The sequence below is a fragment of the Bradyrhizobium sp. WSM4873 genome (genome assembly GCF_055811355.1).
In genome coordinates this window covers 224,277-280,294 of the sequence record NZ_JBVVPS010000004.1, presented here as the reverse complement: position 1 = coordinate 280,294, position 56,018 = coordinate 224,277, and the positions used below count along the sequence as shown (strand labels likewise).

The following is a 56,018-nucleotide window of genomic DNA, read 5'->3' as shown; positions in this document are numbered from 1 at the left end:
GTCTGCACCATCACCACGACCGTGATGACAAAGGCGAGCGGCACGAGGCGGACCCATTGCTCCGGTGCAAGCTCGGGGAAGGTCGGCCGCGGCAGCGTCCCCGGCACGGCGCCTACGACATTGACGCCCTTGCTCTCGAGGCCGAGCACGATCGTGGCCAGGGTCGCGGCGACGAGCCCGATCAGCGCGCCCGGAATTTTTGCGCTGATCTTCTCGGCCAGGAAGACCACGGCCAGCACACCGAAGCCGATGCACAGCGTGAAGGGATTGGTGCGGCCGAGCTCGCTTGCGAGCACGCCGATGCGATCGAGCGTCGGCCCGTTCGGCGAGTCCAGACCCAGCACGCCCGGCAATTGCGAGACGATGATGTGGACGGAGATGCCGGCGAGGAAGCCGACCATGACGGGCACGGACAAGAGATTGGCGATGCCGCCGAGGCGGAAGGCGCCGCCGGCCAGCATCATCGCACCGACCATCAGCGCCAGCGCGATCGCGAGGCCCTGATACTCAGGCGAGCCGGCGGCGGCCAGCGCCGCCAGTCCGCCGGCGAAAATCGGCGTGATCGTGGAATCGGCGCCGCAGGACAGGAAGCGGTTGCCGCCGAGCATGGCAAAGCCGAGCGAGCCCGCCATGAAGGCGAAGAAGCCGATCTGCGGCGCGAAGCCGCCGAGCCGTGCCGTGGCCATCTGCTCGGGAATCGCGATCGCGGCCAGCGTCAGCCCAGCCATCAAATCGCCCGGCAGCGAATAGGACGCGAGTGAGCGAAACAGCGGCCAAGCTGGCTTGGCGTGAGCGTCGTGCGGCATCGATGTGGAGTCCCCGGAAAGCCTGGCGTCAGTCGGTTAGACTACAGCATTTCCGTATCGGGAAGCAGCAGACGCAGTTTATCTCCATCCGTCGTCATTGCGAGCGCAGCGAAGCAATCCGGCATCCCCTCCGCGGGAAAGACTCTGGATTGCTTCGCTGCGCCCGCAATGACGGAGGACAGATTTGTCCTCCGTACTGCGAGAGGTCGTCTCAGTAACGGCCGCGGTCGTTGTGATAGTCGCCGCCGCGGCCGCCGCCCATACCCATGCCGATTCCGACACCTATTCCGATGCCTTGCATGATGGCGCCGGGCGGCGGGCCGCGATCCGGCGGCGGCGCGCGCTCGTAGATCACCTCATCAGGCGGCGGCCGGCGTTGCCTGGGGGGCGTGTCGACGACCTTGCGCTTCGGCGGCGTGTCGTCGACGCGCTTCTTGATCACGGGAGCGACCGCCGGGTTGATCGGCGTTGCCGGTGTCGAGGGCGTCGAGCACGGGCAGGTCGGGGCCATTGCGACGGCGACCGGGGCAGGAGCGGCCGCGACCACAGCAGGCAAGACGTAGTTGCGGTTCTGTACGCGGAGCAACAGCCTGCGTGCGGTCGCGGCCAGATCGCTGTTGTCCCAGTTGGCCAGATAAGCCTCGAACGAGGCGCGGGTGTTGATCGCGGTGGCGCGCTCCCACGCCAGCATCTGGCGCCGGCGCTCCACAATCGTGCGCAGCCGCGGCGTACGGGTGTCCTGAGCATACAACTCGATATAGGCCTGATAAGCCGGCACGGTGTCGTCGGTGATCACCATCTCATAGGCGACCATGGCCGGCTTGCCCTGCAAGTCCTTGCGCCAGTCCTCGAGGCTGCGCGTGCCGCTCGCAAGTGCCATGGAGGATGCGCCAGGAAGCGCAGCCTGACTGCCGCTGCTGTCGCCGCCGAAGAACTTGAAGTCGGTCGTCAGCGACGAGCTTTCCCAGGGGATCTGGCGTCCGTCGGTCGATTGCGCCACGGCGACGCGAATGCGCTTGAACACTTCTTCGATCGGCAGATTGGGCTGCTTGGCGACGGTCAGCGCCGCGGTGGTGTAGGGACTGTCGATGCCGGAGCCATCCTCGGCTTCGGAGCCCGGCGAGGTCGAATAGGAAATGAAGGAGCCCGGCGCGCCGGCCTTGGTGTCGACGATCGCAAGCCCGTGTCCGGCGCCGCTCAGCGCCGGGAACGGATTGTTGCGGCAGGCATCGAGCATGAAGATGCGGGCTCGTGTCGGCAGCGCGCCGAGCGTGTTGAGCAAATCGTTGAGCCGTACGCCCTGCAGCGGAATGTCGGCTTCGCGCTTGGGGTCGAGATCGACGGGAACGAGATAGTTTTCGCCGTCGATCTGCAGGCCGTGGCCGGCATAGAACACCAGCGCGACGGTGTCGGCGCCGCTGGCGCTGACCTTGCCGGCGAAATCCGAGATCGCCTGACGCATGTCGTTCTGCGCCAGATTGGATGCCGTGGTGACGGTGAAGCCGGCATTGCCGAGCAGTTCCGTCATGCCCTTGGCGTCGTTGGCGGCGTTGGGCAGTTCCGGCACGGTACGATAGGCGGATTGACCGATCACGAGTGCGAGCCGCGCTTCGGCCGCGGCCTCCGTCGGAATCGTCAATTGCGTGAGCGCGAGAAGACCGGATGCAAGAAACAAATTGCGAAGAACTGGACGGCGCATGATGTCACCTCCATCGGCAATGCGCGCGATAATGTCACCTTTTCTAGGTGGCCGCCATGCGTCCGTCTGTGCACTGGATCACGTTGAGCTGCGGCAAAATGGGGCAGAAGGTCTGCCGGAGCCGGTGCAGCATCGTTCTGACGCCATCCATGTGAATTGCGCATTGATCCATGCGCCAATTGGATCGATGCCCAATGCTGCGCGAAAGCATCTTCTCGCACATCGGGTCCATGCCGATCTGATCGAGAATCCCGCAAAAAACATGGCTGTTTCGCCGCGCGCGGATGCCGTCGATCTTCGCGACGCGCCGCTTTGCGGCGGCTGGCCGCAAGCCTTGCCTGCGCCGCCGCTTTGGCCATACAGTCCGCGCAACGGGCTGCGGCAACGACCGTAGCTCGAAAAATAATAATTGGGGAGAAACCGCATTATGTCCATCGTGCCCGTGAACCGTCGCGCGTTCATCAAGTCGTCGACGGGACTTGCCGCCGGCCTCGTGTTCTCCCCCGCACTCATCGGCCGCGCCGAAGCCGCGACCTTGAAGCTGAAATGCTCCTCCTCGCTGCCGAACGATCCCAAATTCGCCAACGGCCGCGTCTATTACGACAATCTCGTGAAGAACCTGAAGGCGAACGGCCTCGGTGAGCAGGTCGAGGTCGCGTTCTTTCCCGACAACCAATTGGGTCAGGAAATCGACGTCATCAACTCGGTGAAGCTCGGCGTCATCGACCTCATGGTATCGGGCTCGTCGATCTCGGCCAATCTGGTGCCGCTGGTCGGCACCTACGACCTCGGCTTTCTGTTCTCGAGCTTTCCGCAGCAGACCAAGGCGTTCGACGCCGGCGCCGCCAAGCCGATCGAGGACGCGCTGCTCAAGGGCAGCAACATCCGCATCATCGCCTGGGCCTATAATTTCGGCTCACGCAGCGTACTTGCGAGGAAGCCCGTGAAGACGCCGGAAGATCTCGCCGGTCTCAAGATCCGCACCTTGCCCAATCCCGTCATCACGGAATGCCTGCGCCTGATGGGCGCCGCCGCGACGCCGCTGGCTTTCGGCGAAATCTACACGGCATTGCAGGCCGGCGTGCTGGACGGGCTGGAGCACGATCCGCCGACCATCCTGGCGAGCAAGTTCTTCGAAACGGCGAAATTCTATTCACTGACGCAGCACAATTTCTCGCCGCTCGCGATCTATTTCAGCGACACGACCTACAATCGCATGGATCCGAAGCTGCGCGAGGGTTTCCTGGATGCCGCGAAGAAGGCTGCGGCCGACACGCGCACCCACGGGCTCGCGGTCGAGAAGGAGGCGTTGTCGGCTTTGACCGAAAAGGGCGTGACGGTGGCCGAATGCGACCGCGAGGCGTTCAAGAAGCGCGTCGCGCCGCAGATCGAGAACTTCATCAAGGCGCGGCCGGACTCCAAGGCCGTCATCGACATCATCCGCGCCACGCAGGCCTGACGTGGCAATGACAGCTGCCGTACCTCTCTCGGGCGGCCGCCACGGGAGTATCGCCCTGCTGCTTCGCGTCAGCGACGCGATCGCGGCCATTTTGCTGGCCGCGGATCTCCTCGTCGTCTGCGGTTCCGTGCTGCTGCGCTTCTGCTTCAACGCGCCGGTGGAGTGGTCCGACGACGTCGCACGCGGACTGATGGTCGGCTCGGCCTTCTTCGGCGCGGCGAGTGCGCTCGCGCGCGGCGAGAATGTCGGCGTCTCCTTCTTCCGCGACCTGGCTCCGGTACGGTTGCGCGCGCTGGTCGATGCCGCAAGTGCGCTGCTGGTGGTGCTGATCTCGGGCTACGTCGCCTACAATTCCATCAAGCTCGGTTCGCTGACGGCGGGCCAGACCACCGGGTCGGGCCTGCCGCTGGAGCTGACCTTCTACCCGATGGGCGCCGGCGCGCTGTTGATGACGGTGTTCGCGATCGACCAGCTCTGCGCCAGGCCGCTCCCTGACATCGTCAGAGGCCTCATCGCGATTGCCGTCGTGACCGGCCTCTATCTCGCCTGGGATTATCTGTCGCCCGCCACGGTGCCGTCGGCGGGAACGCTTATGCTGATCGGTTTCTTCGCGACGTTGGTCGGCGGGTTGCCGATCGGCTTTGCGCTGGCGCTGGCCGCGCTGATCTTCATCTGGGTCGAGGGCGCACTGCCCGGCGTGATCTTCGCCCAGCAGATGGCGCGCGGCATCGACAATTTCGTGCTGCTCGCGATCCCGTTCTTCATTCTCGTCGGCTACCTCATGGAAGCCAACGGCATGTCGGTGCGGCTGATCGAGCTGTTGCAGCGCGGGGTCGGGCGCATGCGCGGCGGCCTCAACGTCGTGATGGTGGCCTCTATGGTGCTGTTCTCCGGCATCTCCGGCTCGAAGATGGCCGATGTCGCCGCTGTCGGCTCCGTGCTGATTCCGGCCGCACGCCGCTCCAGGCAGAACCCGGGCGGCGCCGTGGCGCTGCTCGCAGCCTCCGCAGTGATGGCGGAGACCATTCCGCCCTGCATCAATTTGATCATCCTGGGCTTCGTCGCGAATTTGTCGATCGGCGGCCTGTTCGTCGCAGGGCTGTTGCCGGCGGCGCTGATGGCGCTGGCCTTGATCGCCGTCTCCATCATCTTCGGCAAGACTCCAACTGAGACTCCAACTGAGACTCCAACTGAGACTCCGGTTGATGCCGAGGACATGGCGCCGCAGATGCCGGTGTCGGGCCTGTGGAGCGGCGCGATCGCCTCGTTCGGCCTGATCTTCATGATCTTCTTCGGCTTCAAGAGCGGCTTTGCCACCGCGACGGAAATCTCGGCCTTTGCCGTGGCCTATGCGCTCGTCGTCGGCAGTGTCGTGTTTCGCGAGCTCAGCTTCACATCGGCCGCGCACAGTTTTGTGCAGGGGGCGACGCGCGCGGGGCTCGTGCTGTTCATCGTCGCGGCGGCGCAATCGCTGGCTTTCACGCTGACCCTGCAGCAGGTGCCGCATGCGGTCGGCGATTTCATGCTGGGATTGTCCAAGACCTCTGGCACCTGGCTGTTCATCCTGCTCGCGATCGGCGTGCTGATCGTGATGGGCTCGGTGCTGGAGGGCGCGGCCGCGCTGATCATCTTCGGGCCGCTGCTGCTGCCGGTGGCCGTGCAGCTCGGTATCGATCCCCTGCATTTCGGCGTCGTGCTCGTGATCGCCATGGGCATCGGCCTGTTCGCGCCGCCGCTCGGGCTCGGGCTCTACGGCGCCTGCCTGATCGGCAACGTGCCGATCGAGCAGACGGTGAAGCCGATCATGGGCTATCTCGGCCTGCTGTTCCTTTGCCTGCTGGTGATCGCGTTCGTGCCATGGCTCAGCACGGCATTGCCGCGCGCGTTCGGCTATTGAGGGAGTGTTGCCGTGAAAGTCCTGCTGGCCCACACGCCGGAGATGCGCCGCAATTACTACGGTGATCGCAGCCTGAGCGGTTTGCGCGCGGCCGCCGAGGTGGTCCTGCACGAGAGCGATGAGACGCTGGTCTCAGACAGCCTCGTGCGCGCTGCCAAAGATGTCGACATCATCGTGGCCGACCGCATGACCGAAGGACGCGGCGAGATTTTTGCGCAACTGCCGCGCCTGCGCGCCTTCGTCCGCTGCGCCGTCGACATCCGCAACGTCGATGTCGAGGCCGCCTCGAACGCCGGCGTGCTCGTGACCCGCGCCGGGCCCGGCTTCGTGCAAGCGGTCGCCGAGCTCGCGCTCGGCTTCATGGTCGATCTCTCCCGCGGCGTATCCCGAGCGACGGCCGACTACCAGGCCGGCCGCAAGCCGGAGGCGCGGATGGGCCGTCAGCTCGCCGGCAGCAAGATCGGCATCATTGGCTATGGCAGCATCGGGCGCTATCTCGCCGAGATCGCCAAGGTGATGCGCATGGAGGTGCTGGTCGCGGATCCCTTTGCGACCGTGAGCGACAGCGCCATCCGGCAGGTCAGCCTCGACGAGCTCCTCGCTGATTCGGACTATGTCGTCTGCCTTGCCATCGCCAACGAGCAGACCGAAAATCTGATAGGCGAGGCGGCGCTGGCGGGCATGCAAAGGCATGCCGTCTTCATCAATCTCTCGCGCGGCAACCTCGTCGACGAAGCGGCGCTGGCGAAGGCGTTGCTCGCGAATCGTATCGCGGGTGCCGCGATGGATGTCGGCCGCGCGCCCGACCAGATGCCGAGCCCGGAGCTTGCGAAGTGTCCCAACGTCATCGCCACACCCCATGTCGGCGGACTGACGCCGCAGGCGATCGAACATCAGTCGCTGGAAACCGTGCGCCAGGTCGAAGCGATCGTGAGAGGCGAAGCGCCGCAAGGTGCCGTGAACGCCGACCGCTGGACGCGGCGTCCCTGATCGGCGCTACAGCCGGTCCACCGCTTTGAACGTCCCGTCCTTCTGGATCACCGTCAGAAACACCTTCGGTGGCGCGTCGAGCATGCGCATGCCGACGGTGACGATGCTGCCGCTGATGTCGAAACGGCCGACATCGTTGATGGCGCGCAGCAGGTTCGCGCGCGTCGGTTGCGGCCCGGCTTGTTCCAGCGCCGCGGCCGCGAGACGGCCGGCGATGTAGCCTTCGAGCGACACGAAATTCGGCGTCAGCGTTGGGTCGAACGCGGTTTGCGCGGCCTGATAGTCAGCGACGAGCTTGAGCGAACGATCCCAGGGAAGCGGCACGACCTGCGAGACGACGACGCCTTCGCCCTCGGGGCCGAGCTCATTGGCGAGCGCATTGGCGCCGACGAAGGAGATGTTGACGAAGGTCGGATTGGCGCCGCTGCGGTGCGCGAGCTTGATGAACTCAGCACAGGGACCGTAGGTCCCGACCATGACGATCGCCTCGGGTTCGACGCGCTTGATCGTGCGCCAGGCTGACGCGACGGCGCGGGTGTTGCGCTCGAAGGTGCCTTCGGCTGCGAGCTCGAGACCGCGTTTGGCAAGCGCGCGCTTCACGCCGGAAAGGCCGTCGCGCCCGAAGGAATCGTCCTGGTAGAAGATGGCGATGCGGGTGAAATGGCGATCCTCCGTGAGGTGCTTGACCCAAGCCTCGGCCTCGGCGCCATAGCTCGCACGGATGTTGACCACGTTCGCAAGCTCGAGGTCGCGCAAGAATTCGGCGCCGCTGAACGGACCGATGAAGGGCACGTTCCTGGCGCTGGTGATCGGTATCGTCGCCACCGCGGTCGGTGTGCCCACCGCACCGATCAGCGCGAACACCTTGTCGTCCTCGATCAGCCGCAGCGTCTGCGCTACCGAGCGGTCGGGATCGTAGCCGTCGTCGCGGCTGATGAGCTGGAGGTTGCGGCCGTGGACACCGCCCTTGGCGTTGATCTCGGTGAAGGCCGCGACGATGCCCTGCCGCATCCGCTGTCCGAGTGCGGAGGAGGGACCTTCGAGTGCTGCGGCCTGGCCGAACAGGATCGCATCCTCGCTGACGCCGATCTCGTCGGCTTTCGCCGGCAGCATGATTGCCGCCAGGAGGGCGACCGTCATGACGATGCATGTGGCAGATCGAGATCGATACATCAGGAAAAGTCTTGCCGGGTGCGGTGAGTAGCTTCGGAAAAGCTATCGCCGCGGGATGAATCGGCGATGTATCGACGGCTCCGTACTACTCCGGGGAAACCGGCAACTTGCTTCGACAAAGTCCAGATCATCCTGCACTTCATTAACTAAGCCGGCTAATGCGGAAAAGCCGGGTTCCGAAATTGTGCAGTTCTTAACCGCGGTCCTGTTCCGATAGTGGCTCCGGCGGCTCAACCAGAGGTTCGGTTGGCCGGGAGAGGGGACGGCGATTTCTGCAATGGGCGGTCGGGATCAGAACGATCAGGATCGGGGACGTATGACCGGATGCTGGCGTGCTGCGCCGCTGCTCGGGCTCTATCGCCCTGCGCTCGTCGCGGTCGGAATCGGTCTTCTGTTTTCGGTCGTGGCTGCGGCCGCCGTGGCGCGATGGGAAGGCCGCGTCAACAAGATCGAGTTCGAGAACGCGGCCGAGACCGAAGTGATCGTCATGCAGAACGGCATGGGCGAGTACATCTCCAGGCTCGTCGCGCTGCGCACGCTGTTCGAATCGACCAACCAGGAGATCACCCGCAGCGAATTCGAGACCTTCAGCACCCGCCTGTTCGAGCGCCACCCCGGCATGCTGCGCATCTCCTGGGTGCCGCGCGTGAACCGCAAGGAGCGCGCAGAATACGAGGCCGCAGCGATCACGGACGGCGTGTCCGGCTATCGCATCAAGTCGCTCCAGGGCGATGCGTTCGCGACCGCGCCGCAGAGCGACGAATATTTTCCGGTGCTCTACTCGACCCAGCCGAAGACGTCTCCGGTCTACGGCATGGACTACGCGACCATTCCGGAGCGCCGCGCGGTCCTCGAGCGCGCACGCGACACCGACCGGGTCTCGACCATTCGCACCCGCCTCTTCGAGCCGAAGGCGGGCGGCCGGCTGCCAGACGTCCTCGTCGCCATTCCGGTCTACGCCAAGGGAACGTCGCGCGACACGGTGGTGGACCGGCGCCGCAATCTCGCCGGCTTCGTCGTCGGCGTCTTCGACCTGCCGCTGCTGATCCAGTCCATTCGCGTGACGACCGGGGCAAGCCCCGCGGTCAGCGTCAACGTCTATCCGCCGTTTACGGGGCAGATCGTCGGTTTGGAGGACATGCTGCCGGATTATTCGTCGGCCGCCACGGCGCCGCAGTCGATGCGGGACGTCGCACGGGCCCTGCACTGGTCGGGCAATCTCAAGATCGGCGACATGGATTGGCAGGTGCGGGCGGTTCCGGCTGCCGGCGGTCCGCTGGAGACGACCTACGATCGCGCGGGCGCGGTGCTGATCGTCGGCATGCTGCTGACGCTGTCGCTTTCGACCTATCTCGTGCTCGCAAGCCGCAATTCGCAGCGGCTGTCGCTGGCGAACCGGCGGGTGCTCGAACTCGCCCAGACCGACATCCTGACCGGATTGCCGAACCGCGCCTTCTTCCTCGCCCGGCTCGACGAGCTCAATGGCCGTTTGAAGGACGGCGGTCCGACCTTCTCGATCCTGATGCTCGACCTCGACCGCTTCAAGAACGTCAACGACTCGCTCGGTCACGGTGCCGGCGATGCGCTGCTGCGTCAGGTCGCCCAGCGGCTGAAATCCGCTTTGCGCGAAAGCGACGTGCTGGCCCGGCTCGGCGGCGACGAATTCGCCATCATCCAGGAAGCTTGCGAGGATCAACGCGTCTGCCCGACCGAACTGGCGGGACGGATCGCCAAGCTCGTGGCCGAGCCGTTCCTTCTTCCCGGACACCGCGTCGAGATCGGCACCAGCATCGGCATTGCGATCGCGCCCGATCACGGCAGCGACCAGGAGCAGCTGCTGAAGAAGGCCGACCTGGCGCTCTACCGCTCCAAATCGTCGGGCCGCAACTGCTTCACCATCTACGACAAGGCGATGTCGGCCGAGCTCGAGGCGCGCAGCACGCTGGAAGGCGATCTGCGCGACGCCATCGCGCGGTGCCAGCTCGAGGTGCACTACCAGCCGTTCGTCGACGCCCTCAGCGGCGCGCGGCGCGGCTTCGAGGCTTTGGTGCGCTGGAGGCATCCGACGCGCGGCTTGATTGCGCCGGACCAGTTCATCGCACTTGCGGAGGAGACCGGGCTGATCGTGCCGCTCGGCGAGTTCGTGCTGCGACGCGCCTGCGCGGACGCGGCCGGCTGGCCCACCGACCTCGCGGTCGCCGTCAACCTGTCGCCGATCCAGTTCAAGGAGGCCGAGCTGTTCGAGATGATCAGCGCGGCGCTCGCCGATTCCGGGTTGCCGCCGCAGCGGCTGGAGATCGAGATCACGGAATCCGTGCTGCTGGAACGTGGCGTCGAGAACCACGCCTTCATGGAGCGGCTGAAGAGCATCGGCATCGCGCTCGCGCTCGACGATTTCGGCACCGGCTATTCGTCGCTCAGCTATCTGACCGCGTTCCCGTTCGACAAGATCAAGATCGACAAGTCGTTCATCCGCAACCTCACGCATCAGCCGCGCAGCTCCGCCATCATCTCCTCGATCGTGACGCTGGCGCGCGGGCTGGACATGTCGGTCACCGCCGAAGGCGTCGAGACCCGCGAGGAGTACGAGCGGCTGACGGCGCTCGGCGTCAATTTTGCGCAAGGCTATCTGTTCGGCCGCCCGCACCCGATCGAACGGATCCTGTTCGACGTGCCCGTCAAACCATCCCAACGCGACGCGGCCTGAGCGCGCGCCTCGAAGGATGGGCCACGGGAAACCGCTCTCGAATCCATCGCGCTCTCGCTCAACGGTCATGCGCGAAAAACCCTTGACCCGGGCTGTCCCGGATGGTCGGAAGGACCGTCCAGGGATGAAACACACAATGCGGCTTCCGTTCTTCTACGGCTGGGTCGTGGTCGCGGTGACCTTCGTCACCATGGCCATCGGCGTCAACGCGCGCACCGCCTTCTCACTGTTCTTTCCTCCCATCATCTCCGAATTCGGCTGGGAGCGCGGCGTCACCGCGGGCGCCTTTTCCTTCGGCTTCGTCGTATCGGGCATGGTCAGCCCGCTGATCGGCCGGCTGATGGACCGCGCCGGCCCGCGTGCGGTGATGGAGCTCGGTGTCGTTCTGATGGGAGGCGGACTGCTGCTCGCGCCGCTTACGAGCCAGCCCTGGCATCTCTATGTCACCATCGGCGTCATGGTCGGCGCCGGGTCGGTGTGCCTCGGCTATTCCGGCCAGTCGCTGTTCCTGCCGAACTGGTTCATCCGCACGCGCGGCCTCGCCATCGGCATCGCCTTCGCCGGGGTCGGCATCGGGTCGGTGACGCTGCTGCCGTGGGTGCAGCACATGATCGAAGGGACCGGCTGGCGCACCGCCTGCACCGCGATGGGCCTGATGATCCTGATCGTGCTGGCGCCGATCAATCTGTTCCTGCATAGGCGCCCCGAGGATATCGGTCTGCGGCCTGACGGCGATGCCGCGCCGGCCGCGGGCGCCGCAAAACCGGCCTCCAACATCGTCGATCCCGTCTGGGCCCGGACCGAATGGACGCTCCGAACCGCTGTCGCCACGACGCGGTTCTGGTGGATCGCGCTCGGCTATTTCTGCGGCCTCTACATCTGGTACGCGGTGCAGGTGCACCAGACCAAATTCCTGCTCGACATCGGCTTCAGCCCGGGTGTCGCGGTGTGGGCACTCGGCATCGTCAGCCTGCTCGGCATTCCCGGCCAGATCCTGCTCGGCCATGTCTCCGACCGGATCGGGCGGGAATGGGTGTGGGCGATCAGCTGCGCCGGTTTTGCGATCTCTTTCGCGGCGCTGATGGCTCTGAAATTCCAGCCGTCATTGTGGCTGGTCTACCTCATGGTGTTCACGCAAGGCGCGCTCGGCTACGGCCTGACCTCGATCATGGGCGCGGTGGTGTTCGAGATTTTTCAGGGCAAGCACCAGGGCAGCATTTTCGGCACGATCATGCTGGCAGCATTGGCCGGTGGCGCCGCCGGTCCCTGGGTCACCGGCTTGCTTTACGATCGGGCCGGCGACTACACGCTCGCCTTTGGCGTTGCCATCATCGTGAGCGGATTGTCGGCGCTCTCGATCTGGCGAGCCGCGCCGCGCAAGGTGCGCGCCGTCGCGGGCAAGCTTCAGGTGGGGACCGGCGCCGAATAGGTTCCGTACGCACCGCATTACCTTCCCGTCTTTTGCGGAATGTTAAGCATGTCGCGTTGCGACGGGACTGCAAAAACGTCTTGGACACCATCGCGGCGCTAGCCTCGGTTGCAATATCTTCCCGATGCCTCCGGGTCTAGCGATGTCCGCCTCCGATTGTGCCATGACAGAAACTCCGGAAGTGCTGTTGGCCGCGCTCGAACGCGCCGAAGAGGGCATCGTCATCGTCGACAGCGCGCATCGCATCACGCATTTCAATGCCGGTGCAGAGCGGATCTGGAATCTCGCACGCGCTGACGTGCTCGGTCACGATTCCGAAATTCTCACCCTCAAATGCCTTCAGGCCGAACCGTTTGCGGAGTTCCGGGACGAGATCAGCCTGGTGCGACGTGACGGCAGCCGGATCCGCGCGGCCATCTCGCTTTCATCCATTGCAAGTGGCGGCATTGCCTATCGCATCGTGTTCGCGCGCGACGTCACCGCGGACGCCGAACGCCGCGTCAGGATCGGGCTTCTCCACGCCGTCTCCGACCAGACCAACCGCGCGGTGCTCATCACCGACACCAACCAGAACATCGTCTATGTCAATTCCGCCTTCACGACGCTGTTCGGCTACACCAGCGAGGAGGCCGAGGGCCGCCGCGCCAGGGGGCTGATCGCCGGCCGCCACACCGATCGCAAGGCCGTTGCGAAGCTCGTCAAGCGCCTGATGGATGGCGGCCACCGCGGCGAGGTCGAGATGCTCGCCTATGACAAGGACGGCCAGGAGATCTGGGTCTGCGCCCGCATCGATGCCTTCCGCGACAGGAAGGGCCAGGTCAAGCACATCTTCGCGCTGCTCGAGGACATCACCGAGACCAAGCAGCTGCACTCGCTTCAGCAGCTCATCATGGGCGCGCTCGCTGATGAGGTTCCGATCGGCGAGATCGCCGACCGGCTGTGCCGCCGTGTCGAGCAGATGGCGCCCGACGTCGTCTGTTCGCTGCTGCACGTCGACGCCGCGGGCCTGATCCATCCGCTCGGCGGTCCAAGCCTGCCCGAGGACTATTCCCGCGCACTGGAGGGCATTGCCATCGGGCCCAATGTCGGCTCGTGCGGAACCGCGGCCTTCTACGGCGAGCCGGTGCTGGCGACCGATCTGGAGACCGACCCGCGCTGGCAGCCCTACAAGGCGATGCCGCTCGCGATTGGCCTGCGCGCATGCTGGTCGACGCCGGTCAAGGCCAAGGACGGACGGGTCATCGCCACCTTCGCCTTCTACTACCGGGAACCCCGCGCGCCGAGCAATTGGCATCGGCGCATCGTCGAGGCCTGCGTCAATCTCGGCGCCTTCGCGATCGAGCGCAAGGAAGCGCGCGCCGAGATCGCGCGGCTCGCCTATCACGACATCCTCACCGGCCTGCCGAACCGCGCGCAATTGCGGCGCCTGATCACCACCGCCATCGATGCCTGCCCGACCGGCAGCCACGTCGCGCTGGCCTTCCTCGACGTCGATCATTTCAAGGACGTCAACGACACGCTCGGTCATGCCGCCGGCGACGAGCTCCTGATCCAGCTGGCTCAGCGTCTGCGCGAGCAGATCGGACCCGAGGACATGCTGGGGCGGCTCGGCGGCGACGAGTTCGTCATCCTGCTGCCGCGGCGCAACGCCGAGGGTGCCGAGCGCGTCGCGGCCGGAATCACCGAAGCGCTGGCCGCGCCGCTGCGGCTCGGCTCCAGGCAGCTGCAGATGTCGGCGAGCATCGGCGTCAGCCTCTATCCCGATCATGCGACCGACATCGACACCCTGATGCAGCAGGCGGACGCGGCCATGTACATGGCCAAGCAGGCGGGACGTTCGACCCATCGCCTGTTCAGCGCCGAGATGAACGGGCTCACCGAGCAGCGGCTGGCCTTGATTGCGGCGCTGCGCCGCGCCATCGCCGAGGGCGCGCTGACCCTCCGCTATCAGCCGCAGATCCGCAGCTGCGACGGCGCGATCCATGGCGTCGAGGCGCTGGCGCGCTGGCATGATGCCGAGCTCGGCGACGTCTCGCCGGCAAAATTCATCCCGCTCGCCGAAGAGTGCGGCCTGATCGAGCAGATCGGCCTGTGGTCGGTGCGCGAGGCCTGCCGGCAGATGGCGAGCTGGCGTCGCGCCGGGCTCGACATTCCATCCGTGTCGGTGAACCTGTCGCCGATCAATTTCCGCAACGTCACGCTGGCCGCGCGGCTCAAGGACATCCTCGCCGAATACGATCTGCCGGCGGACGCGCTGATGCTCGAGATCACCGAGGGCGCGTTCATGCAGGACAGCGTCGCCGCGCTCGAGACGATGAACGCGATCCGGGAGCTCGGCGTCGGGCTTTCGGTGGACGATTTCGGCACCGGCTATTCCAGCCTCAGCCGGCTCGCCCATCTGCCGATCCGCGAGCTCAAGATCGACCGCAGCTTCATGCGCGACATCGAGCGTGACGCTGGCGCGCTCGCGATCGCCACCGCCGTGGTGCGCGTCGGGCAGGGCCTCGGCATGACCGTCGTCGGCGAAGGGGTCGAGACCGAGGCGCAACGCAAGGTGCTGGCCGAACTCGGCTGCGACGTCGTGCAAGGCTTTCTTTACGCGCCCGCGCTCGCGCCTGTAGCCTTCGAGCGCTGGCTGATCGAGCACTGCGCCGAGCAGGCGCAGGCGATGTTGGCTCGTCTCGACATTGCACCGGCCGGCGCGCCCACGGCGAAGCGGTCGGCGTAGGGCGTCACTTCGAACAGATCACCCCCCAAACAAACCTCTTGTTAATCCTCTGGTGATCAGTTGATCGGCTGGTGATGTGATGTGATCCGCGTCTTCACAGGCCGAACCAGCCCCGGAGCCCCCGTCGATGGACCCCATCCTGCACGCCCCCAAGCCGCTCGATCGGATCACGCTTTCCGAACTGCTGGGTGCGCTGAGCCACGCACTCGATCTCTCCGAGGGGCAGCCGGCCGGACATTGCGTGCGATGCAGCCGCATCGGCGTCTTGATCGGCAGGGAGATCGGCCTCGACGAGGACGCGATAGTCGAACTTTACTACGCGCTGTTGCTGAAGGATCTCGGCTGCAGCAGCAACGCTGCGCGCATTTGCGAGCTGTATCTGACCGATGATCTCTCCTTCAAACAGGATTTCAAGCTCATTGACGGCAGCCTGCCGCAGGCGCTGCGTTTCGTGCTGGGCCATACCGGGCTGAAAGCCGGCCTGGCCGAACGGTTTCGCGCCATCGTCAACATCTTCCAGAACGGCGGCGAGATCGCGCGCGAGCTGATCGAGACGCGCTGCCATCGCGGCGCCGACATCGCCCGCAAAATGCGCTTCTCCGAGCCGGTCGCCGACGGCATCAAGAATCTCGACGAGCATTGGGATGGCGGCGGCAAGCCGCTCGGCCTTGCCCGAACGGCCATCCCGATTTATTCCCGCCTCGCATTGTTGGCTCAGGTGGTCGATGTGTTCTACATCGCGAACGGTCCCGAAGCCGCCCTTCGTGAGGCCCGGAATCGAGCCGGAACCTGGTTCGATCCAGACCTGGTCGCCGCTTTTGAGCGCATCGCGGCGCGGCCTGGATTCTGGGACATGCTCGGCACTGAAGATGGGCCCGAGACTGTGCCTCTGCTGCCGCAGCAGGCGAGCGTGCCGGTGGATGAGGACTATCTGGATGACATCGCGGCTGCCTTCGCCCAGGTGGTCGATTCCAAAAGTCCCTACACCAGCGGCCACAGCGAGCGCGTCACGCTCTTTACCGATATGATTGCGGAGCAGTTGGAGTTCACTGCCGAGCGGCGCCGCTGGCTCAAGCGGGCCGCGCTGTTGCATGACATTGGCAAGCTCGGCGTCAGCAACGCAATCCTCGACAAGCCGGGTAAGCTTGATGACCACGAATGGGAGATCATGCGCAAGCATTCCGCGCATTCGGAAGCGATCCTGTCGCGCATCGGCGCGTTTGGCGATCTCGCGCCGATCGCCGGGGCGCATCACGAGCGGCTGGACGGCAAAGGCTATCCCCGCGGGCTCGTGGGAGACCAGATCTGCCTGGACACCCGAATCATCACAACCGCGGATATCTTCGATGCGCTGACCGCGGACCGGCCGTATCGGGCTGCGATGCCGGTGACGAAAGCTCTTGCGATCATGTCGGAGATGATCGGCACCCAAATCGACGCGGACTGCTTTGCGGCTCTTCGCCGGGCTCTTGGACGTGTGGACGAGACGCTCGCGGCTTGACGAGGATCCGTCGTCATCCGGGCTTGCAACGTCCGGCGCAACGCGCGTTCATGCCGCGGAAAGGAACGTCCGGCGTTTCCCCACGTTGTCGGCCCACCAGCGCAAACCGGGCCATACGATGAAAAAGATCGCCACCATCCTTGTGATGCTCTGTAGCTTGCCGGCTGCTGCCGGCGCGGAGAGCTGGAGCGGCTATCGTATTCCCGAGACCGGGACCAGTGTCGACATCCCTTCGTCCATCTTCACCGAGCAAGCCGGTCGGCCCGACGGCTATGGCATGCAGTACCGGACCAGCGACGGCCGGGCGGATTTGACGGTGCAGGCCGTTCCAAACGACGGCAGCTCACCGGCGGCTTTCCTGGCGCGCAAGAATCCGCCGTCCGGCATCACCTACAAGCGCATCACGCCGCGCTTCTTCGTGGTCTCCAGCACCCGGGGCGGCAAGATCTGGTACAACCGCTGCAACTTTGGCCGCCGCTACGTGCATTGCGTGCTGATCAACTATCCGGCCGCCGAAAAGCGGCAGTGGGATGCACTCGTGACCCGCGTCAGCCACACGCTGAGCGGCGGTTGATCCGTTAAGAAAGACCTGCTCACAAAGAAAAACTGCCCGCAAATCGCGGGCAGCAGTCTCGTGAGGATGGTTCAGCGCAAATTGGTCGATGTCGTCGACATGGTCGGCTTGGAGCCCGGCACGTGCGACATGGTCTTGGTGGTGGACCCGACCTCCTCGCCCGCCTTCACTTTGGTGCGGGTGTGGGAGCGGCTGAACGTGCCACCCTCATGCGCCTGCGCGCGCGCATTGGAATTGAGCACCGGACCGTTGCCCTTGTTCATGCTGGTGCCGGACTGCGCCTTGCCGTTCGCAGACGCGGCGCTGCCGCCCGCTGCGATCGACGAGCCGGTCTGCCCGGAGCCCGACGTCGACGTGCCGCCGGTGCCGAGTGTGCTGGCCGAGGTGCCGCCGGCCGCAGCCGAGCCGCCGGTGCCACCAGTCATGCTGGTTTGCGCAGACAACGGCGAGGCGGCGAGCAGGAGTGCGACCGACGAGGTCGCGATCAACATTCTCATCTGTCAAATCCTTTTGCTATGGCGACGATGTCGAGATGGTGCAGCCGTTGACTGTGACGGTGCTCGCGCTGGTCGAACCCGGGCCGCCGGCCGTCGAGGACGAACTCGACACGTTGCCGCCACCGGCCTGGACGTGCACCGACGATCCGCCGGCCGAGCTCGAGCTCGACAGCGAGCCGCTCGATGAGGTCGAGCCGGTTGTGCCTGAACCCGATGAGCCCAGCGCGGTAATGCTGCCGTCGGGATGTTTTTCGACCGTGACACGGCAGGTCTCGCCGGACGCGGTCTTGCCGGTTTTCTGCATGGTCTCCCCCACGGCGGCGCCGCTCATCAAAGTCAAAACTGCGATCGCAACGATTGATCTGTTCATGCCAGTCCTCCTCAGGAAGGACGAAGGAGCGGCATTGCTGCCGCTCCGCCGGCCGGGATGTCAGTCCTTGTCCTTCTTCATCTCGTCCTTGTGGTGGCCTTTGCCCTTTTCCATGCCCATGTCGCTGGAATGTCCGGCGGAGGAGCCGGCCGCTCCCACGGTCGAGCCGCTCTTGCCGCCGCCGGCCGACGAGCCGCCGGTGCCGAGCGTCGATGCCGAGTTGGAGCCGGAGCCGGCCGCAGAGCCGCCCGTGCCGACGCTGGACGAGCTCTTGCCGCCACCGGCCGACGAACCGCCGGTGCCGAGCGTCGAGGCCGAGCCTGAGCCGCTGCCGGAGCCCGCGGCGGAGCCGCCGGTCCCGATCGACGAACTGCTGGTGCCGCCACCGGCCGACGAACCGCCGGTGCCAAGCGTCGAGGCCGAGCCCGATCCGCTGCCCGAACCCGCCGATGAACCGCCGGTGCCGACGGTCGAGTTGCTGGTGCCGCCGCCGGCTGACGAGCCGCCCGTGCCGACCGTCGAGCTCGACTGCGCCATCGCGAGCGCCGTACCGGCCAGCAGCGCAGCTGCGGCCGCACTCAATTTCAGAATCCTCATCGTTGTCTCCTCCAATGATCAAATTGCCAAAACAGGCTCGGGATAAAGTGGTAAGCCGCACAAACGTTCCTTGGATGGGTACGACGAAGTGGAAAATGCGCGCGCGTGATCCTGGCCAGGTTCCAGCTGCGAAGCGCAGCGAACCAATGTCGAGCGGGAACAGCGAAGTTCTGAAAAAAGCGCTAGTCCTACGACAATCCCGTCCTGCGCCGCAGATCCGTGATCGCGCGCAGAAAGCTATCGGCCGGCGTCGTCTCCGGATCGATCAGGCGGTGCAGGCGAAAGCCGTCTTCCAGCGCCAGCACGACGGAGGCCATCCATGGCGGATTGAGCGTGTCGCTCTTCGCGTTGCTCTTCAGCGTGGCCTCGACGATGTCGGCGACCAGCTTGCGCCGCGCCCGCAGCCGCTTTGCAAGCTCCGGTCGGCGCTTCTCGGCGCGCGCGACAAACAGGATCATCTCCATGTGCAGCAGGGGCGAGCGGCCGAGCGGGTCCTGCTTCGTGCGATCCATCGCCTTCAGCGCTGCGATGAAGTCGTCGAGATTGTCGTGCTGCGCGAGGATGTCCATGTTGCGCCGGATCGACTGCGCGACATGGTCCTCGAGCATGGCGATGATCAGTTCGTCCTTGCTCTTGAAGTTGGAATAGAACGCGCCCCGGCTGAATCCGGCCGCCGCCGCGATCGCCTCGATGCTGGCGCCGCCGATGCCGTCTTGCTCGAACATTCGCGCGGCCGCCTCGAACAGCCTGTCGCGCGTGTCGTCCCTGGTCGGCCTGGTTCTCACCCTTGACATCGGAGCAGGTTAGGGCAGAATGCAACTCGATACAACAATGTATCGAGTTGATAATTCAGGGATGGTTACGCTGCGCAAGAGGGGCCGCCCGGCGTATGCGATTCATGCGGCAACCGACATGAGGTCACCATGAACGAGCATGTGCAAGGCACCGGCGGTCCGCTGTTCAATCCGCTGTCGCCGGACTTCATCCGCGATCCCTATCCGCATTATGACCGGCTCCGCGCGATCTATCCGATTCACGTGACGCCGTTCGGCCAGTTCGTCACGAGCCGCCATGCCGATGTCAGCCTCGTGATGCGCGACAAGCGCTTCGGCAAGGATTTCGTCGGCCGTTCCAAGCGCCGCTATAGCGAAAAGATCATGGAGGAGCCGGTCTTCCGCAGCATGAGCCACTGGATGCTGCAGGCCGATCCGCCCGACCACACCCGCCTGCGCGGGCTCGTCGTGAAGGCCTTCACCGCCCGCCGCGTCGAGGACATGCGGCCGCGCATCCAGCAGATCGTCGACCAGACCATCGATGCCGTGACCGACCGCGGCCACATGGACCTGATCGAGGATTTCGCCTTCCGCCTGCCTGTCACCATCATCTGCGACATGCTCGGCATTCCCGAGGACCATCGCGAGACTTTCTATAACAGCTCGCGCGATGGCGGACGGCTGCTGGACCCCGTGCCGCTCTCGCAGGAGGAGATCGCCAAGGGCAACGCCGGCAACATGATGGCGCAGATGTATTTCCAGCAGCTGTTCGAGCTGCGTCGCAAAAATCCCGGCGACGATCTCATCACCCACCTCGTGCAGGCCGAGGAAGACGGCAACAAGCTCAGCAACGAGGAACTGACCGCCAACATCATCCTGTTGTTCGGCGCCGGCCACGAGACCACGGTCAATCTGATCGGCAACGGCCTGCTGGCGCTGCATCGCAATCCGGACCAGCTCGCGCTGTTGAAGGCGCAGCCGGAGCTGATGGTGGGCGCGATCGAGGAGTTTCTGCGCTACGATTCCTCGGTGCAGATGACCGGGCGGGTCGCGCTGGAGGATATCGACGATCTCGGCGGCGCCAAGATCCCCAAGGGCGAGACCGTGCTCTGCCTGCTGGGCTCGGCCAACCGCGACCCGGCGGTCTATCCTGACCGCCCCGACCGGCTCGACGTCACCCGCCAGAACGTGAGGCCGCTGTCGTTCGGTGGCGGCATCCATTTCTGCCTGGGGGCCCAATTGGCCCGGCTCGAGGCCGAGATCGCCATCGCCACGCTGTTGCGGCGGCTGCCCGATCTGCGCATCGACGACCTCGAAAACCCGGAATGGCGGCCGACCTTCGTGCTGCGCGGCCTGAAGCGGCTACCTGCGAGCTGGTGATAGCTGCCCGCGTTAACCTCCGCGCGCAACAGTCGCTGTGACTTCGCCACACTTCCCCCTATATAAGGGGCTGTTCCGGTACGTCTGAGGCCCTGCGGCTCAGGCAAGGCCCGCATCCGGTTTGGCCGAGGGGAGACCCGTGCAGACGACGCTGCTCGGATTGGCGATTGCCTTCATCTTAGCGCTGCTGGCCGCTCTGATCGGACCTTACTTCGTCGACTGGAACCAGTTCAGGCCCCAGTTCGAAGCAGAGGCCGGCAGGATCATCGGCGTGCCGGTGCGGGTGGCGGGCGAGCTGGACGCGCGGCTGTTGCCGGCGCCGACGCTGCGGCTGCGCGGGGTCACCTTCGGCGGCAACAACGATCTCGGTCGCCTGCGCGCCGACAAGCTCGACGTCGAGTTCAGCCTGAGCTCGCTGATGCGCGGCGAATGGCGCGCCACCGAGCTTTCGGTCATCGGCATGGCGGTCGATCTCGGGCTCGATGCGCGCGGGCGGGTCGATTTGCCCTCCACCGCGAGCGGCAGCTTCAATCTGGCATCGCTGGCGATCGAGCGGCTGAACCTCACCGGCCGCATCGCCCTGCATGATGCCGCCAGCCGTTCGACGCTGGAGCTCAACGACATCGCCTTCTCCGGCGACGTGCGCTCGCTGGCCGGCTCGGTGCGCGGCGATGGCAGTTTTGGCCTCAGCGGCGTCCGCTATCCGTTCCGCGTCTCCTCCGGCCCGAGCGCCGACGGCAACGCCACGCGCCTCCATCTCAACATCGATCCCGGCGAGCGCGCCGTCCTCGCCGATCTCGAAGGCGTGCTCGCCTTCGACAACCGCCTGCCGAAATTCGACGGCGCGCTGACGCTCGCGGTGCCCGCGCCGAAGAAGCCGGGCGATGCGGGACCGATGCCCTGGAAGCTCACCACCAAACTCAAGGCCGATCCGGCCGGCGCCAAGTTCGAGCAGGTCGATGCCAGCTTCGGGCCCGAAGACTCCGCGCTGAAGCTCGGCGGCGTCGGCGATATCAGGTTCGGGACTTCGCCGCTGCTGCGTGCGGTGCTGTCGGCGCGCCAGGTCGATGCCGACAAGCTGACGGCCAAGAACGATGCAGAGCCGCAGCGCATCCTTCGGGCGCTCCGCGCAGGGCTAGCCGCAATCCCGCAGGCGCCGATCCCGGCACAGATCGAGTTCAACTCCGACCAGATCATGCTCGGCGGCCGGCCGCTCCAGAACATCACGGCCGAGCTTGCAACCGACGGACGATCCTGGACCTTCCAGCGGCTCGAGCTGCGCGCGCCAGGCCAGACGCAGCTCTCGCTCAACGGCGCGACGCCAGGCGCCGACAGTTTCAGCGGCCGTCTCAGCGTCGATTCCTCCGATCCCGATACGCTAGTGGCATGGCTCCAGGGCCGCAGCGAGGTCAACCGCCGCAGCACGCGGCCGCTGCGCCTTGCCGGCGACGTGACCATCGCCGCCAACCATTTCGCCATCGACAGGCTGAAGGCCGAGATCGAGGGCGGCGCGGTCGAAGGCCGCATCGCATTCGTCCAGACCGGCGCGAGCAAAGGCTCGCGGATCGACGCGGAGCTCAAGGCCGACCGCCTCGACCTCGATGCCGCCGCGAGTTTTGTGCGCGCGCTTTCGGGGCCGCAGGGCGAATGGCCGGAGGAAGCGAAGCTGTCGCTCGATATCGGCCGCGCGATCTCGGCAGGCCAAGAGCTGCGGCCGTTCACCGCAAAACTCGGCTACGGCCCGGCATCGCTCTCGCTGGAGCAGTTGCGGTTCGGCCAGGCCAGCGGCGTGACCACGGAAGCGAGCGGCAGCTTCGACCGCGCCAAGGCCATTGGCAAGCTCGCGCTGAAATCCTCCGCCAACTCGCTGCGCGATCTCACCGCACTGCTCGAGCCGTTTGCGCCGTCGGTGCGCGCGCGCTTCGACGCCATCCCGTCGCTGCCAGGTGCGACCCGCCTCAAGCTCGACCTCAGCCTCGACAAGAACACCGAGCACGCCGATCGCAACGACGCGCGCGCGGTGGTCGAGCTCGACGCGCCGCAGCTCAAGGCGACCGCGACGCTGGCCGCGCAGACGCCGGTGGCCGCCGTCAGCGGCATCGATATCGAGCGCTTGCGCAACAGCGACTTCACGCTGGATTCGAAAGTCTCGACACCACAGGGAAGTGCGCTGCTGGCGTTGCTCGGGCTCGATCGCGTGGTGGCCGCAGGCGAGGGCGCTTCGCAGTTCGAAGGCCGCTTGAGCGGCGCGTGGCGCCATCAGTTGCAATTGAATGCAAAACTTAGCGGCGGCGGGCTGGACGCGGACGCACAAGGCAACGTCGAATTGTCGGAGCCGAAAGGCAGCGTGAATTTGCGCGTGCGCAACGCCAATCTGGCCCCGCTGTTCGGGACCAGCCCCGCCGATAAATCGGTGCAGAGCGTCAATCTGTCCTCGCGCGTCGGCCTCTCCGGCAACCGCCTGACCTTCAACGATCTCGACAGCACCTTGGCCGGCTCGCATCTGCGCGGTCATCTGGCGGTGACGCTCGATCAGGAGAAGACCGTCGACGGCGAAGTCGGCCTCGATTCGCTCGACCTCGTGCCGGCGCTCGCGATGGCCATCGGCGCGGCCGGACACGATGCCAATGCGCCGCTGAGTGCCGGCCTTCTCGGCGGCTGGCGCGGCCGCGTCGCCTTCCAGGCGTTGCACGGCACGTTGCCCGGCGGCATCGAGCTGCGCCCCTTCGGCGGTACGGTCCGGAGCGATGGTCAGTCGCTCGCGCTCGACGCGCTGAAGGGCGGCGTCGGCGGCGGCGAGATGTCGGCAAGCCTTGATGCGCGCAATGGCGCCAATGGTCTGACGCTCAACGCGCGCATCGAACTCGGCAATGTCGACGCGGCGGCGCTGCGCTATCGCGACCTCGCGCTGCCGAAGGGGCGCGCCTCGGCGCAGATGGCGCTGACCAGCCAGGGGCGCAGCGTCGCGGCGCTCACCGGTGCGCTCGCCGGCAACGGCACGGTGACGCTCGAATCCGCCGAAATCTCCGGCCTCAATCCGCGCGCCTTCGAGATCGCCATCCGCGCCAGCGACGGCGGCCAGGTCTCCGACGACAGCCGGCTGCGGCAGCTGGTCGAGCCCGCGCTGTCGGCGGGCCCGATTGCAGTGGCCTCGGCGCAGATCCCGTTCACGATCCGCGACGGGCGCCTGCGCGTCGGCGCAACGTCGCTAGAGGCGAAGAACGCGCGCGCCATCGTCTCCGGCGGCTACGACATCCCCGCCGACCAGGCCGACATCCGCGCCAGCCTGACGCCGATCATGACCGGGCTCTCTGGCGCGCCGCCGGAAATCCAGCTGTTCGCGGCCGGTCCCCCCGACAGGCTCAACCGCACGGTCGATGTCGGTCCGCTGTCCTCGTGGCTTGCGGTGCGCACGATCGACCGCGAGACGCGCCGACTGGACGCCATCGAGCGCGGCGAGCCGCCGCCGGCGACCGCCGCGCTGCCGACACTGGTGTCGCCCGAACCCGCGCCGGAGCCGTCATTGCCGGATGTGCCGATGCCCGGCCGCGATCCGCGCCGTGCGCCGCCGCCGAAGACCAAGGCCGATATCAGGGTCGCGCCGACACCCAAGGCGCCGCAGGCCGCTCCCGCAGCGCCAAGCCCTCCACTGACAAGCCCGCCGCTCGCCAGCACGCAGATCGCGCCGTTGCCCCCGCCGATCGACGTCAGGCCGGCCCCGGGCCCGCCCCCCGCAAAGCCCAAGCCAAAGCCGCCGCTGGTCCTGACGCCACAGAATCCGTGATTGGTGAGGCCGCTGGCCTTCTTAACCTCTCCGCTTGCGGGAGAGGTCGGCGCGCCCGGGCGATGCGAAGCATCGCCCCGCGCGCCGGGTGAGGGCTCTCTCCTCGGGGGGAATCCCTCCGTTGAGACACCCTCTCCCCAACCCTCTCCCGCAAGCGGGAGAGAGAGCGCAGCTTCCCCGTGACGCACCGGTAAACCCATTCCCATGCATTTTAACGAATTTTGCTCAGCAAAACTGATCTGCCGACTTTACCGGATTCTCGCGTTTGTTCCCTAGTCTCTGTTCCCAGAGGAACTCGGCGTCCTGCCGGCACAAGCAGGATGGCTAGCCAAGAACTGGGGTCATCGGGATGAACGGCGCGACAACACTTCTGCAGGATCTGGACGACGCGATCGCACGCGGCACCGACGAAAGCCGGACCAAGGCGTTGTGGCACGCGACCGACATTCTGATCACCGGCCGCTACAGCGACGACGAGATCAGCACGTTCGGCGAAGTCATCGGCCGGCTCGCCGACGAGATCGAGGTTGCTGCGCGGGTGCAGCTCTCCGAGGTGATGGCAGCCTGCGATCACGCTCCGCTCAATGTCATTGCGCAACTCGCGACCGCCGACGAGATCGAGGTCGCCGGTCCCGTGCTTCGCGACTCCAATCGTCTCGACGAGAAGCTGCTGGTCGAGAGCGCCATGACCAAGAGCCAGTCGCATCTGCTCGCGATCGCCCAGCGCAAGTCGATCGGCGAGGCCGTCACCGACGTGCTGGTCAAGCGCGGCGACCAGGAGGTCGTGACGTCGGTTGCCAAAAACGAGGGCGCGCGCTTCTCCGGCTCGGGCCTGCTCCACATGGTTCGCCGTGCCGAGGGTGACTCGATTCTTGCCGAGCAGCTTGGCCTGCGCAAGGATGTGCCGCGCCACATCTTCCAGCAACTGATCTCGAAGGCGTCGGAAGACGTCCGCCGCCGGCTCGAGCACGAGCGCCCGGAAATGATGGCGCAGATCCAGAGCTCGGTCAGCGACATCACCGGCGACCTGCACTCCAAGTTCGGCCCGTCCTCGCGCAGCTATTTCGTCGCCAAGCGCGTGGTGACGACGCAGTACCGGCAGGGCAACCTCAACCAGGAATCGATCTCGAACTATGCGCGCCAGCACCGCTTCGACGAGGTGCAGATCGGCCTGTCGCTGCTGTCGTCGCTGCCGGTCGACGTGATCGAGCGTGCGATGATGGACCGCAATCGCGAGATGATCCTGGTGCTGTGCAAGGCGCTCGATTTCTCCTGGGACACCACCATGTCGCTGCTGTTCCTCGGCGCCAAGGATCATCTGATCACGGCGCGCGAGCTCCACGACAACGAGCGCGATTTCGGCAAGCTCAAGATCGAGACCTCGCGTAGCGTCTTGAAGTTCTACCAGTCGCGCAAGACCGGCTCCGATCCCGTCACGGGTCGTCAGCCCGAGTTGCAGGTGCACTGAGCGGTACACCGAACAGGTACACCGAGCATCATCCGGGAATTGGCAGGGAGTATTTGCAATGTTGCCTCAATTCGGCACCGCCGTTCGCAAGAATCAAAACAAGAACCTCAACAAGGCCGCAGCCGGCGAGATCGGCGGCGGAGCAGCGGACCAGGCCTCGGTCGATGCCGCCTGGCTGGTGCTCGAAGCCGCCAACGACCTCGGTGACCACGCCGCGATCGAAGCCTGCCGCCGCGTCATCGACGCCGAGCTGAACGGCACGGCGGCCGGCAGCGCGGATGTCGATCTGGTGTTGGGGTATTTCAGGTAGCAGTCGTACCCGGCCGAAGATTGTCAGGCGCCATGAGCGGCAATCTACTTGCCGCGATATCGAAGAGCCTCGACGAGCAGCGAGAATGCCGGTGAAGGTTGGCGCCGACTGGGATAGTAAAGGTGATAACCCGAGAACGGCGGACACCAGTCCGACAGCACCCTGATCAGCCGGCCCTGCGAGATGTATGGCCGCACGTGCCCCTCCGTGAGGTAGGCAAGTCCCAGGCCCTTTAGAGCTCCCTCGAGAAGAAGCCCTGCGCTATTGAACACAAGCTGTCCTTCCACGCGCACGTTGAGCTCCCGCCCGTTCTTCTCGAACTCCCACGCGTACAGGCTGCCGCCGTGGGTCGGAAGGCGCAGGTTCAGACAATTGTGGCCGGTTAGATCCTGAGGCGTCCTGGGCCGCTTGCGTTCGGCGAAGTAGGCCGGCGATCCCACGACGGCCATTCGCAGATCAGGACTGACGCGGACCGCGATCATGTCCTTGGCGACGAGCTCGCCCGGACGAATGCCCGCATCGACCTGCTGCGCCACGATGTTGGTGAGCCCGTAATCGATGATCACCTCGACATGGACGTCTGGATATTGGGGAAGAATCTTCCCTAGCGCCGGCAGCAGGATCTCGGCGGCGGCGTACTCCGTTGCCGTTAAACGCACGGTTCCAGCGGGCTTTTCCCGGAGCTCGCTCAGGGCAGCAAGATCAGCATCCATCTCCGTGAATTTAGGCCCGACGCTCGCGAACAGCCGTTCTCCGGCTTGAGTTGGTGTGACGCTTCGGGTCGTTCGATTGAGAAGGCGGACGCCCAGCCGTTCCTCCAACTTTCGGATGATCTGGCTCAGCGCCGATTGCGTCATGCCGAGCTTGGCTGCGGCACGGGTGAAGTTGCGCTCCCTCGCGACGGCGAGGAAGGCCAGGATATCGCTGGCGTCGCCGCGGTTCATTGATAAGCCTGTCTTATGACTGCATTCAGAGTTTATCACCTAGTCGAACGGAGGCGGAAGCCTTAGTTTCCCATCAGCATCGGGCGGCGGCCTGTCTCCGGGCAAAAGCGGCCGCAGCGGAAAAAAATGCCATGGTCGAGAAGCACTCTTACGATCGGCGATGAGCGGAGCCCTGCCGTGATGACGCGCAGAGGAGTTCTCACTGGTGGGAGCGCAATCGCCATCGCCATCATCGAAGTTCAGAGGGCGCCGGCGCTCGCGGCCGAAGCACTGAAGGAGACTGCAATGGACATCGACATCAAGAGAAACGGATCCCGTCCTTCCCAGAAGGGCCCTGAAGGCTGGTTCACCGGGACGGTGCGCATTGATCCGCTGTTCGCGGCTCCGGAACCTGCACGCGTCGGCGGCGCTCAGGTCACTTTTGAACCTGGCGCACGTACGGCGTGGCACACGCATCCGCTCGGGCAAACGCTGATCGTCACGGCAGGGCTCGGCTGGGTGCAGCGGGAAGGCGGTCCCGTCCAGGAGATCCGGCCTGGCGATGTCGTCTGGTTTCCTCCGGGGTTGAAGCACTGGCACGGCGCGTCGGCCACTACAGCCATGACGCACATTGCAATCCAGGAATCGCAGGACGGCCGAGCCGTCGACTGGATGGAGAAGGTCGGCGACGACCAGTACCGAATGTAAGAATACCGCGTCTAACCGTAAATCGTCCGATCGGGGCGACGCGCCTAGTCTGTTGGAAGAGGTTTTCATGAGCGTACAGCTCGCTCGAAGCAACGAGGCGCTGTCGCGCGGTCCGGCTTGGAGTGCGGTCTTTGCGCTGACCCTATGCGTCGGGACATTGATTGCGTCCGAGTTCATGCCGGTCAGCCTGCTGACACCCATCGGCACCGATCTCCAAATGACAGAAGGGCAGGCGGGCCAGGCCATCGCGGTCTCCGGGCTCTTCGCCGTCTTCACCAGCCTTGCGATCACGTCGGTGACAAGGGGCATTGATCGACGCAGCCTTCTGTTGGGCCTCACCTCGCTGATGATCGTCTCGGGGCTGATGGTGGCGCTGGCGCCGAACGCACTGGTGTTCATGGTAGGGCGCGCGCTGATCGGGGTCGTCATCGGCGGGTTCTGGTCGATGTCGGCGGCTACGGTCATGCGTCTGGTGCCGGAACAGCAGGTCGCGCCTGCCCTCAGCCTGCTCAACGGTGGAAACGCGCTGGCGACCACGATCGCCGCGCCGCTCGGGAGCTACCTCGGTCAGTTCATCGGCTGGCGAGGTGCGTTCTTCTGCGTCGTCCCGCTCGCGATCGTCACTCTGGTCTGGCAATACGCCACATTGCCCTCAATGCCCCCCGAGCGCGGTGCCGCGGGGAACGTTTTCGGATTGCTTCGCCGGCGGGTAGTCCGCCTTGGAATGGTCTCGGTTGCTCTCCTGTTCATGGGCCAGTTCGCGCTTTTCACCTATTTGCGCCCATTCCTGGAGACCGTGACGCGCGTAGACGTCTCGACCCTCTCGGCCATCCTGCTCGTGGTCGGCGTCGCGGGCCTGCTGGGGACCTACCTCATCAGCTTCCTTCTGAGACGTGGCCTGTACGGTCTTCTGATTGGGATGCCGCTTGCGATGGCCGCCCTTGCCCTTGGCTTGATCACCTTCGGAGGCTCAACCGTTGTTGTCACTGTGCTGCTGGCCGGTTGGGGCCTCATCGGCACCGCCGCACCAGTCGCTTGGTGGACCTGGATGAGCAAGACGCTGCCTGAGGATGCGGAGGCGGGCGGCGGGTTGATAGTCGCGGTGATCCAATTGGCGATAACGGCGGGCGCCTCGCTTGGAGGGGTCTTGTATGACAGCAGTGGATACCGGAGCGCCTTCATTGCCGCCGCCGTCGTGCTCTGCGGCTCCGGGCTTCTCGCTTTTGGTGGCTATCGCCGAATTCGGTAGATCACGACGTCTTCGCCGTGACGGATCGTGCTTCGCTCGAAGAGATAGTCGGCCTTCTCCAGAACGCGGCGCGATGCGCCATTGTCGACATAGACCAGGCCGATCAGAGACGGCAGCTGGTGGTGTACCAGTCCGATATCCGTCATCGCGATCGCGGTCTCGCTTGCAAGGCCACGGCCCCAGCATTCGCGCTTGAACGCGTAGGCAATCTCGATCTCGTCGATATCGTCCACCAGGATGTGCCGGATGCCCGCTCGCCCGGCGAATGCTCCGTCTTTCGTGCGCAGCACCCACAGTCCGAAGCCATACTGGTCCCAATGCGCCATATTGGTGTCGAGGTAGGTCTTCGTCCTCTCCGCCGAACGGACGCCGCCGAGATAGCGCGACACTTCCGCATCGAGATGCAATGCGACGAGGTCGGCGAGGTGATCTTCACGAAGCCTCTCGGCAGTCAGGTTCTCGGTGCTGAAATGATCCATGGACCCGGATAGCCGCTTTCGGAGCAGGGCAAGATGACGCGCCTTCGCGCCCCTCATGATTTCTAACACATCCTAACGGGCAATTTCGGCGGCATCCGGTCAATGTCCCCATGGAAAAGCGGTGGAGTTTCCAAATCAGCACGAAAGTCGACGGAGATTGCATGACCTCCAAATCGGAAATCGAATCACTGCAACGGCCCGCGAGCGTCTCGCGCCGTGGTTTTGTGGGAGGCCTGTCGGCGGGCGTCCTGGGGGCGGTCGCGACCGAAGCGGCGGCCGCGGAAACGCTGGCCGAAATCCCCGATCGCGGGCCCGGTGCCGATCTCGGTGCCCACAGCGAACGGTCGCGCTTCGTCAAGATCGATCGCATTCCCGAAGCAGGACCAGGCAAGCGCAACGTCGACCCCGGTGATGCCATCAACTCCAAGACGCCGCATCAGAAGCTGGTGGGCAACATCACGCCAACCGATCTGCACTACGAGCGCAGCCATTCCGGGGTGCCGGACATCGATCCCGCGCAGCACCGTCTGCTCATTCATGGCCGGGTTCAGAAGCCGCTGGTGTTCAGCGTCGACGATCTCAAGCGGATGCCGTCCGTCACGCGCGTGGTCTTCATCGAATGCACCGGAAACGGCTGGGAAAACTGGAAGAAGGCAGATCCTGATCTGACGGTGCAGAACACGCACGGCCTCGTCAGCACCAATGAGTGGACCGGCGTTCCGCTGAAGTTCCTCATTGGTCTCACCGGCAAAGAGAAGAACTCGAACTGGATGCTCGCCGAGGGAGGCGACGGCGCGGGCGTCGACCGCAGCATTCCGCTGACCGACGAAATCGTGAACGAGGCCTTTGTCGCCTACGGTCAGAACGGCGAACCACTGCGCCCCGCGCACGGCTTTCCAGTGCGGCTGGTGATGCCAGGCTTCGAGGGCAACTCAACATCAAATGGCTGCGCCGTCTCAAGTTCGGCACTGAGCCCTGGATGACCCGCTGGGAAACGGCGCGTTACACGCAGCTGCTTGCCAGCGGCAAGGCCCGCCAATTCCAGCTGAGGATGGAAACCAACTCTGTCATCACGCAACCCTCGGGCACGATGCAGATCCAGCCCGGCTACAACATTATCTCCGGTCTCGCCTGGAGCGGCCATGGCAAGATCGCCAAGGTCGAGATATCGACCGACGGCGCGAAAATCTGGAAACAGGCGCAGCTGAATCAGCCGGTGCTGTCCAAGGCACAGGTTCGATTCCAGATGGACTGGGTCTGGGACGGCAAGCCGACAACGATCGTGAGCCGCTCGACCGACGAGCAAGGCAATGTTCAGCCGGACCGGCAGTCCTTCATCGCCGCGATGGGGAGCAATGCGCTGTTCCACTACAACGCCCAGCAGACCTGGAGCATCGACGAGGCCGGGAGGGTCCGCAATGTCCTCGCATGACAATCGGCTTGTCGCAGCGGCTCTCACGCTCGGCCTGCTCGCGGCGCCCGCATTTGCATTCGATTTCGGCCGTCCCGCGACTCCGGAGGAGATCAAGCTATGGGACATCGACGTCGCACCCGATGGCAAGGATCTGCCTGTCGGCAGCGGCACGGTTGCGCAGGGTAAGCAGGTCTTCGCCGACAATTGCGCGGCCTGTCATGGCGACAACGGCGAGGGCGGGATCAAGGATCGTCTGGCCGGTGGACAGGGCACACTCGCCTCCAGCGCGCCCGTCAAGACCGTCGGCAGCTTCTGGCCCTATGCGACGACCTTGTACGACTACATTCACCGCGCGATGCCATATCCCACACCGGGTTCGCTCAGCACCGACGACACCTATGCCGTCACCGCCTACATCCTGAGTCTGAATGGCATCGTTCCCCCCGACGGCAAGGTTGATAAGGACAGCTTGCCGAAGATCAAGATGCCCAACCGCGACGGCTTCATTCCGGACCCGGAATTCGACCCGGCAAAACTATTCCGCAAGAAATGAGCGTGTGATCATGAGGGTTTCGGCGCTGGTCAAGATCCTCGCTTTGGTTGCTGCGACATGTTTATGGGAGACCCAAGCAATGGCCGTCGATGGACTGATCACGATCAGGAGCAGTTTCGGGCCTGAAGAGACGATGATGCGGCTGGAGGCCGAGGTGACGGCCAAGGGCCTCACAATATTCGCCCATGTCGATCATGCCGCGGGTGCCGCCGCTGCCGGCCTGCCGTTGCGCCCGACCAATCTCATCATCTTCGGGAACGCCAGGGGTGGTACGCCATTGATGCAGCAGTCGCAGACCAGCGGCATCGATCTGCCGCTGAAGGCGCTGATCTGGCAGGACGAGCAAGGCGCGACCTGGCTGTCGTACAATGATCCGGCGTATCTCGCCGGGCGTCACGGCATCGGCGAGCCGGCCAAGGCTGCAATTGTCGCTATGACGGCGGCCCTGCACGCGATCGCGACCAAGGTCACCGCCCGCTAGCGCAATGGGACGGCCGCGCGACGCGTGCGCCATGAGGAGAGATCCATGAACAGCACAGACGGGCAACCGGAATCACCCGCTCCCGGAGACGGCAAGATCGCCAGATGGCTGGTCATAGCGGTGTTATGCGCCTTCCTCGTCGGTGCCGGCGCGCTCGGCTATCTCGGCTGGTTCAGCACGACGACGGAGGTGCCAGCATCGGGTTATGTCGCACTGGTGCTCGGTGTCGTGTTTTCGCTGGTCGTCGGCATCGGCTTGATGGCGCTGGTGTTCTACAGCAGCCGCAAGGGTTACGACGAACCGGCGGTGCTGATCCAGGAGCCGGAGAGCGATTCGAACGAAGAGGACGTCAGCTCGGGCTCCAGTACATCGACCGAGCGCACCGAACGGGTACGCTGAGCCGGATAGCTCGATTTGAATTCCGGGATGATGCTAAGTGCACTTGCTGGTGCTCATCTCGGAAGCCTCTCGGCGCTTAGCCTCCCAGTACTGAATTGTTCCATTGGAACAGATAGCCGCTTCAATGGTGGAGCGTCGGGTGACATTGACGCGGAATAACTTGGCTGGCAGTGCTTTTCACCGTTGCAAGGACGCGCTTTAGTTGGGGTGACGGTCTTCCCCGGGCGAATGTTCCGAAGCGGAGTGGCAATGGATTTCGAGCGCGACATAGCCAAGGTCAGCGGAATCGCTGCGGTCTCGACCATCCTGGACGTGGTCAGCCGGACCACCGGCATGGGGTTTACCGCCGTTGCCCGCGTCACCGAGGACAGGTGGATCACCTGTGCCTCGCGTGACGAACTTGCGTTCGGGCTGAAGCCCGGTGACGAGCTCAAGGTCGAGACCACGATCTGCCATGAGATCCGGCAAAGCCGCGAGGCGGTCGTCATCGAGAATGTCAGCGAAGACGCCGCGTACTGCACGCATCACACGCCTGCGCAATATGGCCTCCAAAGCTACATCTCCGTGCCGATCATTCTTCCCGATGGTTCATTCTTCGGAACTCTTTGCGCGATCGATCCGAAGCCGCGCAAGCTTCGGACCCCCGAGATCATCGGCATGTTCAAGCTTTTTGCGGAGCTGATCGCGTCTCATCTCGACGCGGCCGAGCGCGTCGAACTGATCGAGAACAGGCTCGCGCTGGAACAACGCAATGCCGAACTGCGTGAGCAGTTCATCGCCGTGCTCGGTCACGACCTGAGAAACCCTCTCGCCTCGATCCAGGGCGGCCTACGGCTTCTGAACAAGAAGGTCGATGACGAGGGGAAGAACTGGATCAACCTCCTGCAGGGAAGCGTGGCCCGGATGGCGGGCCTGATCGACAATGTCATGGACTTCGCCCGTGCGCGGCTCGGCGCCGGGATGCAGCTCAAGCTGAAAGAACAGCCACTCGAGCCTGTCATCAAGCAGATTGTCGCGGAGTTCGAGAACGTGCATCCGGATCGCGTCATCGAAACGGTCGTCAACGTTCCGGGACCTATGAAAATCGACGCCGACCGCATAGGTCAGATGCTGTCCAATCTTCTCGGCAACGCGATCTCCTATGGCGCCGCCGACAAGCCGATCAGGGTGCTGGCGCAGGCGATCGGCGCTGGCTTTGATCTCAGCGTTGCCAACAAGGGCGCGCCAATTCCGACGGATGCGATTCCACGCCTCTTCACCGCATTCCACCGCGGCGACGTTCTGCCGAACCAGAAAGGCCTTGGGCTCGGACTGTACATCGCCCAGGAGATCGCGCGCGCCCATGACGGGTTGATTGTTGCGTCGTCGATGCGGGATGAAACGGTGTTCACCGCGTCGTTCCCGGCGGGACCGGGCGGTGGCTGACAGAACGCCGCGCCAATTCTCTGACCTTACCATCATGCGCCTGTTTTGCCCGACGGCGCAACCGGCCTTGTGTGCCGGCGTTGCTTCTGGCCAGCTACGGTCAGCTGATTTTAGCACACGCGTAACCCATTGATTTCACAACCCCCGTCTACTGTGCATGGGGTTGTTTTAGCGCTTTTAGTTTCGAGAGAGGCTACCCCGCCCCGAACGCGACCGCGACATTGTAGGTCAGAAGGCTCGCGGCATAGGCCAGCACCAGCATGTAGAAGAAGGTGACGGCCATCCAGGTCCAGCTTCCGGTCTCGCGCCGGATCACGGCCAGCGTGGATGCGCATTGCGGGGCGAAGATGTACCAGGCCAGCATCGACAGCGCGGTCGCGAGCGACCATTTCGTCGCCAGCACCTGGCCGATCTGCTCGGCCGCTTCCTTGCCGCCTTCGATCGCATAGACGGTGCCGAGTGCCGCGACCGCGACCTCGCGCGCCGCCATGCCCGGGATCAGCGCGACCGCGATCTGCCAGTTGAAGCCGACCGGCGCCAGCAGCGGCTCGAGCGCCTTGCCGATGATCGCGGCCAGGCTGAAGTCGATCGCCGGTTCGGTGGCGCCCGCGGGCGGCTGCGGGAACGAGGCCAGGAACCAGATCAGCACCATCATCGAGAAGATCGTGGTGCCGGCGCGGTGCAGGAACATCTTGGCCCGCGTATAGACGCCGATCGCGATCGATTTCAGCCGCGGCATCTTGTAGTCCGGAAGCTCCAGCATGAAAGGCGCCGGCGCATAGTCGCGCAGCATGAAGAACTTGATCAGGAACGAGACGGCAAGCGCGCTGATGATGCCGGCTGCGTAGAGGCCGAACATCACGAGGCCCTGGAGGTTGATGAAGCCCCAGACCTCTTTGGCCGGAATGAAGGCGGAGATGATCAGCGTGTAGACGGGAATGCGCGCCGAGCAGGTCATCAGCGGCGCGATCAGGATCGTGGTCAACCGGTCGCGCTTGTTGTCGATCACGCGCGTCGCCATGATGCCGGGGATGGCGCAGGCAAAGCTCGACAGCAGCGGAATGAAGGCGCGGCCGTGCAGGCCGGCACCGCCCATGATGCGGTCCATCAGGAACGCGGCGCGCGCCATGTAGCCGAAATCTTCCAGCAGCAGGATGAACAGGAAGATGATGATGATCTGCGGCAGGAACACGATGACGCTGCCGACGCCTGATATCACGCCGTTCTGAAGGAAGCTCTGCAGCAAGCCGGCGGGCAGGGTGGCGTGCACGAACTCGCCGAGCGAATCGAAACCCGAATTGAGCAGCTCCATCAGCGGCTGCGCCCAGGCGAACACCGCCTGGAACATCACGAACAGGATCGCCGCGAGCACGATCAGCCCCCCGACGGGATGCAGCACGATCGCGTCGATCCGCGCCGTCCAGGTGTCGGGGCGGCTGGGCAGGCTGACGCAGTCGGCGATGATGCGGTCGGCTTCGCGCTGGGTGGCGCGCAGATCGGCCACGCTGAGCGCCCGCCAATTGTTTTCCCCCGGCTCGGCCGCGAGCTTTGCCGAAATCTCGTCGGTCAGCGACAGCAGGTCGGCCGTGCCGCCCTTGCGCACCGCGATCGAGGTGACCACGGGCACGCCGAGCTCCTTGGCCAGCCGCGCGACGTCGACAGTGATGCCGCGGCGAGTCGCGATATCGAACATGTTGAGCACGAGGATCATCGGCCGGCCGGTGCGCTTGAGCTCGAGCAGCAGGCGGATGGTCAGGCGTAGATTGGTGGAATCGGCCACGCACAGCACGAGGTCGGGCAGGGTCTCGCCGGAAGCCTTGCCGAGCACGAAGTCGCGGGTGATCTCCTCGTCCGGGCTGCGCCCGCGCAGCGAATAGGTGCCGGGCAGGTCGACCACGGAGACCTGGCGCCCCAAAGGCGTGACGAAGAAGCCTTCCTTGCGCTCGACGGTGACGCCTGGATAGTTCGCGACCTTCTGCCGGCTGCCGGTCAGTGCATTGAACAGCGAGGTCTTGCCGCTGTTTGGCGTGCCCACCAGGGCGAGATGAAGTAGGGGCAATTCCATGGAGTTGGGGTCCGGTCGCCTCAGGCGACGATGATGGCCATGGCTTCGCGACGGCGGACCGCGATGGTGATGCTGTCGACCCGCACGGCGATGGGGTCGCGCCCGACCAGCCCCTCGTGCAGGACCTCGACCCGTGCGCCCTCGACGAAGCCGAGCTCGATCAGCCGGCTCTCGAGCTCGATGTCCGAGAGCGCCGAGCCTGCGTCCTTGGGGGAAAGGTGCTGGATTACGCCGGTATAGCCGCGCTGGGCCAGGCCCAGCGGCATCTGCGGACGCGTATCATGGGTGTCGGTCATGCCCTGTATTTTCAACGCAGGGCATCGAGGTCAAGCGCGCTCGGTCGCTGAAACTGCACCTTAGAGTGATTTTAAAGTACCAGCTTCGTGACGGAGGTGATTGGCGCCAAGATCGGGCGCCAAGCTCGGCACCAAGACGGCTACTGGGCCGGGACCTTTTCCGCCTGGATGGCGGCCATGGCGCGGCTCTTGAAGTAGTCGAGCACGAACAGGCGGATCGCCGAGGACAGGTTGCCCTGCTGGCGGTTGCCGTCGATCTCGCCGACCAGCTCGGACAGCGTCATGTTGCGCAGGCCCGAGATCTCCTTCATGCCGTTCCAGAACGCCTCTTCCAGGCTGACGCTGGTCTTGTGACCGGCGACGACGATCGACCGTTTCACGACGGGCGACTTCATGGCTGCTCCTCGCGATCGATCTGGTGCTGGTCCAGGTGCGCCTTCGCCTGGTCCGCGCGCGTCTCCTCCGCCGACCGCTCCGCCTTCGTGCGGCCGAACTTCGTTCGGTTGGCGTCCGCCTGCTTCGCCGTGGCTTCCCGCTCGGCGCGCTTCCGGAAACGATTCAGGTTGATGACGTTCGCCATGTCGCGTCTCCATCATCCGATCCTCCGTGGGCAGGATGAAACATTCAGAAACTGTGCGCCGCACTGCGCCCAATGAGACTTGATCGCCATTCGCTTGTCCTCGTCAATCGACCCTTGGGCCATCAAACGATGAATTCCGCCCCGTGGGGGCGGAGGGGCTGCATAACACGCAATCCCGCCGCGACATTGACGGTAATCAAATCCCGTCCTTTAAGCCCTACATTTAATGGAGCCAGGGGCTCCGTATCATTACGGATGGCTATCGGAATTCGGAATTTATCCCGGGCTTGTCATTTTCTCGGGGCGCACCAGACGGTCGAACTCCTCCGCCGAGACGAAGCCGAGCCGCAGCGCCTCTTCCTTCAGGGTGGTGCCGTTGGCATGCGCCGTCTTGGCCACCTTGGCCGCGTTGTCGTAGCCGATCTTGGGAGCGAGCGCCGTCACCAGCATCAGCGAACGCTCCATCAGCTCCCTGATGCGCTTCTCGTCGGCGCGGATGCCGCTGACGCAATGCTCGGTGAAGGAGCGCGCGGCGTCCGCCATCAGCCGGATCGAGTGCAGCATGTTGTAGGCCAGCACGGGCTTGTAGACGTTGAGCTCAAAATGGCCCTGGCTGCCGGCGACCGTGATCGCGGTGTGATTGCCGAACACCTGGCAGCACACCATCGTCATCGCCTCGCACTGCGTCGGATTGACCTTGCCGGGCATGATGGAGGAGCCCGGCTCGTTCTCCGGCAGCATCAGTTCGCCGAGGCCCGACCGCGGACCCGATCCGAGCAGGCGGATGTCGTTGGCGATCTTGAACAGGCCTGTCGCGACCGAATTGATGGCGCCGTGCGCCAGCACATAGGCGTCGTTCGACGCCAGTGCCTCGAATTTGTTGGCCGCGCTGGTGAAGGGCAGCTTCGTAATCCCGGCAACGTGCTTTGCGAACAGTTTTGCAAAGCGCGGCTTCGAATTGAGGCCGGTGCCGACGGCGGTGCCGCCCTGCGCCAGCGGATAGAGCTCCTTCACCGCGACCTTGAGCCGGGCGATTCCGCTTTCGACCTGCGCGGCATAGCCGGAAAATTCCTGGCCGAGCGTCAGCGGCGTCGCGTCCTGGGTGTGGGTGCGGCCGATCTTGACGATCTTTGCGAACTCCTTCTCCTTCTTGCGCAGCGCACGCAGCAATTCGCCGAGGGCAGGGACGAGATCGGCGGTGATGCGGCTCGCCGCCGCGATGTGCATCGCGGTCGGGAACGAGTCGTTCGACGACTGGCTCATGTTGACGTGATCGTTGGGATGCACCGGCTTCTTGGCACCGAGCTCGCCGCCCAGGAGCTCATTGGCGCGGTTGGCGATGACCTCGTTGAGATTCATGTTGCTCTGGGTGCCCGAGCCGGTCTGCCACACCACCAGCGGGAAATGATCGTCCAGCTTGCCCTCGATCACCTCGCGCGCGGCGCGGATGATGGCATTGGCGCGGCGCTGGTCGAGCAGGCCGAGCTCCTGGTTGGTCTGCGCCGCGGCGAGCTTGACGATGCCGAGCGCATGCACGAGCGAGATCGGCATGCGATCGATGCCGATGCGAAAATTCTGCCGCGAGCGTTCGGTCTGCGCGCCCCAATAACGGTCGGCGGGGACCTCGATGGGGCCGAAGCTGTCGGTCTCGGTGCGGGTCGCCGGGCGCGAGGAGCCGTCGGTCTTCGAGCGGGAAATCTTCGAGCGGGAAGTTTTGGCCATGAGCACATCCATTCCGCCGCGCGAAATGCCACGCGGCCTCTTCATGTGCCTCTATATAGGGAGTTTGGCCGCCTGCGACGGGCGCCAGTCCGATCTAGATCATTTCTTGCGGAAACGATCCAATCGCACGACTTCGGCGCCGCCCTGGTTCGGAGCCGCCGGTTCTTCGGCGCCTTCTGCGGGCTCAGTGGCAGGCGTCGGCACCGCGACCGCGGACGGGGCGGGAGCGGCCGGCAATGTCTCGGCCGAGACGTCGGCGACATCGGAGGTCTCGAACTGGAGACCGAATTTGACGGACGGATCGAGGAAGCTCTTGATGGCGCTGAACGGCACAATCAGCCGCTCCGGAATGCCGCCGAAGGACAGGCCGACCTCGAAGCGGTCTTCGAGCACGGTCAGATCCCAGAACTGGTGCTGCAGGATGATCGTCATCTCTTCCGGATATTGGGCCAGCAGCCGCGACGACAGCTTCACGCCCTCGGCCTTCGACACGAAGGTGATGAAGAAATGATGCTCGCCGGGCAGTCCTTGGGACGCGGCGTCGGTCAGCACCTTGCGCAACACGCCGCGCAGCGCGTCGCGGGCCAGCACATCGTATCGGATATGATCGGTCGCCATGGTGGTCCTGTTGCATTCCAGGAGCTGGGCCCTGCCGGCCCGACTCGCCAAGCTGCAATAGTACCGCGCCTGACGGGTCAACAGGAGTCCCCGCGGGGTAGGAAATAAGAGGTAAGTGGAGGCTTCTGTTGCCAGGTGCCTCCGAACCCCGCCTAACGGAGCTTAACCCGTTAGGACTTCAGAATGGTCTTTCAAACTGCGTTACGCAGCCTGAGCAACCGGAGCAAAGTTGTCGTTGGCAACTATTGCATAGCCCGATAACGGCGGAACAATACCGGGAAAAAGAACGCCCTTTACGCCCTCGTCGATCCTATTTCGCCCCCGCCAAAGCCCGCTTTCAGGGCTAGCCCGCTGGTGGGCTTTGGTGGAGGCGCCGGGTACCGCCCCCGGGTCCGAATGGTTTATTGCGACGACCGTTTATTTCCATAGCCGGCGAACCGGCACTCCCAATATAGGGGGCAAAGGTTTCAAATAACAGGTGTTTCGAGCGACCATTCCGAGGTTCCCTTGGGATAGGTTCCCGGCAGGCTTGGCCGCGCGCCGGCCGGCGTTCTAAGCTCCTGACATGTCCGAGGATTCCGCACCGGCTGCCCAACAACCAGTTCAGGAGCCGGACCGGCCAGCCACTCGCGCCGTGCCGCCGGGCTTGCTCGCGCTGTTCCTGGCCTTCGCCCGGATGTCGCTGGCGGGTTTCGGCGGGGTTTTGGTGTTCGCCCGGCAGGCCATCGTCGAGCAGCACCGCTGGATGACGGCGGACGAGTTCAACGAGACATTTGCACTCTGCCATTTCCTGCCCGGGCCCAACATCGTCAATCTGTCGATGGTGTTCGGCGCGCGGCTGCGCGGGATCGCCGGCGGCATTGCCGCCTTCGCAGGGCTGTTGCTGCCGCCCACGCTGATCATGACGGTGCTCGCGATCATCTACGCCCGGTTCGGCGATGTGGACGTGCTGCGCCGCATTCTCGCGGGCATCTCCTGTGCGGCCGTCGGCCTCTTGATCGCCGTGGTCTTCCGGATGATGACGCCGCTGCTCAAGCGGCTGGACGCCCTCGCGCTCGTCCTGATGCTGGGCGCCTTCCTCGCCATCGGCGTCCTTCGCCTGCCGCTCCAGGCTGTGCTTTTGGTCGCGATTCCCATCAGTATCGGCACTACCTTTCTGATGCGGCGGAAGGTAGCAGCATGAACGCGGAGAACCCGATTTGGGCGCTGATCTCGACCTTCGGTCTGATGTCGCTGTTCGCAGTCGGCGGCGCCGCGGCGGCGGTGCCCGAGATGCACCGCATCGCGGTCGATGTGCATCACTGGATGACCGACAAGCAGTTCGCCGACGCCTATGCGATCGCGCAGCTCTCACCAGGTCCGAACGTGCTTATCGTCACGTTAATCGGCTATGCTGTCGCCGGCATCCCCGGCGCCCTGGCGGCGACCTTGGCCATGTGCCTGCCCACCGCGCTGCTTGCCTATTATGTCAGCCGGCTTCTCAATCGGCCGAGCCAATCGCGCTGGCCCGGGCTGATCCAGGCTGCACTGGTTCCGCTCTCGATCGGCCTGATGGCGGCGAGCGCCCTGATCCTCGCCGAGTCGACCGATCGCACGCTTGCTGCGCTGCTCCTGACCGCGACGGTTGCGGTGGTCGCATCCGTCTCGCGCATCAATCCACTATGGATTTTGCTCGTCGGGGGCTTGTTGGGTTTTGCTGGCATTGTGTAATGAAAATGGCTAGGCAGGGATCCGGGCGGGGGCATCGATTTCCAGCCGATTAGAACAACAGTGCTCGTGGCTTACGGGTCGCGGAGGAGACATGCATGGCCGATACGATGGGCCACTCGGCGACAGCCAACCGAAACACCTCGGTGGTGATCAGCTTTTGTCTGCTGGCCATAGCGCCGCAGATTTTCGAATTCATCTGGTCGTTCGGGACGATCTTTGGCTGGGGCGCGGGACGCGGCCCGGCCGCCGTGGTGATCAGCCACGCTACGGCGCTGCTCGCGGGCGCGCCCGGCGCGTTGCTCGGGGCGGTCGGCGGTGACACCAAGAAGACGTCATCCGATGTGCTGCTGGCGCTGATCTATTCCTATCCGATCTTTGCGGTGGCGATCCTCACGTTCTTCATGACGATCAGGTCGGCGCAGGACTATGTCGGCGGAATCGTGCTGATGGCGCTCGCCTTGTTCGCACTGTGGGCCTCCAGCGATTTGCAGGGGATGCGCGGCTTCTCCTTTGGCGCCGGCACGGCGCCGCGGATGTTTGGCGGGCTCCTGGTTGCACTTGGCGCCGGCATTGCGTTGACGGGACTGCTGACCGACGGGCCGGCGATGGCGCACTATGCCTGGCGCGGGCCGCTCTTCGTGATGATCTCGATCGTCTTCTTCGCCCTGGCGATTCGTCCACTTGGCGTGGTGGTGACGGCGTTCACGAGCTTCCTGATCTCGGCGATGGGCACGCATGAGACGCGCTGGGTCGAAGCGATCATCGTCGGCGCCTGCCTGACGCTCGGCTGCGCGCTGCTCTTCCCCTATGTGCTGGGGCTGCCGATGCCGATGTTCCCGCGCTTCCTGGTTCAGTGAGGGTGTGATGTTCGATCTCTTCCACAATCTGGGCCTTGGTTTCGGTGTGGTGTTTCAGATCTCGTGGTGGTCACCCTGGTGGCTCTACGGTTTGTCGCTGCCGATCTCAATCAACATTCTCATGTGCCTGATTGGCGCATTGGTCGGCACGCTGGTCGGCGTGCTGCCCGGTATCGGCACCGTCGCAACCGTGGCGATGCTCCTGCCGATCACGTTCGGATTGCCGCCGGTCGGTGCGCTGATCATGCTCGCCGGCATCTATTACGGCGCCCAGTACGGCGGCTCCACCACCTCGATTCTGGTCAATATTCCCGGTGAGGCGACCTCGGTCGTCACCGCCATCGACGGTCACCAGATGGCGAAGCAGGGCCGTGCCGGCCCGGCGCTGGCGATCGCGGCGATCGGCTCGTTCTTCGCGGGCTGCGTCGCGACCGTGCTCATCGCCGTGCTCGGTGCGCCGCTGACCAAGCTCGCGCTGGCGTTCGGCCCGGCCGAATATTTCTCACTGATGGTGCTCGGCCTGATCTTCGCGGTGGTGCTGGCCAAGGGCTCGGTGCTGAAGGCGATCGCGATGATCGTGTTCGGCCTGATGCTGTCGATGGTCGGCTCCGACATCGAGACCGGCGCCTCGCGCATGGCGTTCAACATTCCGGAGCTTGCCGACGGTCTCGGCTTCGCGACGGTGGCGATGGGCGTGTTCGGTTTTGCCGAGATCATCCGCAACCTCGACGCCGGCGCCGAGATGAACCGCGACCTCGTGCAGCAGAAGATCACCGGCTTAATGCCGACCAGGAAAGACCTGATCGACTCGGCGCCTGCGATCTTGCGCGGCACCGTGCTCGGCTCGATCCTCGGCATCCTGCCGGGTGGTGGCGCTGTCATCGCGTCCTTTGCGTCCTATACGCTCGAGAAGAAGATCGCCAAGAACCCGTCGCGGTTCGGCCGCGGTGCGATCGAAGGCGTGGCGGCGCCGGAAAGCGCCAACAATGCCGCGGCACAGACCTCCTTCATCCCGCTGCTGACGCTCGGCATCCCGCCCAACGCCGTGATGGCGCTGATGGTGGGTGCGATGACCATCCATGGCATCGTGCCGGGTCCGCAAGTGATGCAGAAGCAGCCGGAGCTGGTCTGGGGCATGATCGCCTCGATGTGGATCGGCAATCTGATGCTGATCATCATCAACCTGCCGCTGGTCGGAATCTGGGTGCGGCTGCTGCGCGTCCCCTACCGGCTGATGTTCCCCTCGATCGTGATCTTCTGCGCGATCGGCATCTACTCGGTGAACAACGCGCCGGTCGACGTCATCCTCGCAGGCGTGTTCGGTCTGGTCGGCTATTGGCTGATCAAGCACGATTTCGAGCCGGCGCCGCTGCTGCTCGGCATGGTGCTCGGACCGCTGATGGAAGAGAACCTGCGCCGCGCGCTGCTGATTTCGCGCGGCGACTGGAGCGTCTTCCTGACGCGTCCGCTGTCGGCCGTGCTGCTCGCGATCGCCGCTTTCCTCCTGGTGCTCACGGTGCTGCCCGCGTTGCGTGCCAAGCGCGACGAGGTGTTCACGGAATCCGAGAACTAAGGCGACCCGCCTCGTGTCGGGCGCGCCGTGGCTCGAACCCTCGCTGGCAAGTTGGCCAGCAGGATCAATCTGATAGAGGAGGGGCGGGACGCCGAGTTCCGCCCCTTGTCGTTTGCCCCGGGAACGCTCACTTTTCCGGGTATAATGCCTATCGACGGCGAATCGCCGCTGTCGCAGCGCGGGGGCGGCCGCTAAATTTACCGCCTCCCCAAAGGCTCACGCACATGCACCAGTATCAGGACCTGCTCGAGCGGATTCTTTCAGACGGCGCCGAAAAGACCGACCGGACCGGCACCGGCACGCTGTCGGTGTTCGGCCATCAGATGCGCTTCAACCTGTCCGCCGGCTTTCCGATGCTGACCACCAAGCGCCTGCCGCTGAAGGCGATCGTGCACGAGCTGTTGTGGTTCCTGAAGGGCGATACCAACATCAAATATCTGCGCGACAACGGCGTCACCATCTGGGACGAGTGGGCCGACGCCAATGGCGATCTCGGCCCCGTCTACGGTCATCAGTGGCGCTCCTGGCCCGCGCCGGACGGACGCAGCATCGATCAGATCGCCAATGTGATCGACATGATCAAGCGCAATCCGGACTCGCGCCGCCTGATCGTCTCGGCCTGGAATCCGGCCGAGGTCGACAAGATGGCGCTGCCGCCGTGCCATTGCCTGTTCCAGTTCTACGTCGCCAACGGGAAGCTATCGTGCCAGCTCTATCAGCGCTCGGCCGACGTGTTCCTCGGCGTGCCCTTCAACATCGCTTCCTACGCGCTGCTCACCATGATGGTGGCGCAGGTCACGGGCCTGAAGCCCGGCGACTTCGTGCATTCGTTCGGTGACACCCATCTCTATTCCAATCATCTGGAGCAGGCGAAGCTCCAACTCACGCGCGCGCCGCGCGCGCTGCCGGTGATGCGGATCAACCCCGATGTGAAGGATATCTTCTCCTTCCGTTACGAGGACTTTGAGCTCGTCGGCTACGATCCGCATCCGCACATCAAGGCCGCGGTCGCGGTCTGAAGCCGATGTCGCTCAACATTCGCCGTGTGCGTCCGGGAGAGGCCGGGCTGGTTCTCGCTTTCATCCGCGAACTCGCCGAGTACGAAAAGCTTTCGCACGAGGTCGAGGCGACCGAGGCTGACATCGCCGACGCACTGTTCGGCGAGAGACCGCAACTCCATTGCGCCCTCGCTGAGTGGAACGGCGAGCCAGTCGGCTTCGCGGTGTGGTTTGCGAATTTCTCGACATTCAGCGGCCGCCACGGCATCTATCTCGAAGATTTGTATGTGCGGACGTCGCATCGGGGCAGGGGCCTCGGCAAGGCACTGCTCGTGCACCTCGCCAGGGAATGCGTCGAGAACGGCTGGTCGCGGCTGCAATGGGCGGTGCTCGACTGGAACGCGCCGTCGATCGCGTTCTACAAGTCGCTCGGGGCCATCATGCTGGAGGACTGGACGCTGTGCCGCGTCACCGGGCCTGCGCTGACACGGCTTGCCGGGAGCGCGACCTGATGGAGATCGTCTTCGTCGTCGCGATCGCGGAGAACGGCGTCATCGGCGCCGGCAACGCGATGCCGTGGCGAATGAAATCCGACATGGCGCGCTTCAAGGCGCTCACGATCGGCAAGCCCGTGATCATGGGCCGCAAGACCTTCGAATCCCTGCCCCGGCCACTTCCGGGCCGCACCAATATCGTCGTCACGCGCGATGCGGATTATCGCGCCGCTGGCGCCATCGTCACGACATCGACTGTCGACGCAGACGCCGTCGCGCGCGGCGATGCCCTGCGGCGTTCGGTCGCCGAGATCACCGTGATTGGTGGCGCCGAAATTTATCGGCAATGGCTCGATCGCGCCGATCGCCTCGAGCTCACCGAAGTGCATGCGCGGCCCGAAGGCGACACGCATTTCGACATCGACAGGGCAGAGTGGGATGAGGTTGAGCGCATCCGTCATCCTGCCGGACCCCAGGACAGCGCCGACTACTCCTATGTGACATATCGTCGGCGGGCGGGCCATTAACCGCATTTGCCAATGTTAACATTGACTTTTCTGCTCCCAAGCTTAGCTCGGAGGGCGGCGAGGGCTGCGTTGTAAGGGACCTGCCTGTCCCCTATAAAGCCGGACCGGATAAAGCGGGCGGGGGCAATTTCACCCTGCCGAGGAGAGCGTCGAATGCCGTGGAAGAATCAGGGCGGTGGCCCATGGGGCTCGGGTCCGAAGGGGCCATGGGGCAACGGCCCGCAGCCGGTCGGGCCAAGGCCGCCGGATCTGGAAGACCTTCTGCGGCGCGGCCAGGATCGCCTCCAGCAGATCATGCCGGGCGGGTATTTCTCCGGCATCGGTATCACGCTGATCGTGCTGCTCATCATCGCGTTCTGGCTGCTGTCGGGCTTCTTCCGGGTGCAGTCCGAAGAGCTCGGCGTCGTGCTGCGCTTCGGCAAGCATGTGCGCACCGTCGAGCCCGGCCTGAACTATCATCTGCCCTATCCGATCGAGACCGTGCTGCTGCCAAAGGCATTGCGCGTGTCCACCATCTCCATCGGCATGACGCTGATCGACGATCCGGCGCGGCGCGGCCGTTCCATTCGTGACGTGCCGGAAGAGAGCCTGATGCTGACCGGCGACGAGAACATCGTCGACGTCGACTTCACCGTGCTCTGGCGCATCAAGCCCAATGGCGTCGGCGATTTCCTCTTCAACATCCAGAATCCCGAAGGCACCGTGAAGGCGGTGGCCGAGAGCGCGATGCGCGAGGTGATCGGCCGCTCGCAGATCCAGCCGATCCTGACCGGTGCGCGCAACGTCACCGAACAGGGCGTGCAGGAACTGATCCAGAAGACCCTGGACAGCTACGGCGCCGGCATTCAGATCAGCCAGGTGCAGATGCAGAAGGTCGACCCGCCGGCGCAGGTGATCGACGCCTTCCGCGACGTCCAGGCGGCGCGCGCCAATCTCGAGCAGCTGCAGAACGAGGCGCAGACCTATGCCAACCAGGTCGTGCCGCAGGCACGCGGACGTGCGGCGCAGATCATGCAGGCCGCCGAAGGCTACAGGGAGCAGACGGTCGCCGAGGCCAAGGGCCAGAGCTCGCGCTTCCTGAAGGTTTACGAGGAATACAAGAAGGCGCCCGACGTGACGCGTGAACGGATTTATCTGGAGACGATGGAGCGCGTGCTCGGCGGCTCGGAAAAGCTGATCTATGACGGCGGCCAGTCGGGCCAGGGCGTCGTGCCCTATTTGCCGCTCAGCGAACTGACGGCCAAGCGGCCGCCTGCAGCCGGCCAGCAGACGACCGGAGGCAACCGATGAGATCTCCGGTTACAGGCATCGTCACGCTGCTCGGCCTCCTGCTCGTCGTGATCGTGGGCTACATGTCCCTGTTCACGGTGGCGCAGACCGAGCAGACCATCGTGCTGCAGTTCGGCAAGCCCGTCGACGTCGTCACCGCTCCCGGCCTGCACTTCAAGGCGCCGTGGAATTCGGTGATCAACATCGACAAGCGCATCCTCGATCTGGAGAACCCGTCGCAGGAAGCGATCGCGTCCGACCAGAAGCGGCTCGTGGTCGACGCCTTCGCGCGTTACCGCATCAAGGACGCGCTGCGCTTCTATCAGAGCATCGGCTCGATCCAGGCCGCCAACATCCAGCTCACCACGCTGTTGAACGCGGCGCTGCGCCGGGTGCTCGGCGAGGTGACCTTCATCAACGTGGTCCGCGACGACCGCGAGAAGTTGATGCAGCGCATCCGCGATCAGCTCGACCACGAGGCCGACGGCTACGGCATCCAGGTCGTCGACGTCCGGATCCGCCGCGCCGATCTGCCGGAGCAGAACAGCCAGGCGGTCTATCAGCGCATGAAGACCGAACGCGAGCGCGAAGCCGCCGAGTTCCGCGCGCAGGGCGGCCAGAAGGCACAGGAGATCCGCTCCAAGGCCGACCGCGAGGCGACCGTGATCGAGGCGGATGCAAGGTCGCTGGCCGAGCAGACGCGCGGCGTTGGCGATGCCGAGCGCAACCGTCTGTTCGCCGAAGCCTACGGCAAGGATGCGGATTTCTTCGCCTTCTACCGCTCGATGACGGCCTATGAGAACGGGCTGCGCGCGAACGACACCCGCTTCCTGCTGCGCCCGGACTCGGATTTCTTCCGGTTCTTTGGTAACCCGTCCGGCAAGACGGCGACCACGACGCCGGCGAAGCCGTAAGTGAGACAAGGGCGGCAGGTCTGGCCGCCCTTCGTCCAGACAAGAACAGCACAACGGGAGGTTCCAATCCGATGAGGTCCATTGCGTTCACCGACTTCCTCATCGGTTTGGGCATCCTGTTCGTGCTGGAAGGCTTGATGTTCGCGGCAAGCCCGGCCTGGATGCGCAAGGCCATGAAAAGCGCGATGGCCACGCCGGACAATGTCCTGCGGGCGGTTGGCATTGGTTCGGCCGTGGCCGGCCTGATCCTGATCTGGGTTATGCGACGTCCAATTTAGCCGTCGCACCAACGCCAAAGTGAAGGCGAGGGACCGGTTTTCGCCTTATTATCCGGGTCTTGAGGCCCGTTAAGGTCCGCGCTTGCGCCGTCCCCCCGTTCGAGCGCAGTCTTGACGTCGAATCCTTGTTTCCTGGAGATCACAATGACCGCTGCCACCATTGCCCCGACCCGTTTGCGCTTAGGGCTGGCCGCGCTCGCCGTCGGCGCTTTCAGCGCATTCGGCACACCGGCCTATGCGCGCGGACCGGATGGCATCGCCGACGTCGCCGAGAAGGTGATCGACGCGGTCGTCAATATCTCGACCTCGCAGACCGTCGAGGCCAAGGGAGGCGGCGGCGGCAATGCCATGCCGCAACTGCCGCCCGGCTCGCCCTTCGAGGAGTTCTTCGACGACTTCTTCAAGAATCGCAAGGGTCCCGGCGGCGGCAGCAAGGGCGGCGAGAACGGCCCCGCGCCGCGCAAGACCAACTCGCTCGGAAGTGGCTTCATCATCGACACGTCAGGCGTCGTCGTCACCAACAACCACGTCATCGCGGATGCTGACGAGATCAACGTCATTCTCAACGACGGGACCAAGATCAAGGCCGAGCTGGTCGGAGTCGACAAGAAGACCGACCTTGCCGTGCTCAAGTTCAAGCCGTCGAAACCGCTGGTGTCGGTGAAGTTCGGCGATTCCGACAAGCTGCGCCTCGGCGACTGGGTCGTCGCGATCGGCAATCCTTTCAGCCTCGGCGGCACCGTGACGGCCGGTATCGTCTCGGCGAAGAACCGTGACATCTCGTCAGGTCCCTATGACAGCTACATTCAGACCGATGCCTCCATCAATCGCGGGAATTCCGGCGGTCCGCTGTTCAACCTCGATGGCGACGTCATCGGCGTCAACACACTGATCATCTCGCCGTCCGGCGGCTCGATCGGCATCGGCTTCGCCGTACCGTCGAAGACGGTCGCAGGTGTCGTCGACCAGCTCCGCCAGTTCGGCGAATTGCGCCGCGGCTGGCTGGGCGTGCGCATCCAGAGCGTCACCGACGAGATCGCCGAGAGCCTCAACATAAAGCCGCCGCGCGGCGCGCTGGTTGCCGGCATCGACGACAAGGGCCCGGCCAAACCGGCCGGCATCGAGCCCGGCGACGTCGTCGTCAAGTTCGATGGCAAGGACGTCAAGGACCCCAAGGATCTCTCTCGCGTGGTCGCGGACACCGCGGTCGGCAAGGAGGTCGACGTCGTCATCATCCGCAAGGGTCAGGAGGAGACCAAGAAGGTCACGCTCGGGCGCCTCCAGGATGCCGACAAGGTGCAGGCCGCAGTGAAGACCGACGAGCCCGCGCCTGAAAAGACTGTGACACAGAAGGCGCTCGGCCTCGATCTCGCGGCGCTGAGCAAGGATCTGCGTACGCGCTACAAGATCAAGGACAGCGTCAAGGGCGTGGTCGTCACCAATGTCGACGCCAATTCGGATGCCGCCGAGAAGCGCCTCTCTACCGGCGACGTCATCGTCGAAGTCGCGCAGGAGGCCGTCTCCAGCGGCGACGACATCCAGAAGCGGGTCGACCAGCTCAAGAAGGACGGCAAGAAGTCGGTGCTGCTGCTGGTGTCGAACGCCGACGGCGAGCTGCGCTTCGTGGCGCTGAGCGTGCAGTAGGCGCACGAGTCGCCACACATTCACTGTCATGTTCCGCGAAAGCGGGGCATCCAGTACGCTGCGGCTTTTCCGTATCCTCGCCCTGTCTTTGGAACACTGGATCACCGCTTTCGCGGGTGATGACAGTGGAGAGGAGACTACCCCTCCACGAACTCCTCGCGCCGATACCCCTGCGCATACAGCAGCGCAGTGAGATCGCCGTGATCAATGCGCGCCGCCGCAGCGGCGGCAACTGCGGGCTTGGCGTGATACGCCACGCCCAGGCCCGCCGCCTGGATCATCGCGAGATCATTGGCGCCGTCGCCGACCGCCAGCGAGTCCACGTCGTCGAGATCGAACGATTCCATCAGATCCACCAGAGTCGCGAGCTTTGCCGCGCGCCCCAAGATCGGCTCCTTCACCTCGCCGGTGAACTTGCCGTCGCGGACGACGAGCTCGTTGGCGCGGTTCTCCTGGAAACCGATCCTGGTGGCGACCGCACTGGTGAACAGCGTGAAGCCGCCGGAGACGAGACAGGCATAGGCGCCATGGGCGCGCATGGTCGCGACCAGTTCGCGGCCACCCGGCGTCAGCGTAATGCGCTTGGCCAGCACCTCGTCGACGGCACTGGCGGGGAGGTCCTTGAGCAGCGCGACGCGCTCGCGTAGCGCCGGCTCGAACTCGACCTCGCCGCGCATCGCACGCTCGGTGATGGCTGCCACATGGGCCTTCACCCCGACGAAATCGGCGAGCTCGTCGATGCATTCCTGGCCGATCATGGTGGAATCCATGTCGGCGAGAAAAAGCTTCTTGCGCCGGAGGCCGACTGGCTGCACGACGATGTCGATGGGGAGGTCGCCGCGAAGTTCGCGGAGCCGCTGCTCGATGGCGTGACGGTCGCCTTCGAGGTTACTGTCGGCGCCGAAGGGGATGTCGACTGCAACCCCGTCGAACAGCCAGTGCGCGGGAGCTGCCTGAGGCAGCACGGCGCGGGCGCCGTCGACGATGGTCGAATCGAGCGCGGGATTATTCGGATTGCAGATCAGCGTGGCAACGAGGGACATTTGAGGTTTTCGTGAGCGAGGGGAAAGTCGGCAGAAGGCATGTTGGCAAGGCGGTGCTTATCGCAGGCCCGACCGCCAGCGGCAAGTCGGCGCTGGCGCTCGAGCTTGCGCTCGCTGCGAGCGGGGTGGTGATCAATGCCGATTCCATGCAGGTCTACCGTGACCTCCGCATCATCACCGCGCGCCCCTCACCTGGCGACGAGGCGCAGGTGCCTCATCGCCTCTACGGCCATGTCGATGCGGCCGTGAATTTTTAGGCTGGCGCCTGGGTGGGCGACGCGGCCAAGGCGCTCGAAGAGGCGCAAGCCGAAGGCCGCCTGCCGATCTTCATCGGCGGCACCGGGCTCTATTTCAAGGCGCTGACGGCGGGTCTCTCCGTGGTGCCGCCGATCCCCCCCGAGGTGCGCGAGGACGTTCGAGCGCGGCTGGAGCGGAACGGCGTCGAGGCGCTGCATGGGGAACTCGCAGCCTCCGATCCGCGAGCCGCCGCGCGATTGAACCTGCGTGATCGCACGCGCATTGCGCGCGCGATCGAAGTGGTCGAAGCCACCGGCCGTTCGCTGCTGGACTGGCATCATGAGGGCCAGCCGCCACTCTTGCCCAAGGACAGTTTTCGCGCGGTGTTCCTCGCGCCCGAGCGCGACGAGCTCTATGCGCGCATCGACGCCCGCTTCGACGCCATGTTGGGGGCTGGCGCGCTGAAGGAGGTCGAGCGTCTCGCCGCCCGAAATCTCGATCCGCTGCTGCCGGCGATGAAGGCTCATGGTGTGCCGGCCCTGATCCGGCATCTGCGCGGTCAGCTCAGCCTGGAGCAAGCGGCCAGCATCGGCCGAGCCGATACCCGCCACTACGCCAAGCGGCAGTTCACCTGGTTCCGGCACCAATTGCCCGAATTCGAGTGGGTGAAGCCGGAGCAGACGAGGGGCTGGTTGGCCGCGGCCGTGAATGCGGCCCGCGACCCCGGCTGACACGCTTTTGTGCCTCGGCTCCCGAATTTACCTCTCGCCCAACCCCGGGAACACCGCTACACTGCCAAAATCGCGCGGGAACGGCCGCATTGCCTTGACATCGAGGCGCTGGCCGCTATGTTTCGCGCAACCTTTGGGAAGCCGGGCACCCGCCATGCGTAACATTATTACCAAACTCCTTATCGCCGTCGTACCCAGGCACACCGCCGGGGGTGGCTAGCTGCCATCCACATGACAGGCGGTGTGCATGGGGCCCTCTTCGGGGCCTTTTTTATTTCCGAAAACCCGACACGAACGAAGCCGCTGACCACAGCGCATCCGGAGCAAGCCATGAGCGACAAGAGCCACGATCCGAACCAGATGACCGGCGCCGCGATGATCGTCCGCGCGCTCATCGATCATGGCGTGACCGACATTTTCGGCTACCCCGGCGGCGCGGTGCTCCCGATCTACGACGAGATCTTCCAGCAGAGCGAGGTCCAGCACATCCTGGTCCGCCACGAGCAGGGCGCGGGCCACGCGGCCGAGGGCTATGCGCGTTCGACCGGCAGGCCGGGCGTTGCACTGGTGACCTCCGGCCCCGGCGCCACCAACATGGTGACGCCGCTCACCGACGCGCTGATGGACTCGATCCCGTTGGTCTGCATCTCCGGCCAGGTGCCGACGCATCTGATCGGCAACGACGCGTTCCAGGAATGCGACACCGTCGGCATCACGCGCCCCTGCACCAAGCACAACTGGCTGGTGCGCGACGTCAACGATCTCGCAAAGGTGCTGCACGAGGCATTTTACGTTGCGACCACGGGTCGGCCGGGCCCTGTGCTCGTCGACGTGCCGAAGGACGTGCAGTTCGCGACCGGCACCTATCATCCGCCGCGCAAATCCGACGTGCATCGCTCCTACGCGCCGCGCGTGAAGGGCGATGCGACTCAGATCCGCAAGGCCGTGGCGCTGCTCGCAGGCGCCAAGCGCCCCGTGATCTACAGCGGCGGCGGCGTCATCAATTCCGGTCCCGAGGCAACCAGGCTGCTGCGCGAGCTGGTCGAGGTCACCGGCTTTCCGATCACCTCCACGCTGATGGGCCTCGGCGCATATCCTGCGTCGGGCAAGAGCTGGCTCGGCATGCTCGGCATGCACGGCACCTACGAAGCCAACATGACAATGCATGATTGCGACGTCATGTTGTGCGTCGGCGCGCGCTTCGACGACCGCATCACCGGCCGCGTCGACGCGTTCTCGCCGGGTTCGAAGAAGATCCACATCGACATCGACCCGTCTTCGATCAACAAGAACATCCGCGTCGACGTGCCGATCATCGGCGACTGCGGCAACATCCTCGGCGACATTCTCCAGGTGTTCAAGGCGGAGGCGAAGAAGCCCGACATCAAGGCGTGGTGGCAGCAGATCGCGCAGTGGCGCGCCCGCAACTCGCTCTATTACAGGAAGAGCAACGACGTCATCCTGCCGCAGCACGCGATCCAGAGCCTGTTCGAGGCGACGCGCGGCAAGGACACCTACATCACCACCGAGGTCGGCCAGCATCAGATGTGGGCCGCGCAGTTCTACGGCTTCGAGGAGCCGCATCGCTGGATGACCTCGGGTGGTCTCGGCACCATGGGCTACGGCTTGCCGGCCGCGGTCGGCGTGCAGGTTGCCCATCCCGACAGCCTCGTCATCGACATCGCGGGCGATGCCTCGGTGCAGATGACGATGCAGGAGATGTCGACGGCGGTACAGTACGAGCTGCCGATCAAGATCTTCATCCTGAACAACCAGTACATGGGCATGGTGCGGCAGTGGCAGCAGCTGCTCCATGGCAATCGCCTGTCGCACTCCTACTCGGAAGCGATGCCGGACTTCGTCAAGCTCGCGGAAGCCTATGGCGGCGTCGGCATCCAGGTGCACAAGCCCGGCGATCTCGACGGCGCCATCCAGGAGATGATCTCGGTCAAGCGCCCGGTGCTGTTCGACTGCCGCGTCGCGTCGCTGGAAAACTGCTTCCCGATGATCCCCTCCGGCAAGGCGCACAACGAGATGCTGTTGCCGGAGCAGGCGAACGACGAAGCCACCGCAAAGGCGTTCGCCGGCGGCAAGGCGCTGGTGTGATGTGATGTTCGACCTGAACGAGCTCGAACGCGCACATGCGATCGTGGGGCAGGCGGTGCCGGCAACGCCGGCGCACGCCTGGCCGCTGCTCGCCGAGCGGCTGGGCACGCAGATCGTGGTCAAGCACGAGAATCATACGCCGACGGGCGCCTTCAAGGTGCGCGGCGGGTTAGTCTATCTCGATCGGTTGAAGCGCGAACGGCCGAACATTCCGGGCATCATCTCGGCGACGCGCGGCAATCATGGCCAGAGCCTCGCCTTTGCGGCGAGCCGCCATGGCGTGCCTGCCGTGATCTATGTGCCGCGCGGCAATTCGGTCGAGAAGAACCGCGCCATGAAGGCGTTTGGCGCCGAACTCGTTGAGCACGGCGAGGACTTTCAGGCCGCACGCGAGGAAGCCGGGCGCCACGCGCAGTTCGCCGGGCTGCACATGGTGCCGTCTTTCCATACGGACCTGGTGCTGGGCGTGGCGACCTATGCGCTCGAATTGCTCCGGGCCGCGCCGGATCTCGACATTCTCTATGTGCCGATCGGGCAGGGCTCGGGGATCTGCGGCTGCATCATGGCGCGCGATCTGCTCGGCCTGAAGACCGAGATCGTCGGGGTGCAGTCGACCGAGGCGCCGTCCTATGCGCTGTCGTTCGCGGCGAGCCACGTCGTGATCACCGAGACCAGCAACACGCTCGCGGACGGCATGGCGACGCGGATTCCCGATCCGGAAGCGCTCGCGATCATCCTCAAGGGCGCATCGCGTATCGTCCAGGTGACGGACGATGAGATCGCGCTCGCGATCCATGCGCTCTGGACCGACACGCACAATCTCGCCGAAGGCGCCGGCGCCGCCGCGCTCGCCGCGGCGCTTCAGGAAAAGGCAGGTCTGTCGGGCAAGCGCGTCGGTCTCGTGCTGTCCGGCGGCAATATCGATTTCGATCTGTTCCGCGGTTGGGTCGGGACGGATGCGCCGGTCGCTCGTCGGGCGACGGCGTAACGACGAGAATGAAGGGGACGACAATGAACCAGCCCGCATCCGCCTATTTCATCGAGGAGCGCCACGACCCGAACGAGACGCACACGCTTTCGGTGCTCGTGCAGAACGAGCCCGGCGTGCTCGCGCGCGTCATCGGCCTGTTCTCAGGGCGCGGCTACAACATCGAGAGCCTTACGGTCTCGGAGACCGAGAGCCAGAAGCATCTCTCGCGCATCACCATCGTCACCACGGGTACACCGATGGTGATCGAGCAGATCAAGCATCAGCTCGACCGCATGATACCTGTCTATCGCGTCGTCGACATGACGCTGACGAAACGCTCGATCGAGCGCGAGCTTGCGATGGTCAAGGTGCGCGGGCAGGGCGAGCATCGCGTCGAGGCGCTGCGGCTGGCGGACGCGTTCCGCGCCCGCGTGATCGACGCCACCACCGAGAGCTTTGTGTTCGAGATCACAGGCAATACAGACAAGATCAATCAGTTTATCGACCTGATGCGTCCGCTTGGCCTCGTCGAAGTGTCGCGCACCGGTGTTGCCGCGATTGGTCGCGGGCCTGAAGGAATGTGAACCATGTTGGCGCGCGACTGGTATTACAACGAGCGGAACCGGATGGGGATCGGGCCTGCAGTGGCCTCGATCTACGACAGTCACGACGATGCCGATCTGCGGGCGCGCACCGCGCTGAAAATGCTCGGCGTCCAGCGCGGCTGGCGCATCGCCGACATCGGTTGCGGCAACGGCGTGCTCGCGACCGAGGCCGCCCTGATGGGCGCCGAGGTCGACGCCATCGACATCTCGCCCGCAATGCTGGCGCTCGCCGAGATCTATGCGCGGGACCGCAAGGCGCCCGTGCGCACGCAGTCCGCTGGCCTGCTCAGCTTCGCCTACCGGCCGGAATCCTATGACCTGATCGTCAGCGAGTTCACGCTGCACCATCTGCCGGATTTCTGGAAGGCGGTGGCCATGTCGCGGATCTATCGCGCGCTCAAGCCCGGTGCCACGTTCTATTTGCGCGACATCGTCTACGCCTCGATGCCCGACGCCGTCGAGCGCGACGTCGATCAATGGGCCGACTTTGAGATCAAGAACCACGATGTGCCGCGTGAAAGCGTCGTCGCCCATATGCGCGACGAGTATTCCACTTTCGGCTGGGTCATGGAGCGGATGCTGACCGACGTCGGCTTCACGATGGTCTCGGCCGATTACCACGCCCCGATGCACGGCACTTATCTGCTGCGGAAACCCAATTCTTCCACGTAACGGCCGGCGAGCACGGCTCGACCAGAACAACAAACAGGGCTGCACGACAGGGCAGAACCGGGAACGACAATGAAGCCGGCCGACATCCTCATCGCCATCATGGTGGCGGTCATCTGGGGGCTTGCCTTCGTGGCGAGCCGGATCGCGCTCGACGAGTTTTCGCCGGAGCTGATGACGGCGATGCGCTTCACCATTGCCGCGGTCCCGTGCCTGTTCATTCGCAAGCCCAAAGTCGCCTGGTCGCTCCTGTTCGCGATCAGCTTTACGCTCTTTCTCGGTCAGTTTCTGAGCCAGGCCTATGGCATCGCCCATGGCGTGCCGGTGGGCCTGACCAGC

53 protein-coding genes, 1 other RNA gene and 1 pseudogene (2 of these 55 cut by a window edge) are annotated in these 56,018 nt (G+C 64.8%); 37 read left to right on the top strand and 18 right to left on the bottom strand.

Going from position 1 to position 56,018, the window contains the following annotated elements; genetic code table 11:
- The 3 genes from AC0L21_RS09765 to AC0L21_RS09755 all read right to left on the bottom strand — a co-directional run.
- On the bottom strand, positions 1-806 hold the start of the coding sequence (locus AC0L21_RS09765; RefSeq protein WP_473260629.1) for a SulP family inorganic anion transporter. Its footprint begins 862 nt before the window's first position; the window shows 806 of its 1,668 coding nt (coding positions 1-806); its start codon is at positions 804-806; its stop codon lies beyond the left edge, outside the window.
- 211 nt (positions 807-1,017) lie between these two features.
- The gene (locus tag AC0L21_RS09760) at positions 1,018-2,505 is read right to left on the bottom strand and encodes a caspase family protein (RefSeq protein WP_473260626.1); all 1,488 of its coding nucleotides are present in this window, start codon (positions 2,503-2,505) and stop codon (positions 1,018-1,020) included.
- Between the two features lie 43 nt (positions 2,506-2,548).
- On the bottom strand, positions 2,549-2,836 hold the full coding sequence (locus AC0L21_RS09755) for a hypothetical protein (protein ID WP_473260624.1): 288 nt from the start codon (positions 2,834-2,836) through the stop codon (positions 2,549-2,551).
- Between the two features lie 96 nt (positions 2,837-2,932).
- Between AC0L21_RS09755 and AC0L21_RS09750 the strand changes: the two genes are divergently transcribed.
- From AC0L21_RS09750 to AC0L21_RS09740, 3 genes are read left to right on the top strand one after another with little or no spacing between them, the layout of a single operon-like run.
- Positions 2,933-3,964 (top strand): TRAP transporter substrate-binding protein, encoded by a 1,032-nt coding sequence (locus AC0L21_RS09750; RefSeq protein WP_473260621.1) that lies wholly within the window; start codon positions 2,933-2,935, stop codon positions 3,962-3,964.
- 7 nt (positions 3,965-3,971) lie between these two features.
- Positions 3,972-5,861 (top strand): TRAP transporter large permease, encoded by a 1,890-nt coding sequence (locus AC0L21_RS09745; protein ID WP_473260619.1) that lies wholly within the window; start codon positions 3,972-3,974, stop codon positions 5,859-5,861.
- Between the two features lie 12 nt (positions 5,862-5,873).
- Positions 5,874-6,851: an NAD(P)-dependent oxidoreductase gene (locus tag AC0L21_RS09740; RefSeq protein WP_473260617.1), complete on the top strand. Its 978-nt coding sequence runs from the start codon at positions 5,874-5,876 to the stop codon at positions 6,849-6,851.
- 6 nt (positions 6,852-6,857) lie between these two features.
- Here AC0L21_RS09740 and AC0L21_RS09735 read toward each other — a convergent pair whose 3' ends face one another.
- Positions 6,858-8,024 carry an ABC transporter substrate-binding protein gene (locus tag AC0L21_RS09735; RefSeq protein ID WP_473260614.1) on the bottom strand — a complete coding sequence of 389 codons (1,167 nt, stop codon included), beginning with the start codon at positions 8,022-8,024 and terminating at the stop codon, positions 6,858-6,860.
- A 316-nt stretch (positions 8,025-8,340) separates the two neighbouring features.
- Between AC0L21_RS09735 and AC0L21_RS09730 the strand changes: the two genes are divergently transcribed.
- From AC0L21_RS09730 to AC0L21_RS09710, 5 genes are all read left to right on the top strand, one after another.
- Positions 8,341-10,731, top strand: coding sequence for a bifunctional diguanylate cyclase/phosphodiesterase (locus AC0L21_RS09730; RefSeq protein ID WP_473260612.1), 2,391 nt, complete (start codon positions 8,341-8,343; stop codon positions 10,729-10,731).
- 136 nt (positions 10,732-10,867) lie between these two features.
- The gene (locus AC0L21_RS09725; protein ID WP_473260679.1) at positions 10,868-12,160 is read left to right on the top strand and encodes an MFS transporter; all 1,293 of its coding nucleotides are present in this window, start codon (positions 10,868-10,870) and stop codon (positions 12,158-12,160) included.
- A gap of 142 nt (positions 12,161-12,302) precedes the next feature.
- Positions 12,303-14,888 (top strand): EAL domain-containing protein, encoded by a 2,586-nt coding sequence (locus AC0L21_RS09720; RefSeq protein WP_473260610.1) that lies wholly within the window; start codon positions 12,303-12,305, stop codon positions 14,886-14,888.
- Between the two features lie 127 nt (positions 14,889-15,015).
- On the top strand, positions 15,016-16,389 hold the full coding sequence (locus AC0L21_RS09715) for an HD-GYP domain-containing protein (RefSeq protein WP_473260606.1): 1,374 nt from the start codon (positions 15,016-15,018) through the stop codon (positions 16,387-16,389).
- A 118-nt stretch (positions 16,390-16,507) separates the two neighbouring features.
- Positions 16,508-16,963 carry a hypothetical protein gene (locus AC0L21_RS09710; protein ID WP_473260603.1) on the top strand — a complete coding sequence of 152 codons (456 nt, stop codon included), beginning with the start codon at positions 16,508-16,510 and terminating at the stop codon, positions 16,961-16,963.
- A gap of 71 nt (positions 16,964-17,034) precedes the next feature.
- On the opposite strand, the gene AC0L21_RS09705 is transcribed toward AC0L21_RS09710, so the two are convergent.
- The 4 genes from AC0L21_RS09705 to AC0L21_RS09690 form a co-directional block, all read right to left on the bottom strand.
- Positions 17,035-17,460 carry a hypothetical protein gene (locus AC0L21_RS09705; RefSeq protein ID WP_063995279.1) on the bottom strand — a complete coding sequence of 142 codons (426 nt, stop codon included), beginning with the start codon at positions 17,458-17,460 and terminating at the stop codon, positions 17,035-17,037.
- A gap of 16 nt (positions 17,461-17,476) precedes the next feature.
- Entirely contained in the window at positions 17,477-17,830 is a 354-nt protein-coding gene (locus AC0L21_RS09700) for a hypothetical protein (RefSeq protein WP_473260601.1), read from the bottom strand.
- Positions 17,831-17,890: 60 nt separating this feature from the next.
- Positions 17,891-18,427, bottom strand: coding sequence for a hypothetical protein (locus AC0L21_RS09695; RefSeq protein WP_473260599.1), 537 nt, complete (start codon positions 18,425-18,427; stop codon positions 17,891-17,893).
- A 188-nt stretch (positions 18,428-18,615) separates the two neighbouring features.
- Positions 18,616-19,221 (bottom strand): TetR/AcrR family transcriptional regulator, encoded by a 606-nt coding sequence (locus AC0L21_RS09690; RefSeq protein WP_473260597.1) that lies wholly within the window; start codon positions 19,219-19,221, stop codon positions 18,616-18,618.
- A gap of 129 nt (positions 19,222-19,350) precedes the next feature.
- Here AC0L21_RS09690 and AC0L21_RS09685 point away from each other — a divergent pair, with 129 nt between their 5' ends.
- The 4 genes from AC0L21_RS09685 to AC0L21_RS09670 all read left to right on the top strand — a co-directional run bounded on the left by AC0L21_RS09685 (position 19,351) and on the right by AC0L21_RS09670 (position 26,142).
- Positions 19,351-20,580 (top strand): cytochrome P450, encoded by a 1,230-nt coding sequence (locus tag AC0L21_RS09685; protein WP_473260595.1) that lies wholly within the window; start codon positions 19,351-19,353, stop codon positions 20,578-20,580.
- Positions 20,581-20,719: 139 nt separating this feature from the next.
- Positions 20,720-24,364: an AsmA family protein gene (locus AC0L21_RS09680; RefSeq protein ID WP_473260593.1), complete on the top strand. Its 3,645-nt coding sequence runs from the start codon at positions 20,720-20,722 to the stop codon at positions 24,362-24,364.
- A 349-nt stretch (positions 24,365-24,713) separates the two neighbouring features.
- Positions 24,714-25,832: a DUF2336 domain-containing protein gene (locus tag AC0L21_RS09675; protein WP_473260591.1), complete on the top strand. Its 1,119-nt coding sequence runs from the start codon at positions 24,714-24,716 to the stop codon at positions 25,830-25,832.
- Between the two features lie 58 nt (positions 25,833-25,890).
- Complete coding sequence (locus tag AC0L21_RS09670; RefSeq protein WP_473260589.1) at positions 25,891-26,142, top strand: hypothetical protein; 252 nt, start codon at positions 25,891-25,893, stop codon at positions 26,140-26,142.
- A gap of 44 nt (positions 26,143-26,186) precedes the next feature.
- On the opposite strand, the gene AC0L21_RS09665 is transcribed toward AC0L21_RS09670, so the two are convergent.
- The gene (locus tag AC0L21_RS09665; protein WP_473260586.1) at positions 26,187-27,086 is read right to left on the bottom strand and encodes a LysR family transcriptional regulator; all 900 of its coding nucleotides are present in this window, start codon (positions 27,084-27,086) and stop codon (positions 26,187-26,189) included.
- Positions 27,087-27,377: 291 nt separating this feature from the next.
- Here AC0L21_RS09665 and AC0L21_RS09660 point away from each other — a divergent pair, with 291 nt between their 5' ends.
- Together AC0L21_RS09660 and AC0L21_RS09655 are read left to right on the top strand one after the other, a co-directional pair.
- On the top strand, positions 27,378-27,773 hold the full coding sequence (locus AC0L21_RS09660; RefSeq protein WP_473260676.1) for a (R)-mandelonitrile lyase: 396 nt from the start codon (positions 27,378-27,380) through the stop codon (positions 27,771-27,773).
- A gap of 67 nt (positions 27,774-27,840) precedes the next feature.
- Positions 27,841-29,022, top strand: coding sequence for an MFS transporter (locus tag AC0L21_RS09655; protein ID WP_473260584.1), 1,182 nt, complete (start codon positions 27,841-27,843; stop codon positions 29,020-29,022).
- Here AC0L21_RS09655 and AC0L21_RS09650 read toward each other — a convergent pair.
- On the bottom strand, positions 29,004-29,501 hold the full coding sequence (locus AC0L21_RS09650) for a GNAT family N-acetyltransferase (protein ID WP_473260582.1): 498 nt from the start codon (positions 29,499-29,501) through the stop codon (positions 29,004-29,006). The two genes, AC0L21_RS09655 and AC0L21_RS09650, sit on opposite strands and share 19 nt — an antisense overlap.
- Positions 29,502-29,662: 161 nt before the next feature.
- Here AC0L21_RS09650 and AC0L21_RS09645 point away from each other — a divergent pair, with 161 nt between their 5' ends.
- The 6 genes from AC0L21_RS09645 to AC0L21_RS09620 all read left to right on the top strand — a co-directional run bounded on the left by AC0L21_RS09645 (position 29,663) and on the right by AC0L21_RS09620 (position 33,773).
- The gene (locus AC0L21_RS09645; RefSeq protein ID WP_473260580.1) at positions 29,663-30,484 is read left to right on the top strand and encodes a molybdopterin-dependent oxidoreductase; all 822 of its coding nucleotides are present in this window, start codon (positions 29,663-29,665) and stop codon (positions 30,482-30,484) included.
- The gene (locus AC0L21_RS09640; protein ID WP_473260577.1) at positions 30,481-30,933 is read left to right on the top strand and encodes a hypothetical protein; all 453 of its coding nucleotides are present in this window, start codon (positions 30,481-30,483) and stop codon (positions 30,931-30,933) included. The genes AC0L21_RS09645 and AC0L21_RS09640 overlap by 4 nt, the downstream gene beginning before the upstream one ends.
- Positions 30,920-31,468: a c-type cytochrome gene (locus AC0L21_RS09635; RefSeq protein WP_473260574.1), complete on the top strand. Its 549-nt coding sequence runs from the start codon at positions 30,920-30,922 to the stop codon at positions 31,466-31,468. Before AC0L21_RS09640 ends, AC0L21_RS09635 begins: the two co-directional genes overlap by 14 nt.
- Positions 31,469-31,478: 10 nt before the next feature.
- On the top strand, positions 31,479-31,949 hold the full coding sequence (locus tag AC0L21_RS09630; protein ID WP_473260572.1) for a DUF302 domain-containing protein: 471 nt from the start codon (positions 31,479-31,481) through the stop codon (positions 31,947-31,949).
- A 45-nt stretch (positions 31,950-31,994) separates the two neighbouring features.
- On the top strand, positions 31,995-32,348 hold the full coding sequence (locus AC0L21_RS09625; RefSeq protein ID WP_473260570.1) for a hypothetical protein: 354 nt from the start codon (positions 31,995-31,997) through the stop codon (positions 32,346-32,348).
- Between the two features lie 249 nt (positions 32,349-32,597).
- A complete protein-coding gene (locus AC0L21_RS09620) occupies positions 32,598-33,773 on the top strand; it encodes a GAF domain-containing sensor histidine kinase (protein ID WP_473260568.1) in 1,176 nt (391 codons plus the stop codon).
- Between the two features lie 193 nt (positions 33,774-33,966).
- Here AC0L21_RS09620 and feoB read toward each other — a convergent pair whose 3' ends face one another.
- From feoB to ssrA, 7 genes are all read right to left on the bottom strand, one after another.
- Positions 33,967-35,838 (bottom strand): ferrous iron transporter B, encoded by a 1,872-nt coding sequence (feoB, locus tag AC0L21_RS09615; RefSeq protein ID WP_473260566.1) that lies wholly within the window; start codon positions 35,836-35,838, stop codon positions 33,967-33,969.
- Between the two features lie 20 nt (positions 35,839-35,858).
- Positions 35,859-36,134, bottom strand: a complete 276-nt coding sequence (locus AC0L21_RS09610; protein ID WP_473260564.1) for a FeoA family protein — start codon at positions 36,132-36,134, stop codon at positions 35,859-35,861.
- Between the two features lie 140 nt (positions 36,135-36,274).
- A complete protein-coding gene (locus AC0L21_RS09605) occupies positions 36,275-36,529 on the bottom strand; it encodes a ribbon-helix-helix domain-containing protein (RefSeq protein WP_007600962.1) in 255 nt (84 codons plus the stop codon).
- Entirely contained in the window at positions 36,526-36,714 is a 189-nt protein-coding gene (locus tag AC0L21_RS09600) for a DUF4169 family protein (RefSeq protein WP_063995290.1), read from the bottom strand. Before AC0L21_RS09600 ends, AC0L21_RS09605 begins: the two co-directional genes overlap by 4 nt.
- Before the next feature lie 276 nt (positions 36,715-36,990).
- Positions 36,991-38,448 (bottom strand): class II fumarate hydratase, encoded by a 1,458-nt coding sequence (fumC, locus tag AC0L21_RS09595; protein WP_473260674.1) that lies wholly within the window; start codon positions 38,446-38,448, stop codon positions 36,991-36,993.
- Positions 38,449-38,535: 87 nt separating this feature from the next.
- Entirely contained in the window at positions 38,536-39,054 is a 519-nt protein-coding gene (locus AC0L21_RS09590; RefSeq protein ID WP_473260562.1) for an SspB family protein, read from the bottom strand.
- Between the two features lie 114 nt (positions 39,055-39,168).
- Positions 39,169-39,535, bottom strand: a transfer-messenger RNA (tmRNA) gene (gene ssrA, locus AC0L21_RS09585).
- An 84-nt stretch (positions 39,536-39,619) separates the two neighbouring features.
- On the opposite strand from ssrA, the gene AC0L21_RS09580 reads away from it, so the two are divergent.
- The 11 genes from AC0L21_RS09580 (at position 39,620) to AC0L21_RS09530 (ending at position 49,318) form a co-directional block, all read left to right on the top strand.
- Entirely contained in the window at positions 39,620-40,237 is a 618-nt protein-coding gene (locus tag AC0L21_RS09580; RefSeq protein WP_473260560.1) for a chromate transporter, read from the top strand.
- Positions 40,234-40,764, top strand: a complete 531-nt coding sequence (locus tag AC0L21_RS09575; RefSeq protein WP_027519544.1) for a chromate transporter — start codon at positions 40,234-40,236, stop codon at positions 40,762-40,764. The genes AC0L21_RS09580 and AC0L21_RS09575 overlap by 4 nt, the downstream gene beginning before the upstream one ends.
- 95 nt (positions 40,765-40,859) lie before the next feature.
- Positions 40,860-41,621: a tripartite tricarboxylate transporter TctB family protein gene (locus AC0L21_RS09570; protein ID WP_473260554.1), complete on the top strand. Its 762-nt coding sequence runs from the start codon at positions 40,860-40,862 to the stop codon at positions 41,619-41,621.
- 7 nt (positions 41,622-41,628) lie between these two features.
- Positions 41,629-43,194, top strand: coding sequence for a tripartite tricarboxylate transporter permease (locus AC0L21_RS09565; protein ID WP_007600973.1), 1,566 nt, complete (start codon positions 41,629-41,631; stop codon positions 43,192-43,194).
- 224 nt (positions 43,195-43,418) lie between these two features.
- Positions 43,419-44,213 (top strand): thymidylate synthase, encoded by a 795-nt coding sequence (locus tag AC0L21_RS09560; RefSeq protein ID WP_007613362.1) that lies wholly within the window; start codon positions 43,419-43,421, stop codon positions 44,211-44,213.
- 5 nt (positions 44,214-44,218) lie between these two features.
- Positions 44,219-44,704: a GNAT family N-acetyltransferase gene (locus tag AC0L21_RS09555; RefSeq protein ID WP_473260551.1), complete on the top strand. Its 486-nt coding sequence runs from the start codon at positions 44,219-44,221 to the stop codon at positions 44,702-44,704.
- A complete protein-coding gene (locus tag AC0L21_RS09550) occupies positions 44,704-45,213 on the top strand; it encodes a dihydrofolate reductase (RefSeq protein ID WP_473260549.1) in 510 nt (169 codons plus the stop codon). The genes AC0L21_RS09555 and AC0L21_RS09550 overlap by 1 nt, the downstream gene beginning before the upstream one ends.
- A 153-nt stretch (positions 45,214-45,366) precedes the next feature.
- Positions 45,367-46,503, top strand: a complete 1,137-nt coding sequence (gene hflK / locus AC0L21_RS09545; RefSeq protein ID WP_473260547.1) for an FtsH protease activity modulator HflK — start codon at positions 45,367-45,369, stop codon at positions 46,501-46,503.
- The gene (gene hflC, locus AC0L21_RS09540) at positions 46,500-47,396 is read left to right on the top strand and encodes a protease modulator HflC (RefSeq protein ID WP_473260545.1); all 897 of its coding nucleotides are present in this window, start codon (positions 46,500-46,502) and stop codon (positions 47,394-47,396) included. Before hflK ends, hflC begins: the two co-directional genes overlap by 4 nt.
- Before the next feature lie 71 nt (positions 47,397-47,467).
- Positions 47,468-47,674: a DUF2065 domain-containing protein gene (locus AC0L21_RS09535; RefSeq protein ID WP_007613351.1), complete on the top strand. Its 207-nt coding sequence runs from the start codon at positions 47,468-47,470 to the stop codon at positions 47,672-47,674.
- Positions 47,675-47,818: 144 nt separating this feature from the next.
- The gene (locus tag AC0L21_RS09530) at positions 47,819-49,318 is read left to right on the top strand and encodes a Do family serine endopeptidase (RefSeq protein WP_473260543.1); all 1,500 of its coding nucleotides are present in this window, start codon (positions 47,819-47,821) and stop codon (positions 49,316-49,318) included.
- 137 nt (positions 49,319-49,455) lie between these two features.
- Here the strand turns inward: AC0L21_RS09530 and serB are convergent, their stop codons facing one another.
- Positions 49,456-50,361 carry a phosphoserine phosphatase SerB gene (gene serB / locus AC0L21_RS09525; protein WP_473260541.1) on the bottom strand — a complete coding sequence of 302 codons (906 nt, stop codon included), beginning with the start codon at positions 50,359-50,361 and terminating at the stop codon, positions 49,456-49,458.
- An 11-nt stretch (positions 50,362-50,372) separates the two neighbouring features.
- Here serB and miaA point away from each other — a divergent pair.
- The 6 genes and pseudogenes from miaA to AC0L21_RS09495 all read left to right on the top strand — a co-directional run.
- A pseudogene (miaA, locus tag AC0L21_RS09520) lies at positions 50,373-51,329 on the top strand (tRNA (adenosine(37)-N6)-dimethylallyltransferase MiaA).
- 330 nt (positions 51,330-51,659) lie between these two features.
- Positions 51,660-53,435 carry an acetolactate synthase 3 large subunit gene (locus AC0L21_RS09515; protein WP_027570800.1) on the top strand — a complete coding sequence of 592 codons (1,776 nt, stop codon included), beginning with the start codon at positions 51,660-51,662 and terminating at the stop codon, positions 53,433-53,435.
- Positions 53,436-53,439: 4 nt separating this feature from the next.
- Positions 53,440-54,423, top strand: a complete 984-nt coding sequence (locus AC0L21_RS09510) for a threonine dehydratase (RefSeq protein ID WP_473260538.1) — start codon at positions 53,440-53,442, stop codon at positions 54,421-54,423.
- A gap of 23 nt (positions 54,424-54,446) precedes the next feature.
- A complete protein-coding gene (gene ilvN / locus AC0L21_RS09505) occupies positions 54,447-54,989 on the top strand; it encodes an acetolactate synthase small subunit (protein WP_007613340.1) in 543 nt (180 codons plus the stop codon).
- Between the two features lie 3 nt (positions 54,990-54,992).
- On the top strand, positions 54,993-55,682 hold the full coding sequence (locus AC0L21_RS09500; protein ID WP_473260535.1) for a class I SAM-dependent methyltransferase: 690 nt from the start codon (positions 54,993-54,995) through the stop codon (positions 55,680-55,682).
- A gap of 69 nt (positions 55,683-55,751) precedes the next feature.
- On the top strand, positions 55,752-56,018 hold the start of the coding sequence (locus tag AC0L21_RS09495) for an EamA family transporter (RefSeq protein ID WP_473260533.1). It continues 630 nt past the right edge of the window; 267 of the gene's 897 nt are visible here — the first part of the coding sequence; the start codon lies at positions 55,752-55,754; its stop codon lies off the right edge, out of view.

What these genes read in the sequence shown, in the direction of transcription:
- AC0L21_RS09570 (WP_473260554.1), top strand. Translation starts at nt 40,860, where the DNA reads ATGGCCGATACGATGGGCCACTCGGCGACAGCCAACCGAAACACCTCG.
- AC0L21_RS09675 (WP_473260591.1), top strand. Translation starts at nt 24,714, where the DNA reads ATGAACGGCGCGACAACACTTCTGCAGGATCTGGACGACGCGATCGCA.
- AC0L21_RS09760 (WP_473260626.1), bottom strand. Translation starts at nt 2,505, where the DNA reads ATGCGCCGTCCAGTTCTTCGCAATTTGTTTCTTGCATCCGGTCTTCTC.
- AC0L21_RS09620 (WP_473260568.1), top strand. Translation starts at nt 32,598, where the DNA reads ATGGATTTCGAGCGCGACATAGCCAAGGTCAGCGGAATCGCTGCGGTC.
- AC0L21_RS09715 (WP_473260606.1), top strand. Translation starts at nt 15,016, where the DNA reads ATGGACCCCATCCTGCACGCCCCCAAGCCGCTCGATCGGATCACGCTT.
- AC0L21_RS09640 (WP_473260577.1), top strand. Translation starts at nt 30,481, where the DNA reads ATGACCCGCTGGGAAACGGCGCGTTACACGCAGCTGCTTGCCAGCGGC.
- AC0L21_RS09555 (WP_473260551.1), top strand. Translation starts at nt 44,219, where the DNA reads ATGTCGCTCAACATTCGCCGTGTGCGTCCGGGAGAGGCCGGGCTGGTT.
- AC0L21_RS09700 (WP_473260601.1), bottom strand. Translation starts at nt 17,830, where the DNA reads ATGAACAGATCAATCGTTGCGATCGCAGTTTTGACTTTGATGAGCGGC.
- AC0L21_RS09610 (WP_473260564.1), bottom strand. Translation starts at nt 36,134, where the DNA reads ATGACCGACACCCATGATACGCGTCCGCAGATGCCGCTGGGCCTGGCC.
- AC0L21_RS09650 (WP_473260582.1), bottom strand. Translation starts at nt 29,501, where the DNA reads ATGGATCATTTCAGCACCGAGAACCTGACTGCCGAGAGGCTTCGTGAA.
- AC0L21_RS09530 (WP_473260543.1), top strand. Translation starts at nt 47,819, where the DNA reads ATGACCGCTGCCACCATTGCCCCGACCCGTTTGCGCTTAGGGCTGGCC.
- ilvN (WP_007613340.1), top strand. Translation starts at nt 54,447, where the DNA reads ATGAACCAGCCCGCATCCGCCTATTTCATCGAGGAGCGCCACGACCCG.
- hflC (WP_473260545.1), top strand. Translation starts at nt 46,500, where the DNA reads ATGAGATCTCCGGTTACAGGCATCGTCACGCTGCTCGGCCTCCTGCTC.
- AC0L21_RS09725 (WP_473260679.1), top strand. Translation starts at nt 10,868, where the DNA reads ATGCGGCTTCCGTTCTTCTACGGCTGGGTCGTGGTCGCGGTGACCTTC.
- AC0L21_RS09510 (WP_473260538.1), top strand. Translation starts at nt 53,440, where the DNA reads ATGTTCGACCTGAACGAGCTCGAACGCGCACATGCGATCGTGGGGCAG.
- AC0L21_RS09600 (WP_063995290.1), bottom strand. Translation starts at nt 36,714, where the DNA reads ATGGCGAACGTCATCAACCTGAATCGTTTCCGGAAGCGCGCCGAGCGG.
- AC0L21_RS09730 (WP_473260612.1), top strand. Translation starts at nt 8,341, where the DNA reads ATGACCGGATGCTGGCGTGCTGCGCCGCTGCTCGGGCTCTATCGCCCT.
- AC0L21_RS09605 (WP_007600962.1), bottom strand. Translation starts at nt 36,529, where the DNA reads ATGAAGTCGCCCGTCGTGAAACGGTCGATCGTCGTCGCCGGTCACAAG.
- serB (WP_473260541.1), bottom strand. Translation starts at nt 50,361, where the DNA reads ATGTCCCTCGTTGCCACGCTGATCTGCAATCCGAATAATCCCGCGCTC.
- AC0L21_RS09580 (WP_473260560.1), top strand. Translation starts at nt 39,620, where the DNA reads ATGTCCGAGGATTCCGCACCGGCTGCCCAACAACCAGTTCAGGAGCCG.
- AC0L21_RS09685 (WP_473260595.1), top strand. Translation starts at nt 19,351, where the DNA reads ATGAACGAGCATGTGCAAGGCACCGGCGGTCCGCTGTTCAATCCGCTG.
- AC0L21_RS09590 (WP_473260562.1), bottom strand. Translation starts at nt 39,054, where the DNA reads ATGGCGACCGATCATATCCGATACGATGTGCTGGCCCGCGACGCGCTG.
- AC0L21_RS09655 (WP_473260584.1), top strand. Translation starts at nt 27,841, where the DNA reads ATGAGCGTACAGCTCGCTCGAAGCAACGAGGCGCTGTCGCGCGGTCCG.
- AC0L21_RS09750 (WP_473260621.1), top strand. Translation starts at nt 2,933, where the DNA reads ATGTCCATCGTGCCCGTGAACCGTCGCGCGTTCATCAAGTCGTCGACG.
- fumC (WP_473260674.1), bottom strand. Translation starts at nt 38,448, where the DNA reads ATGGATGTGCTCATGGCCAAAACTTCCCGCTCGAAGATTTCCCGCTCG.
- AC0L21_RS09535 (WP_007613351.1), top strand. Translation starts at nt 47,468, where the DNA reads ATGAGGTCCATTGCGTTCACCGACTTCCTCATCGGTTTGGGCATCCTG.
- AC0L21_RS09630 (WP_473260572.1), top strand. Translation starts at nt 31,479, where the DNA reads ATGAGGGTTTCGGCGCTGGTCAAGATCCTCGCTTTGGTTGCTGCGACA.
- AC0L21_RS09565 (WP_007600973.1), top strand. Translation starts at nt 41,629, where the DNA reads ATGTTCGATCTCTTCCACAATCTGGGCCTTGGTTTCGGTGTGGTGTTT.
- AC0L21_RS09695 (WP_473260599.1), bottom strand. Translation starts at nt 18,427, where the DNA reads ATGAGGATTCTGAAATTGAGTGCGGCCGCAGCTGCGCTGCTGGCCGGT.
- AC0L21_RS09710 (WP_473260603.1), top strand. Translation starts at nt 16,508, where the DNA reads ATGAAAAAGATCGCCACCATCCTTGTGATGCTCTGTAGCTTGCCGGCT.
- AC0L21_RS09500 (WP_473260535.1), top strand. Translation starts at nt 54,993, where the DNA reads ATGTTGGCGCGCGACTGGTATTACAACGAGCGGAACCGGATGGGGATC.
- AC0L21_RS09690 (WP_473260597.1), bottom strand. Translation starts at nt 19,221, where the DNA reads ATGTCAAGGGTGAGAACCAGGCCGACCAGGGACGACACGCGCGACAGG.
- AC0L21_RS09665 (WP_473260586.1), bottom strand. Translation starts at nt 27,086, where the DNA reads ATGAACCGCGGCGACGCCAGCGATATCCTGGCCTTCCTCGCCGTCGCG.
- AC0L21_RS09705 (WP_063995279.1), bottom strand. Translation starts at nt 17,460, where the DNA reads ATGAGAATGTTGATCGCGACCTCGTCGGTCGCACTCCTGCTCGCCGCC.
- AC0L21_RS09560 (WP_007613362.1), top strand. Translation starts at nt 43,419, where the DNA reads ATGCACCAGTATCAGGACCTGCTCGAGCGGATTCTTTCAGACGGCGCC.
- AC0L21_RS09635 (WP_473260574.1), top strand. Translation starts at nt 30,920, where the DNA reads ATGTCCTCGCATGACAATCGGCTTGTCGCAGCGGCTCTCACGCTCGGC.
- AC0L21_RS09550 (WP_473260549.1), top strand. Translation starts at nt 44,704, where the DNA reads ATGGAGATCGTCTTCGTCGTCGCGATCGCGGAGAACGGCGTCATCGGC.
- hflK (WP_473260547.1), top strand. Translation starts at nt 45,367, where the DNA reads ATGCCGTGGAAGAATCAGGGCGGTGGCCCATGGGGCTCGGGTCCGAAG.
- AC0L21_RS09720 (WP_473260610.1), top strand. Translation starts at nt 12,303, where the DNA reads ATGTCCGCCTCCGATTGTGCCATGACAGAAACTCCGGAAGTGCTGTTG.
- AC0L21_RS09625 (WP_473260570.1), top strand. Translation starts at nt 31,995, where the DNA reads ATGAACAGCACAGACGGGCAACCGGAATCACCCGCTCCCGGAGACGGC.
- feoB (WP_473260566.1), bottom strand. Translation starts at nt 35,838, where the DNA reads ATGGAATTGCCCCTACTTCATCTCGCCCTGGTGGGCACGCCAAACAGC.
- AC0L21_RS09515 (WP_027570800.1), top strand. Translation starts at nt 51,660, where the DNA reads ATGAGCGACAAGAGCCACGATCCGAACCAGATGACCGGCGCCGCGATG.
- AC0L21_RS09745 (WP_473260619.1), top strand. Translation starts at nt 3,972, where the DNA reads ATGACAGCTGCCGTACCTCTCTCGGGCGGCCGCCACGGGAGTATCGCC.
- AC0L21_RS09575 (WP_027519544.1), top strand. Translation starts at nt 40,234, where the DNA reads ATGAACGCGGAGAACCCGATTTGGGCGCTGATCTCGACCTTCGGTCTG.
- AC0L21_RS09670 (WP_473260589.1), top strand. Translation starts at nt 25,891, where the DNA reads ATGTTGCCTCAATTCGGCACCGCCGTTCGCAAGAATCAAAACAAGAAC.
- AC0L21_RS09735 (WP_473260614.1), bottom strand. Translation starts at nt 8,024, where the DNA reads ATGTATCGATCTCGATCTGCCACATGCATCGTCATGACGGTCGCCCTC.
- AC0L21_RS09645 (WP_473260580.1), top strand. Translation starts at nt 29,663, where the DNA reads ATGACCTCCAAATCGGAAATCGAATCACTGCAACGGCCCGCGAGCGTC.